Consider the following 56931-nt stretch of genomic DNA (forward strand, 5'->3'; position numbering starts at 1 on the left):
AGTTCCTGCGCGAGGTGCTGCCACCTCAGCACAATTGCCTGCACAAACTCTGGTCTGTCCTCAGCACCGCCGAGCGCGACCAGCTTGAGCACATCACTCGCAAGCTGCTCACCCGTCTTGACCAGATGGATGAAGACGGCGCCGTTCTTGAGGCGCTGCGCTAACGCGACGACACGCTCACCATTCCAGATTCATAAGAAAACCGACAGGCCAGCACGTCACACTGCTGGCCTTTCTGACAACAGGTCGGCTCAGCCGATGTGAAAATAAGAAGATCGTGGAGAACTACAATGAGCGCAAATGCGGAGAGCACTACCCCGCAGCAACCGGCCAACAAGAAAGGCAAACGTAAGAGCGCCCTTCTTCTGTTGACCTTGCTCTTTATCATTATTGCCGTGGCATATGGGATCTATTGGTTTTTAGTACTGCGTCATGCTGAAGAGACTGACGACGCGTACGTGGCAGGGAACCAGGTACAAATTATGGCGCAGGTGTCGGGCAGCGTGACGAAAGTCTGGGCTGACAATACCGACTTTGTGCAAAAAGGCGATGTGTTGGTGACCCTCGATCCAACCGACGCCCAGCAGGCGTTTGAAAAAGCACAGACCGCGCTGGCCTCCAGCGTCCGTCAGACCCGCCAGCTGATGATCAACAGCAAACAGCTGCAGGCCAACATCGACGTGCAGAAAACGGCACTGGCGCAGGCGCAGAGCGACCTGAACCGCCGCGTGCCGCTCGGCACGGCTAACCTGATTGGCCGTGAAGAGCTGCAGCACGCCCGCGATGCCGTGGCCAGCGCTCAGGCACAGCTGGATGTGGCCATTCAACAGTACAACGCCAACCAGGCGATGGTGCTGGGCACCAGCCTGGAAAACCAGCCCGCCGTTCAGCAGGCGGCGACCGAAGTGCGTAACGCGTGGCTTGCCCTGCAGCGTACTAAAATCGTCAGCCCGATGACCGGCTATGTCTCCCGTCGTTCCGTCCAGCCAGGGGCCCAGATTAGCCCAACCACGCCGCTGATGGCGGTCGTGCCGGCAGACAATCTGTGGGTAGATGCCAACTTTAAAGAGACGCAGCTTGCCCATATGCGTATCGGCCAGACCGCGACGGTTGTCAGCGACATCTACGGCGATGACGTGAAGTACACCGGGAAAGTGGTGGGTCTGGATATGGGGACCGGCAGCGCCTTCTCCCTGCTGCCTGCGCAGAACGCCACCGGTAACTGGATCAAAGTCGTACAGCGTCTGCCCGTGCGTATCGAACTGGATGCCAAACAGCTGGCGGATCACCCGCTGCGTATCGGCCTCTCTACGCTGGTGACGGTCGACACCGCCAACCGCGACGGTCAGATCCTGGCAAGCCAGGTTCGCAGCAGCCCGGCTTATGAAAGTAACGCCCGTGAAATTAGCCTCGATCCGGTCAACAAGCTGATCGATGACATCGTGAAGGCAAACGCCGGTTAATCCGAAGGTGAGCGTTATGCAACAGCAAAAGCCGCAAAAACCGCTGGAAGGGGCGCAGCTGGTCATCATGACCATTGCGCTCTCTCTTGCGACATTCATGCAGGTGCTGGACTCCACCATCGCGAACGTGGCGATCCCGACCATCGCCGGTAACCTTGGCTCGTCGCTGAGCCAGGGGACCTGGGTCATTACCTCGTTTGGGGTGGCAAACGCCATCTCCATTCCGATTACCGGCTGGCTGGCAAAGCGCGTCGGTGAAGTGAAGCTGTTCCTCTGGTCGACGGTATTGTTCGTTCTTGCCTCCTGGGCGTGCGGCATGTCCAGCAGCCTGACGATGCTGATATTCTTCCGCGTTATTCAGGGGATTGTCGCCGGGCCGTTGATTCCGCTGTCGCAGAGTTTACTGCTGAACAACTACCCGCCCGCCAAACGCTCAATTGCGCTGGCGCTGTGGTCAATGACCGTGATTGTCGCCCCGATTTGCGGGCCTATCTTAGGCGGCTATATCAGCGACAACTATCACTGGGGCTGGATCTTCTTCATCAACGTACCGATTGGCGCCATCGTGGTAATGCTGACGCTCCAGACGCTGCGCGGCAGAGAAACCCGGACGGAACAGCGGCGTATCGACGCCATTGGTCTGGCATTGCTGGTGATCGGCATCGGTAGCCTGCAGGTCATGCTCGACCAGGGCAAAGAGCTGGACTGGTTCAACTCCCGGGAGATCATCATCCTGACGATTGTCGCGGTGGTGTCGCTGAGCTTCCTGATTGTCTGGGAGCTGACGGACGATAACCCGATAGTCGACCTGTCGCTGTTTAAGTCGCGAAACTTCACCATAGGCTGTCTGTGTATCAGCCTCGCCTACATGCTCTACTTCGGCGCGATTGTACTGCTGCCGCAGCTGTTGCAGGAGGTATACGGCTACACCGCAACCTGGGCAGGTTTAGCCTCGGCACCGGTTGGATTGATTCCGGTTCTGCTGTCGCCGATTATTGGCCGCTTCGCCCACAAGCTCGACATGCGCAGGCTGGTGACGTTCAGCTTTATCATGTACGCCGTGTGCTTCTACTGGCGCGCGTATACGTTCGAACCGGGAATGGACTTTGGCGCGTCCGCGTGGCCGCAGTTTATTCAGGGCTTTGCCGTGGCGTGTTTCTTTATGCCACTGACCACCATCACGCTTTCCGGTTTACCGCCTGAGCGCATGGCGGCGGCATCGAGCCTGTCGAACTTTACGCGAACGCTGGCGGGCTCGATTGGTACCTCGATCACCACCACCCTGTGGACTAACCGTGAATCGATGCACCATGCGCAGCTGACCGAAGCGGTGAACCCGTTCAACCCGAACTCCCGCGAAATGTACAACCAGCTTCAGGGAATGGGGATGACGGAGCAGCAGGCGTCAGGGTGGATTGCCCAGCAGATCACCAACCAGGGGCTGATTATCTCGGCCAACGAGATTTTCTGGATATCGGCAGGGATCTTTATCGTCCTGCTGGGGCTGGTGTGGTTTGCTAAACCACCGTTTGGCGCCGGTAGCGGCGGCGGTGGCGCGCACTAGTTCTGTGCACGAGTTGCCGGGTGGCGGCTACGCCTTACCCGGCCTACGCTTACCGGGCCACCATTCGTAGGCCCGGTAAGCGCAGCGCCACCGGGCAACAATCGCCACCGTGTCCAGAACGCGACAGCCATTGTCAGTTCCGATAAAGCAGCGCGCCTGAAATCGATTCACGATAGTGAAAAGACAACAGGAGCGCATCATGCTGAACACACCCGCCGACAAGTACCAACCCTATCCGACCCTTTCCCTGCCCGACCGCCGCTGGCCGGAGCAACGCATCACCCGCGCGCCGCGCTGGCTCTCAACCGACCTGCGCGACGGCAACCAGGCCCTTGCCGAGCCGATGGACAGCACGCGCAAGCTGCAGTTCTGGGACCTGCTGCTGGGCTGCGGATTCAAAGAGATCGAGGTCGCTTTTCCTTCCGCCTCGCAGACGGATTTCAACTTTGTTCGTCAGCTGATTGAAGAAAACCGCATCCCGGATGACGTGACGATTCAGGTGCTCACTCAGGCACGGGAAGATCTCATCCATCGCACTTTTGAATCCCTGCGCGGCGCGAAGCAGGCCACCGTCCATCTGTACAACGCCACCGCCCCGCTGTTCCGCCGCCTGGTGTTCGGCATGGAGAAAGCGCAAGTCGTCGAGCTGGCGACGCGCGCCACGCGGCTTATTCGTCAGCTGTGTGAAGAGAACCCGGACACCCGCTGGCAGTATGAATACTCCCCGGAAACCTTCTGCTTTACCGAACCAGAGTTTGCGCTGGAGATTTGTGAAGCCGTCGCGGAGATCTGGCAGCCGTGCGACGAACGGCCAATGGTGATCAACTTACCCGCCACCGTCGAAGTGAGCACGCCGAACGTCTATGCCGACCAGATCGAGTATTTCTGTCGCCACTTTAGCCGCCGCCGCGATGTCTGCATCAGCGTGCATCCGCATAACGACCGCGGTACCGGCGTCGCCTGCGCGGAGCTGGCCGTAATGGCGGGGGCTGACCGCGTGGAGGGCTGTCTGTTTGGTAACGGGGAACGTACGGGCAACGTCTGCCTGGTGACGCTGGCAATGAACCTCTACAGCCAGGGGGTGAGCCCGAATCTGGACTTTAGCGATATGAACCGGGTGGTGGAAGTGGTGGAAACCTGCAATCAGTTGCCGGTGCATCCGCGCCATCCGTGGGCAGGACGGCTGGCCTATACCGCCTTCTCCGGCTCACACCAGGACGCGATCAAAAAAGGCTTTGATGCCCGCAGGCCAGGCGATCGCTGGGAGATGCCCTACCTGCCCGTCGATCCGCAGGATATTGGCTGCACCTACGAAGCGGTGATCCGCGTGAACAGCCAGTCAGGAAAAAGCGGCAGCGCGTGGCTGATCGAACAGAACCATGGTCTGAAGTTGCCCCGCGCCCTGCAGCAGGATTTCAGCCAGCACGTGCAGCAGGAAACCGATCGCCATGGAAAAGAGATGACGCAGAATGCGCTGTGGCAGCTGTTCCGCACCCGCTACGGCCTGGTGGCCACGCCGCACTATGCGCTGCAATCCTACCGCAGCGACAGCCAGCAGGACGGCCAGCTGCGTTTGACGGCCAGCGTCGTCACGCAGGGGGGAACGCGCCAGCTGGAAGGCCAGGGTAACGGTCTGCTCTCCGCCGCCGCTCAGGGCCTGAGCCGCTGGGTCAACGCCCCGTTCGTGATTAAGGATTATCACGAGCATACGTTAGGCGAGCGCAGCGACAGCCGCTCGGTGGCCTACATCCGCTGCCTGTTCCAGGACGGCAGCAGTCGCTGGGGCGTGGGCATTGATAGCGACGTGGCGCGCGCCTCGCTTCAGGCGCTGTTTAACGCCGTCAGTCGTTCTTAAAGTAATCGCTGGGGGAGACGCCCATCACGCGGCGGAACATCGCCGTAAAGGCGCTGTGGCTGCCGTAGCCCAGATCCAGCGCCACGCGCAATACCGGCTGGCCCTGCGCCAGCCGCACTAAGGCTTCCAGAAGGCGCGCCCTTCTCAGCCACTCTCCATAGCTTAATCCCGTCTGCTGCTGAAAATGGCGGTTCAGGGTGCGCTCGCTCATGTTCATCACGCTCGCAGCCTGCGCGCTGCTCCAGCTTTCACCCGGGCTTTGCCGGATTTGCAGGCACAGGCGACGTAACGCCTCACTTTCCGGCTCCGGCAGGTGAAACGGCAGCACCGGCATAGTGCGGATTTCATCGAGAATGAGCTCATAGACGCGCTCATCCCGGCTTCCGGGTGAGTACGACTCAGGTAAAGCAAGGGAGACGAGGATCAGCTCGCGCAGCAGCGGCGCGATCTGCACGATCTGGCAGGTGGCCGGGAGATCGGCCCGCGCCAGCGGATCGATAAATAGCGTTCGCGCCGCCACGTTGCCGGTAATGCGCAGGGAATGCTGCGTGCCCGCAGGCAGCCAGACGCCGCGACCGGGAGGCACAACCCAACAGCCCGATGCGGTATCCACCCGTACCACGCCGCTCAGGGTGTGCAGCAGCTGTGCGCAGTCGTGCTCATGCCACGGCTCGCTGTCACCATGAGCGTAATCATGGGCGAACGGAACGAGGGGACGGTGGGTAAAGGAGAAGGTTGCGGTTGTGGTCATGGAATTAAACCACCCTCACCCTACCCTCTCCCTGAGGGAGAGGGAAAAGGTGCACTAGATGTGCAGTTCCTGCAGTTTTTCTTTCGGCAGGGCCAGCTCTTCGTTGCTGTTCACGCGAACATCACGCTCGATGATGTGGCGCGCGATCTCCTGCGCTTCTTCCAGAGAGTGCATCTGGTAGGTACCGCACTGGTAAACGTTCAGCTCAGGGATCTGGTTCTGCTCTTTCACCTTCAGCACGTCCTGCATCGCCGCTTTCCAGGCATCCGCGACGCGCTTCTCATCAGGCACGCCAATCAGGCTCATGTAGAAACCGGTACGGCAGCCCATCGGAGAGATATCGATGATCTCAACGCCGTTGCCGTTCAGGTGGTCACGCATGAAGCCGGCGAACAGATGTTCCAGCGTATGAATGCCTTTCTCCGGCATCACTTCTTTGTTTGGCACGCAGAAACGCAGATCGAAGACGGTGATCGTGTCGCCGTGCGGGGTGTGCATGGTCTTCGCCACGCGGACTGCAGGTGCTTCCATACGGGTATGGTCGACAGTAAAGCTATCTAATAACGGCATACGTCACCTCCGATAGTGATTTTTTTTAAAATAAACTGAACTCTTCTACAGAATGCGCGTCTGAGTATATGAAAGACGCGCATTTGTTATCATCATCCCTGAATTCAGAGATGTATATTTTGGCCACAGCGATGTGGCCTTTTTCTTTTCTGCTTAAGCCTGCTTCGCCAGAAACGCCTCAAACGACTCGGTATCCGCCGCTTCAACCTCTTTCTGACGCACAACGGACGCATCGCGTTCCGCGACAAAATCTGCTTCGCTCAGGATTTCTAACGGCTCCTGGATCAGCATCTCACGGTACTCCGCCGAGAGTGAACGCCCCGTACCACCAATGCCCTGATCAATCATAGAACGCAGAATGCGTGCTGAGAACGTCAGTTCCGGGTTATCAAAGCATTCCATCAGCTGGTCGCAAATCTGTTGATACGCATCCCCGCCGTCGATGCTGTCCATCGTCCGGGCAACACGCTTCAGGTCACGGAACAGATCTTTGCCGACTTTCGTCAGCGGGAACTGTGCCGTTTCGCAGCCGATACCCAGCGTCAGACCCGGCTTACGCCCTTCCAGAATCACGCGGTTCCAGTTTGTACGGGTACAGAGCAGTTCGTCTGAACTCATTTCCGGCGCATCCGCCAGCACGCACCAGACCATAAACAGATCCAGGAAGCGAATCTGCTGTTCATCAACGCCAATCGGTGAGAACGGGTTGATATCCAGCGAGCGCACTTCAATGTATTCAATCCCGCCGCGCTGCAGCGCATCCGACGGGGTTTCACCGCTGCGCGTTACGCGCTTAGGACGAATAGGCGCATACAGCTCGTTTTCAATCTGCAGCACATTGCTGTTGATTTGCAGGCGCTTGCCGTCTTTTTCGAGGCCGATTTTCTCGTACTCTTCCGACGGGGTTTTGATCGCCCGCTTCAATCCTGCCACATATTCATGCAATTCGTTAAACGTAATACCGAGATTGCTTTGCGATTTATTGGTATAACCGAGATCGCTCAGGCGCAGAGAGGTGGCGTACGGGAGATAGTACATTCCGCAGTCGGTCTTCTCGAACGGCAGCGTGGTCGGTTTCCCCTGCAGGAACGAAGAACAGATCGCCGGGGAGGCACCAAACAGATACGGGATCACCCAGCCGAAACGGTAGTAGTTGCGGATCAGGCGGAAGTAGCCTTCAGAGATCGCGTCTTTATCCGTTTCACCACATTTCGCCTGCCAGAAAGCCATCGGCAACGAGAAGTTGTAGTGCACGCCAGAGATGGTCTGCATCAACGCGCCGTAGCGGTTTTTCAGCCCCTCACGGTAGAGCGTTTTCAGCCGGCCGATATTTGACGTGCCGTACTGCGCCAGCTCAATCTCCTGCCCCTGCTCGATATAGCACGGCATGCTGAGGGGCCACATACGTTCGTCACCCATGTTGCGCGCGGTGTATCGATGGATATCGCGCATGATCGTCAGCATATGATCAATATCACCCTCTACTGGGGTGATGAACTCCAGCAGCGCTTCAGCGAAATCGGTTGTGATCCATTTATGTGTCAGCGCCGAGCCTAACGCCTTCGGGTGACCCGTCGTCGCTAAACTGCCGTCCGCGTTAACGCGCAGCGTTTCACGCTCAAGACCACGCTGAATACCCTTCAATACCTGAGGGTGGTTTTCCAGCCAGGCCAGCGCCTGAGATACGTCCGGGATCAAATTGACCTCCCGCCTGTCAAAGTAATGTTACTCAGCATAATTGTAATGGTTGACGATTGAAGGTCGCGTATTCATTCCACCAATTAGTGCCACCACGTCATACCCTGTAGTGTTGCCCACGCCACGAGAACATAGCGCAACGCCTTGCCAAGGCACAAAAAAAAGAGCACCGGTCCCCAGGAGATGCGCATCCATCCCGCCAGCAGACACAGTAAATCGCCTATTACAGGCATCCAGCTTAATAACAGCGTGGCAGCGCCATAGCGTTTTAGCCAGCCGACTGCCTTTTCCTGCCAGCGCGATTTTTCGCGCAGCGGAAAGAAACGCCCAAGAATAACGTTAGTCAGCCCTCCAAGGCTATTACCCATTGTTGCTATTAATACAAGCAGCCAGGGCTGACTCACGCCGGACAACAGCATCGCCACCAGCACCACTTCCGAATTGCCCGGTAACAGCGTGGCGCTTAAAAAACTGCTGGCGAATAATGAGGCGAGTGACAGTGCGTCACTCACAGTAAGCGCACATCCACCGCATCCATTCCGGCATCACGCGCGGCCTGGATACCAAAATCGGCATCTTCAAACACAACACATTTTGCCGCAGGGACGCCCATTAATTCTGCGCAGAGCAGGAAGGTGTCCGGTGCGGGCTTGTGATGTTTAACATGATCGGCGGCGACCACGGCAGAAAAATAGTGGCGCAGGCCAAGATGGTTGAGTAATGCCTCTGCAATCGCGCTTTCGCTGCCCGTTCCTACCGACATCGGGCGACGCCCGTGCCACTCTTTTACCACATCAATCAGCGGCAAAGGACGTACGGTATCTAAGAGCATGGCTTTTACCGCATCGGTTTTTTCGCGTGCGAGCAGGTGCGGGTCGAGATCGGCCTGATTCAGTTCAATCACGGCCTGTGCAATACGCCAGGTTGGGGAGCCATTGAGGGCGATCATCGCCTGAAGGTCGAAACGCATACCGTAGCGGCCCAGGACGTCGGTCCAGGCTTGACGATGCGTGGGTTCGGTATCCAGAAGGGTACCATCCATATCGAAGATCAAACCGTCATACTGTGCGTACATCGTGCTCTCACTAACCGATTAACAAAGCATTACTTTATCGTAAATGGTGGTTTTTGTCGCTGACAGAGAGTGTGATTGCTGACGGAACGTCGAAGGAATAAACAAAGAAGGAGAAGATGGTGCATCCGGGAGGATTCGAACCTCCGACCGCTCGGTTCGTAGCCGAGTACTCTATCCAGCTGAGCTACGGATGCATCGGGAAATGCTTTTAGAAACAGTAAATGGTGCATCCGGGAGGATTACTCGGCTGCGCCTCGCCCTTCGGGCCGTTGCTAAAGCAACGTTATCCTCCCTGGTGCTTGCGATTAACCCGCAGACCTTGAAACAACAGCGTGGCTATTATCTCGGAGAATATGGTGCATCCGGGAGGATTCGAACCTCCGACCGCTCGGTTCGTAGCCGAGTACTCTATCCAGCTGAGCTACGGATGCATCAGGGTACTGCTTTCAGAAATAGTAAATGGTGCATCCGGGAGGATTACTCGGCTGCGCCTCGCCCTTCGGGCCGTTGCTAAAGCAACGTTATCCTCCCTGGTGCTTGCGATTAACCCGCAGACCTTGAAACAATAGCGTGGCTATTATCTCGGAGAATATGGTGCATCCGGGAGGATTCGAACCTCCGACCGCTCGGTTCGTAGCCGAGTACTCTATCCAGCTGAGCTACGGATGCATCGGGATTTACTACTGTACTGCTCGATATTCATATCACTTCTAAAGCAATATGAAGTAATAGATGGTGCATCCGGGAGGATTCGAACCTCCGACCGCTCGGTTCGTAGCCGAGTACTCTATCCAGCTGAGCTACGGATGCAAAATGGCGGTGAGGCGGGGATTCGAACCCCGGATGCAGCTTTTGACCGCATACTCCCTTAGCAGGGGAGCGCCTTCAGCCTCTCGGCCACCTCACCACACAACGCCTCTTTCGAGTGCTTCGAGTTACTCGTTAAGAGCTTCTCGTCGCTGCGTGGCGCATATATTACTTTCTGGGACTTATAAGTCAAACAATTTTCCAAAAGCTTTTATCGTTTGCACAAATCACACGCAATTCGCATGTAAAAGCCGCAAAGAGGGTGTTTTATAAGCGGATTTTGCAGGCATCTTCACAGAAAACCTATGCAGAAATGGCGGCGTAAGAGCGAGTTTAGGGTAACGGAGTGGTTAAAAAGAGAGCGTTTGAAATTAAACGGTAACGTTGAGCAGGAAAAATGACAGGAGGGTTGCGTCTCGCCCGACAGCGAGACGCGACAATATCAGTAACTGGACTGCTGGGATTTTTCAGCCTGGATACGCTGGTAGATCTCTTCACGGTGGACAGATACTTCTTTAGGAGCGTTAACACCAATACGTACCTGGTTACCCTTTACCCCTAAAACTGTCACGGTGACCTCATCCCCAATCATGAGGGTCTCACCAACTCGACGAGTCAGAATCAGCATTCTTTGCTCCTTGAAAGATTAAAAGAGTCGGGTCTCTTGTATCCCGGCATTATCCATCATATAACGCCAAAAAGTAAGCGATGACAAACACGTAAAGTGTAAGCAGTCACGGCATCACATTCTGTTAAACGTAAGTTTAGCCGATATACACAAACTCAACCTGACTTTATCGTTATCGATAGCACAGTGAACAAGACGCCATAACGTTACCGCTATGGCGTCTGCTTGTGCTTTGTAGTTATTACAGTTTCGCGCTTACCCAGCTTTCAACGCTGGCCAAAGCTTGCGGGAGCGCCGCCGCATCCGTACCACCGGCTTGCGCCATGTCCGGACGACCGCCACCCTTGCCACCCACCTGCTGAGCGACCATACCAATCAGTTCCCCTGCTTTTACGCGGTCGGTCACATCCTTAGAGACGCCCGCAATCAGAGAAACCTTACCTTCTGCCACTGTCGCCAGCACGATAACGGTAGAACCAAGCTGGTTCTTGAGATCGTCGACCATAGTACGCAGCATCTTAGGCTCAACGCCCGCCAGATCGCTGACCAGCAGTTTGACGCCCTTAATGTCTACAGCCTTGCTGGAGAGGTTTGCACTCTCCTGCGCAGCAGCCTGCTCTTTCAGCTGCTGCAGCTCTTTTTCCAGCTGACGCGTGCGATCCAGCGCAACGCGCACTTTCTCGCCCAGGTTCTGGCTATCGCCTTTCAGCAGCTGCGCGATGTCGTGCAGCTGATCGCTCTGCGCATGCAGGCTGGCAATCGCACCTTCACCGGTCACCGCTTCAATACGACGCACACCTGCCGCCGTACCCGACTCGGAAACAATGCGGAACAGGCCGATATCACCGGTGCGCGAGGCGTGCGTACCGCCGCACAGCTCGGTAGAGAAGTCGCCCATGCTCAGCACGCGAACGCGGTCGTCATATTTCTCGCCAAACAGCGCCATCGCACCTTTTTTCTTCGCGTCCTCGAGATCCATGACATGGGTCTCGATTGGCAGGTTGCGACGGATCTGCGCGTTCACCAGATCTTCCACCGCGCGGATTTCAGACGGTTTCATCGCTTCAAAATGCGAGAAGTCGAAACGCAGCACTTTGTCGTTAACCAGAGAACCTTTCTGTGCAACGTGAGTACCGAGTACGTCGCGCAGGGCAGCGTGCATCAGGTGGGTTGCTGAGTGGTTCAGACGAATGCGCGCGCGGCGAGCTTCATCCACGTTAGCCTGGACGCCCTCGCCCACTTTCAGAGAACCGGAAACCAGTTTGCCCTGGTGACCAATCGCCTGACCGTATTTCTGGGTGTCGCTGACGCTGAAGCTGAAACCATTGCCTTTCAGCTCGCCTTTATCGCCAACCTGACCGCCGGATTCCGCATAGAACGGAGTTTTGTCCAGAATGACCACCGCATCCTGACCCGCGCTGATGCTGTCTACGGCTTTACCGTCAACAAACAGGGCGGTCACTTTGCCGGTCAGTTCCAGCGCCTCATAACCTTTGAATTCTGACGCGCTATCAACGCGGATCATCGCGTTGTAGTCTGCACCGAAACCGCTGGACTCGCGCGCGCGACGACGCTGCTCTTCCATCGCGGCTTCGAAGCCCGCTTCGTCAACTTTGATGTTGCGCTCGCGGCAAACGTCCGCCGTCAGGTCAACCGGGAAGCCGTAGGTGTCGTACAGGCGGAAAGCGGTTTCGCCATCCAGCGTGTCGCCCTTAAGTTTCGCCAGCTCTTCGTCCAGCAGCGCCAGACCGCGCTCCAGTGTACGCGCAAACTGCTCTTCTTCGGTTTTCAGAACCTGCTCTACCTGCGCCTGCTGGCGTTTCAGCTCATCACCGGCAGCACCCATCACGCCAATCAGTGGCCCAACGAGTTTATAGAAGAAGGTGTCCTTCGCGCCCAGCATGTTGCCGTGACGGATGGCACGACGAATGATACGACGCAGCACGTAGCCACGGTTTTCATTCGACGGGATAACGCCGTCGGCAATCAGGAACGCGCAGGAACGAATGTGGTCTGCGATAACGCGCAGCGATTTGTTGTTCAGATCGGTCGCACCGGTCACTTCGGCAACGGCTTTGATCAGGGTGCTGAACAGGTCAATCTCATAGTTGGAGTTAACGTGCTGCAGTACCGCGGCAATACGCTCCAGACCCATACCGGTATCAACGGAAGGTTTCGGCAGCGGCTCCATCGTACCGTCGGCCTGACGGTTGAACTGCATGAAGACGATGTTCCAGATCTCAATGTAGCGATCGCCGTCTTCTTCCGGGCTGCCTGGAGGGCCGCCCCAGATGTGGTCGCCGTGATCGTAGAAGATCTCGGTGCACGGGCCGCAAGGACCGGTATCACCCATCTGCCAGAAGTTGTCAGACGCGTATGGCGCGCCTTTGTTATCACCGATGCGAATAATACGCTCGCGCGGGATCCCGACTTCTTTTTCCCAGATTTCGTAGGCTTCGTCATCGGTTTCATAGACGGTAACCCACAGACGCTCTTTCGGCAGGTTGAACCAGTTTTCACCGGTCAGCAGTTCCCACGCATATTGAATGGCATCGTGTTTGAAGTAGTCGCCGAAGCTGAAGTTACCCAGCATTTCGAAGAAGGTGTGGTGACGCGCGGTGTAACCGACGTTTTCCAGGTCGTTGTGTTTACCGCCCGCACGCACGCAACGCTGTGAGGTTGTGGCGCGGGAATAATTACGCTTGTCGAGACCAAGGAACACATCCTTGAACTGGTTCATCCCGGCGTTGGTAAACAGCAGAGTCGGATCGTTGTTCGGTACCAGGGAGCTGCTGGCAACAACCTGGTGTCCCTTACTATGGAAAAAATCGAGAAACGCCTGACGGATCTCAGCGGTGCTCTTGCTCATAATTATCCTGAAATCAAGCTAACGAAATGTCGTAGCCAGCCTGTATCGGTAAACCGTTGGACAGACCAGCTACTGGAAAAAGTGGGAATAAGATAAGTTTTCTTTAGTGGGAAGTAAAATCCCGCATGCGTTCAATCGGCAAAATTACGCCAGATATCCTGAATATCTTCCATCAGAAAGCCGCGGTAGAGCAAAAAGCGCTGGATTTTGACTTTTTCTGAAAATTCACGCGGCAGCGGTTCGCCGTACTTACGAATGGCCTGCTCTTTTGCCAGCTCGCACCAGTCAATGTCGCATTCGCGCATCGCTTTTTCGATGGACTCCCGGGCCACCCCTTTCTGGTTTAGCTCCTGCCGGATGCGCGCGGGCCCGTATCCCTTGCGGCCACGGCTGACGAGAAACCGCGAGGCAAAACGCTCGTCATCAAGATAGCGATGCTCATAGCACCATGCGATGACGCGGTCATAATCTTCCGCAGTGGCATCAATCTCTTCCGGGCCGTTTTTACTCATCACCGGTGCCGACAGTTTTCGCCGCAGCTCCTGTTCACTGTGGTCACGAACGGCCAGGATGCGCACCGCGCGATCCAGTAGGCGTGCATACGCGGGTCGACGTGTTGTCGGTTCACTCATAAAAAACCTGCTGATTCAGAAATGCAAAAAGGGCCGCATCAGCAGCCCTTCATTGTTAAACGAAAGAATTAAAAATCTTCGTTAGTTTCTTCAGCATCCGCGCTATCAACCGCGAAATCTGGCGTGGAGTCCTGGTTGTTCAGCAGAAGCTCACGCACTTTCTTCTCGATCTCTTTCGCCGCAGCCGGGTTCTCTTTCAGCCAGGAGATCGCGTTCGCTTTACCCTGACCAATCTTGTCACCGTTGTAGCTGTACCAGGCGCCCGCTTTTTCAATCAGCTTCTCTTTTACGCCCAGGTCAACCAGCTCACCGAAGAAGTTAATACCTTCGCCGTAGAGGATCTGGAACTCAGCCTGCTTGAACGGCGCAGCGATTTTGTTCTTCACAACCTTCACGCGGGTTTCGCTACCCACCACGTTCTCACCCTCTTTCACCGCGCCGATACGGCGGATATCCAGACGGACAGAGGCGTAGAATTTCAGTGCGTTACCCCCGGTAGTCGTTTCCGGGTTACCGAACATCACACCAATTTTCATACGGATCTGGTTGATGAAGATCAGCAGCGTGTTGGACTGCTTCAGGTTACCGGCCAGCTTACGCATCGCCTGGCTCATCATACGTGCCGCGAGGCCCATGTGAGAGTCGCCGATTTCACCTTCGATTTCGGCTTTTGGCGTCAGAGCGGCAACGGAGTCGACCACGATAACGTCAACGGCACCAGAACGCGCCAGCGCGTCACAAATTTCCAGCGCCTGCTCACCGGTGTCCGGCTGAGAACACAGCAGGTTGTCGATATCTACGCCCAGTTTGCGGGCATAAACAGGGTCCAGCGCGTGCTCGGCATCGATAAACGCACAGGTTTTACCTTCGCGCTGTGCCGCGGCAATCACCTGCAGCGTCAGGGTGGTTTTACCGGAGGACTCTGGCCCGTAGATTTCTACGATACGGCCCATAGGCAGACCGCCAGCGCCCAGCGCGATATCCAGAGAAAGCGAACCGGTGGAGATGGTTTCCACATCCATGGAACGGTCTTCACCCAGGCGCATGATGGAGCCTTTACCGAATTGCTTTTCGATCTGGCCCAGTGCTGCCGCCAACGCTTTCTGTTTGTTTTCGTCGATAGCCATTATTACTCCTGTCATGCCGGGAGAAGCGACTGTGCTTCACCGTGGATTTCTGTTCTGTTGGTGCAATTATACTGTATGGTCATACAGTATCAAGTGTTTTGTAGAAATTGTTGCCAGAGCGTTTTTAACGCATAAACGGTTGCCTGACGACGCACGCTTTCGCGATCGCCGCTGAAGCACTCCCGGCGGGTGATCCCTTCCCCTTTGGACGTGGCGAACCCGAACCAGACGGTGCCAACAGGCTTCACGTCGCTGCCGCCGTCCGGGCCCGCAATGCCGCTAATGGAAATCGCGTAATCGGCCCGCGCCGCTTTGAGCGCACCAATCGCCATCTCGATCACTACCGGTTCGCTGACCGCGCCATGCTGTTCCAGCGTGGATTCGCGCACGCCAATCATCTGTGCTTTAGCTTCGTTACTGTAGGTCACAAAACCGCGTTCAAACCAGGCGGAACTGCCGGCAATATCGGTAATCGCTTTCGCCACCCAGCCGCCGGTGCAGGACTCCGCAGTGGTGATTGTCGCGCCACGCTGCTTTAGCGCAAGGCCCACTATCTCGCTAAGCTGCATCAATTCATGGTCAGTCATTCTCGCTCCAGGCATCAGAAAAACGTGCTGCACAAGATAGCACTTTCTCGTCAGATGTGGGGATGCACTTCAGGTTTTACGAGGGGGCTTCAGAAAAAAGCCGGTACGGACGCACCGGCGGTGGAAAGGTTATTTCATGCTGTCAGCGAGAGTGTTCACATTGTGGCGAAACGCCTTAACGTAGGTGTCTGCCACCCCACCTTTTGCCGACAACGCTTCCGGATAAAGTTCGCCCCCAGGCTGCGCGCCCGTCGCCGACGCAATCTGTTTAACCAGACGCGGATCGAGCTGATTTTCCATAAACCAGGTTTTTACGCCGTCGGCTTTGATCTGATTGATAATCTCAGCCACCTGCGCCGCGCTGGCTTCGCTCTCAGACGACAGCCCCTGCGGCGCCATAAACGTCACGCCGTAGGCACGGCTGAAATAGCCGAACGCATCATGGCTGGTCAGGACCTTGCGCTTATCCTTCGGGATCGCGCTAAAACGCGTTTTGGCCCAGCTATCCAGCTGGTTAAGCTGCGTGATATAGGGTTTACCGGAGGCTTCCAGCGCGGCTTTGTCCTGCGGATCGGCTTTCACCAGCCCGTTCAGAATATTTTGCGCATACAGCGCCCCGTTCGCCGCGCTGTTCCACGCGTGCGGATCGGTGACGGTTTTGCCGTCCTCTTCCAGGGTGTGGGTTTTCACCCCGGCTGAAGCCACCACCAGCTGCCCCTTGAATCCGGAGGCTTTTACCAGACGGTCAAGCCAGCCTTCCAGCCCTAGTCCGTTCACCACCACCACATCGGCCTTGCTCAGCGCCGCGCTGTCTTTCGGCGATGGTTCGAAGGTATGCGGATCGCCGTCCGGCCCGACCAGCGTCGTCACCTTCACATGGTCACCGCCCACCTCCTGGGTGATGTCCCCCAGTATCGAAAAGCTGGTGACCACATTCAGCGTTTTCGCCATCACGCCGTGCGACATCATCCCCAGCGCAAGCGCCACTACTAATCCTGTACGTTTCATCGTTTCCCCTTGCGTTAAAAATACGCCCGCAGACTGCCAGCGAGCCTGCTTCGCGTACCCAATAAAATGGAAATAAAGAACAGCGCGCTGGCGGTGAGCACAATGGATGGCCCGGCCGGTAGACTCATCGCCCAGGAGAGGCTCAGCCCCAGCCATGCGCAGAAAATACCGCTGATACCCGCCATCAGAAGTAACGCCGGTAGCGTACTTACCCAGCAGCGAGCCGCCACGGCCGGCAGCATCATCAGCCCGACGGCCATCAGCGTGCCGAGCACCTGAAAACCGGCCACCAGGTTAAGCACCAGCAGCGCCAGAAAAAGTCCGTGCAGCAAACCAGGCAGCCAGCGGGCGTTCACCTGTAGCCAGGCGGTGTCAAACGCTTCGGTAACCAGTCCGCGATAGAACATCGCCAGTACGATAAGGGTGAACATGCACACGCCCGTGACAAACAGCGCGGCGTCGTTGTCCACGGCGAGGATGGAGCCAAACAGCAGATGCAGCAGATCGACATTCGACCCGCGAAGCGACACCAGCGTGACCCCCAGCGCCAGTGAGCCAAGATAAAACCCGGCAAAGCTGGCATCTTCTTTCAGCGGCGTGCGGCGACTGACCAGGCCGGCCAGCAGCGCCACGGTAATTCCCGCGATAAAACCGCCGATACTCATCGCTAGCAGCGACATGCCGCTGAGCAAATAGCCCACGGCAACACCCGGTAAAATGGCGTGAGAAAGGGCATCGCCCATCAGGCTCATCCTGCGCAGCTGAAGAAACACGCCGAGCGCGGTGGTACTGACGGAGAGCGCCAGGCAAACCACCAGCGCGCGACGCATAAAGCCGTACTCAATAAACGGCTGAAAAAAGAGATGCCAGATCATGCCACCCTCACCCGCTCGGTTTTCCACTGGGGAACGTCAGCATCCAGCCGCAACGTCTGCGGGAAATGGCGCGACACGCGCTCGCTGTCGTGCAGTACCGCGAGCAGCGTTTGTCCCTGCATATACATCTCCAGCATCACATCCATCAGCACGTTGCAGGTGGCCTCATCGACCCCGGTAAAGGGTTCATCCAGCATCACCAGCGGCGCCTGCTGCACCAGGACGCGGGCAAACAGCATGCGCTGGAACTGGCCGCCGGAGAGCTCATCGATGGTGGATAACGCCATGGATGCCAGCCCAACGCGCTCAAGCGCACTGGCAATGCGCAGCCGCGTTTCGCGACGAAACCCGGAGAAAAGCGAAATTCCCGGCCAGCAGCCCATGCTTACGACGTCCTGTACGGTCAGCGGAAACTGCGCCTCCAGCGCGTGACGCTGTGCCAGCCAGCCGATTACCGGACGCTTACCCTGCCAGAGGAAGCCACCGCTGACGGGCGGGATAAATCCCGCCAGCGTTTTCAGCAGCGTGGATTTCCCACAGCCGTTAGCGCCGATAATGGCGGTCATGCTTCCGCGCTCAATCGTGCCCGAGAGGGGCCGCGTAACGGGCTGGCGTTCATAACCCGCGACCAGTTCATTCATCACGATCATGGCAATGCCACCGCCCAGCGCACGGCCAGCCCGATAAAGACAACAAGCACCAGCGCCAGCAAAAGCCGAACCAGAGCAGACAGAGAAAAAAGGGACGTTGACATGTCGATACCGCATTAAATGTTATAACATAACAATAATGAAAGACGGTTAAGATGTAAATGGAGGGTTTAAAAGGGAGTGTGGCGAAATGTTTCTGCAAAACTTCCCTCTCCCGTGGGAGAGGGTCAGGGTGAGGGCATCAGGCCGCACCGTGCGCGCCGCCATGCCGGGTGGCGGCGTTGCCTTACCCGGCCTACCCGTCGGAGCAGCTTACTGACTAAACGGTGACGCCGCCGGCACGCGGGCCTGCGATACAGCCAGCCCCAGCTGCCACACCGCCATCGCATAGTGAGTGCTGTGGTTATAGCGGGTAATGGCGTAGAAGTTCGGCAGGCCGTACCAGTACTGATAGCCCGTTCCGACATCCAGACGCAGCAGGCTCGCCTGTTGCGCATTACCCAGCGGCTGCGTTGGCGTTAAGCCTGCCGCGGTCAGCTGCGAAATGCTGTAGTTGGTTTTGAAGCCATTTTCCAGCCCCGGCGCCTGACCGTTCGCCTGCACCGCCACCTGGCCGCCCGGCACCCAGCCGTGCGCTTTGAAGTAGTTCGCCACGCTGCCAATGGCATCCACCGGATCCCACAGGTTGATGTGACCATCTCCGTTAAAGTCGACGGCATACTGTTTATAGGACGACGGCATAAACTGGCCGTAGCCCATCGCGCCGGCAAACGACCCTTTCAGATCGAGCGGATCGTCCTGCTCGTTGCGCGCCATCAGCAGGAAGGTTTCCAGCTCGGAAGAGAAATACTCCGCGCGGCGCGGGTAGTTAAAGGAGAGCGTCGCCAGCGCATCCAGGATGCGGGTTTTACCCATCACGCGGCCCCAGCGGGTTTCCACGCCAATAATCCCGACAATAATTTCAGGCGGTACGCCGTACACCTGCCACGCGCGGTTGAGCGCATCTTCATACTGATTCCAGAACACCACGCCGTTTTGCACGTTGTCCGGGGTAATAAACTGTTTACGATAGCGCAGCCACGCTCCGTTTGGCCCGCTCGGCACCTGGGCCGTCGGCGCCTGCCTGTCCATCAGGCGCAGCACGTAGTCCAGACGCTTGGCCTGAGACAAAATTTCGTGCAGCTGCTGTCTGTCAAAGCCGTGTTTGCTCACCATTTTATCGATGAACTGCTCGGCCGCCGGGTTATTCGCGAAGTCGCCGCCCATCTGCATCATATTGTGCTGCGGCTCCAGCAGGAATCCTCCGGAAGGCGCGCCCGCCGTTTGCTGAACGGCTTCGGTCTTAGGTTTGCTACTACAGGCAGACAGCAGAATAAGCGCAGGCAACAGCGCTGCATAACGACGCTTGAACATGAGACATCCATTTAACGGGTTCGATAAGAACCCAGTATGGTAAAGCATCCGCAACACCTCAAGGAAGCGGTACGCACCTCCCCCACGCAAATCCGCGCTTTTTTACACCGGAAATCATTCACCACATCAATTAACTTTCAAAATAATCCATTTTTCTTTCATTGTGAGATCTAACTAACACTTTAAAACCTTTCAAAGTGATTATTATTAGCCGCAGATAGACAAAAACAAACGCCCCACAGGAGAGAAGAATGATAGAAACCATCACCCACGGCGCCGAGTGGTTCATCGGGCTGTTTCAGAAAGGCGGAGAAGTGTTCACCGGCATGGTGACCGGGATCCTGCCCCTGCTGATCAGCCTGCTGGTGATCATGAACGCGCTGATCAACTTTATCGGCCAGCAGCGTATTGAACGCTTCGCCCAGCGCTGTGCCGGGAATCCGCTGTCCCGCTACCTGATACTGCCCTTTATCGGCACCTTCGTGTTCTGCAACCCGATGACCTTAAGCCTCGGTCGCTTCATGCCGGAGAAGTACAAGCCGAGCTATTACGCCGCCGCCTCCTACAGCTGCCATTCGATGAACGGCCTGTTCCCGCACATTAACCCCGGCGAGCTGTTTGTTTACCTCGGGATCGCCAGCGGTCTCACCACGCTTGGCCTGCCGCTCGGCCCGCTGGCGGTGAGCTACCTGCTCGTCGGCCTGGTCACCAACTTCTTCCGCGGCTGGGTGACGGACCTCACCACCGCTATTTTCGAGAAAAAAATGGGCATCCAGCTTGAACAGAAAGTCCATCTTTCAGGAGCCACAGCATGAACCGGATCCGTATTGAGAAAGGCACGGGCGGCTGGGGCGGCCCGCTGGAGTTCGACGCCACCGAAGGCAAAAAGATTGTTTACATCACCGCGGGGACGCGCCCGGCGATCGTCGACAGGCTGCGCGAGCTAACCGGCTGGGAAGCAGTCGACGGCTTCAAGGAAGGGGAACCGCCGGAAGCGGAAATCGGCGTGGCGGTGATCGACTGCGGCGGCACGCTGCGCTGCGGCATCTACCCGAAGCGCCGCATTCCGACGGTGAACATTCACTCCACCGGAAAATCCGGCCCGCTGGCGCAGTACATTCTTGAAGACATTTATGTCTCAGGCGTGAAGGAGGACAACATCACGCTGGTGAATGGCAACCCCGCGCCGCAAAAAGCGGCCCCGCGCGAGTACGACACCAGCAAGAAAATCACCGAGCAGAGCGACGGCCTGCTGGCGAAGGTCGGGATGGGGATGGGGTCCGCCGTGGCAGTGCTGTTCCAGTCCGGGCGCGACACCATCGACACGGTGCTGAAGACCATTCTGCCGTTTATGGCGTTCGTCTCGGCGCTGATCGGCATCATCATGGCCTCCGGCCTGGGCGACTGGATTGCCCACGGCCTCGCCCCGCTCGCCAGCCACCCGCTCGGCCTGGTGACGCTGGCGTTGATCTGCTCCTTCCCGCTGCTGTCGCCGTTCCTCGGCCCAGGCGCGGTGATTGCCCAGGTCATCGGCGTGCTGATTGGCGTGCAGATTGGTCTGGGGAACATTCCTCCGCACCTCGCCCTGCCCGCCCTGTTTGCCATTAACGCTCAGGCAGCGTGCGATTTCATCCCCGTGGGGCTGTCGCTGGCGGAAGCGCGCCAGGACACCGTGCGCGTGGGCGTGCCGTCCGTGCTGGTCAGCCGCTTCCTGACGGGCGCGCCGACGGTGCTGATTGCCTGGTTTGTTTCCGGCTTTATTTATCAATAAGAGGTGCCTGCCATGACCGTGATTTACCAGACCACCATTACCCGCATCGGCCAGAGCGCCGCCGACGCGCTGAGCGACCAGATGCTGATCACTTTCCGGGAAGGGGCGCCTGCGGATATCGAAGAGTTTTGCTTTATCCACTGCCACGGCGAGCTTAACGGTGAGCTGAAGGCAGGAAGCCAGCTTGAACTGGGCGAGGCGCGCTATGCCGTGACCGCCGTCGGCGACGTGGCCGAACAAAACCTGCGCGAGCTGGGCCACATCACCCTGCGTTTCGACGGCCAGCCGCAGGCGGAGTATCCCGGCACGGTTCACGTTGATGGTCCGGTTCCGCAGGCTGTCACCCCAGGCTGCACGTTAAAATTTGTTGCGTAATTAAGGAGAAACACATGAGTCAGGTTGCCGTTGTCATTGGTGGGGGACAAACCTTAGGCGAGTTCCTCTGCCGTGGGCTTGCCGCAGAAGGTTACCGCGTGGCGGTAGTGGACATTCAGAGTGAAAAAGCCGCCCGCGTGGCGGACACCATTAACACCGAGTTTGGCGAAGGGATGGCGTATGGCTTTGGTGCCGACGCCACCAGCGAGCAAAGCGTGATGGCGCTGGCCCGCGGCGTGGACGAGATTTTTGGGCGTACCGATCTGCTGGTCTACAGCGCGGGGATTGCGAAAGCGGCCTTTATCAGCGATTTCGAACTGGGGGATTTTGACCGCTCGCTGCAGGTGAATCTGGTGGGCTATTTCCTCTGCGCCCGCGAGTTTTCTCGTCTGATGATCCGCGACGGCATTCAGGGGCGCATCATTCAGATCAACTCAAAATCAGGGAAAGTGGGCAGCAAGCATAACTCCGGCTACAGCGCGGCGAAGTTTGGCGGCGTGGGGCTGACGCAGTCTCTGGCGCTGGATCTGGCCGAATACGGCATTACCGTTCACTCGCTGATGCTGGGCAACCTGCTGAAATCGCCGATGTTCCAGTCCCTGCTGCCGCAGTACGCCACCAAGCTTGGCATCAAAGCGGAAGAGGTGGAGCAGTACTACATCGATAAAGTGCCGCTGAAGCGCGGGTGCGATTATCAGGACGTGCTGAATATGCTGCTGTTTTACGCCAGCCCGAAAGCCTCGTACTGCACCGGACAGTCGATTAACATCACCGGTGGGCAGGTCATGTTCTGATCGAGCGGCCTGATGCCCTCACCCTAACCCTCTCCCACAGGGAGAGGGAATACAATAAGGAGCCGATATGGTCACCGCACTCATCACCGTCGCCGCCCTCGCCTGGCTCTGCCAGATGGCGTTCGGCGGCTGGCAAATCCACCAGTTTAACCGCGCGTTTGATGCCCTGTGTCAGAAAGGTCGCGTCGGGGTCGGACGTTCCGGCGGACGCTTCAAACCGCGGGTCGTCGTGGCTATTGCGCTGGATGAAAACAATAACGTCTGCGATTCACTGCTCATGCGCGGCATGACCGTCTTTGCCCGTCCGGTGAAAATACAGGCAATTAACGGCATTTCGTTGCAGGAATTGCAGCCTGATGTGATCTTTCCCCATGATCCACTCTGTCAGAATGCACTATCATTAGCGCTTAATCTGAAACATGGATAATTTCGTTGTGAAAGCTATAGACTTGCGAAATTATCATTTCGCAACCTAAGGAACGAAGCGCCTATGAAACCTCGTCAGCGGCAGGCGGCCATTCTCGAACATCTGCAAAAGCAGGGAAAATGTTCGGTAGAGGATCTGGCCCACTACTTTGACACCACCGGCACGACGATACGCAAGGACCTGGTATTGCTCGAAAACTCTGGCGCCGTCATTCGAACCTACGGCGGCGTGGTGCTCAATAAGGATGAAGCGGACCCGCCTATCGATCACAAAACGCTGATCAACACCCACCAGAAGGCGCTGATTGCCGAAGCGGCGGTAAAATTTATCCACGATGGCGACTCCATTATCCTTGACGCCGGCAGCACCGTCCTGCAGATGATCCCGCTGCTCAGCCGCTTTAACAACATCACGGTGATGACCAACAGCCTGCACATCGTCAACGCCCTGTCAGAGTTCGACAGCGAGCAGACCATCCTGATGCCCGGCGGCACCTTCCGCAAAAAATCCGCCTCATTTCACGGCCAGCTGGCGGAGAACGCCTTCGACCACTTCAGCTTTGATAAACTGTTCATGGGCACCGACGGCATCGACCTGAACGCGGGGGTTACGACGTTCAACGAGGTGTTCAGCGTCAGTAAAGCCATGTGCAACGCCGCGCGGGAAGTAATTTTGATGGCAGACTCGTCGAAGTTTGGCCGCAAAAGCCCCAACATCGTCTGTAGCCTGGAAAGCGTTGATAAGCTGATTACCGACGCGGGTATCGACCCGGCGTTCAGGAAAGCGCTGGAAGAGAAAGGCATCGACGTGATTGTAACCGGAGAGAGAGATGAGTGATTTTCTGTTAGAAACGGGCCGCCAGACGCTGATGCTGGAACTGCAGGAAGCCAGCCGCCTGCCGGAACGTCTGGGCGAGGATTTTGTCCGTGCCGCCAACACTATTATCCACTGCGAAGGCAAAGTGATCGTGGCAGGCATCGGTAAATCCGGCCATATCGGCAAAAAGATTGCTGCGACGCTCGCCAGCACCGGCACCCCGGCGTTCTTCGTGCATCCTGCAGAGGCGCTGCACGGCGATCTGGGGATGATAGAAAGCCGCGACGTAATGCTGTTTATCTCCTACTCCGGTTCGGCGAAAGAGCTGGATCTCATTATTCCGCGCCTGCAGGAAAAATCGGTCGCCCTGCTGGCGATGACCGGGAAATCCCGCTCGCCCCTGGCGCTGGCCGCCAAAGCGACGCTGGATATTTCCGTTGAGCGTGAAGCCTGTCCGATGCACCTCGCCCCGACCTCCAGCACCGTGAATACCCTGATGATGGGCGACGCGCTGGCGATGGCGGTAATGCAGGCGCGCGGGTTTAACGAAGAAGATTTCGCCCGCTCGCATCCGGCGGGCGCGCTCGGGGCACGCCTGCTCAACAAGGTCCACCACCTGATGCGCACAGAAGATGCGATTCCACAGGTCAAACTCAATACCAGCGTCATGGACGCGATGCTGGAGCTCAGCCGCACCGGTCTGGGGCTGGTGGCGGTGTGCGACGACGACGGGTACGTCAAAGGCGTATTCACTGACGGCGACCTGCGCCGCTGGCTGGTGGGCGGTGGCAAGCTGGAAACCAAAGTGTCGGACGCCATGACCCAGGGCGGGCTGACGCTGAACGCCGAGAGCCGCGCCATTGAAGCCAAAGAGGTGCTGATGAAGCGCAAAATCACCGCCGCACCGGTGGTGGATGACGCCGGCAGGCTGTGCGGCGCCATCAACCTGCAGGATTTCTATCAGGCCGGGATTATCTAACCCTTCAGCCCGAGACGCTTCGCCAGCCGGTGCAGGTTGGCGACGTCCATCTCCAGCGCCCGGGCGCACGCCGCCCAGTTACGGTTATTCTGCTCCAGCGCGCGGGTAATCCTCTGACGCTGAAACGCCTCCGTGGCTTCACGCAGATTTTCATTCGCTATCTCTGGCGCCGCCTGCACGACAGCCGGTGCGGTTTCATCCTGCAGCGCAAAATGCCGCGCGTGGATCACCACTTCGTCACCCGAGCGCGTCGCCCGCGCCAGCACCACCGCACGGTGGATCGCATGCTCCAGCTCGCGCACGTTGCCCGGCCAGCCGTAGCTCAACAGATGCGCCCTCGCCCCCGGGCTCAGCACCACGCGGGAAAGCCCCATCCTGAGACGGCACTGCTCGCAGAAATAGCCCGCCAGCAGCACCACGTCGTCCCCGCGCTCGCGCAGCGGCGGCACGGTAAGTGGGAACACGCTCAGGCGGTGGAACAGGTCGGCGCGGAACTGCCCGGCCAGCACCGCTTCACGCAGGTCGCGGTTGGTCGCCGCCAGCACGCGAACATCCACTCTGTGACTGCGGTCATCCCCCACGCGCTGGATGTCGCCGTACTGCAGCACGCGCAGCAGCTTGGCCTGTAACGAAAGGGAAAGCTCACCAATCTCATCCAGAAACAGCGTGCCGTTATCGGCCATTTCAAACTTGCCGCTGCGGTTGCTGATGGCCCCGGTAAACGCTCCCTTAACGTGACCAAACAGCTCGCTTTCCGCCACGCTCTCCGGAAGCGCGGCGCAGTTGAGGTACACCAGCGGGTTAACCGCGCGCGGCGAGGCTTCGTGAATGGACTTCGCCACCAGCTCCTTACCGGTGCCGGTTTCGCCGAAGATCAGCACGTTCAAATCTGAGGCGGCAACAATCTCAATCTCTTTTTTGAGCTGCGCCATGCCCGGCGAGAGGCCAATCATCTCTGTGTGCGTTATCTGCTCAAACGCCGCCGGGCTGCCGGGAAGAATATTCTGGCTCTCCAGCTGTTCAATCAGCAGCGCGTTGTTAAGCGCCCCGGCGGCCAGCGCCGCAATCAGGCGCAGCTCTTCATCGCTAAAGGTGTCGAACTGGTCCGGCGACAGGCCGTCGAGGGTCAGTGCGCCAATCAGATTCTGCCCAGCAAACAGCGGCAGGCCGATACAGGCGTGTACCTTCAGGCTCTCCTGTCCTGGAATAAGCCCGTCATACGGGTCGGGCAAGTCGCTGTCCGCCGGGAAACGCACCACGTCACCCGCGCGGGCGATAGTTTCCAGACGCGGATGGCCTTCAAGGGTAAAGCGCCGTCCGAGCACATCCTTCGCCAGGCCGTCAATCGCCAGGGGAATAAACTGCCGTCCTTCGTAGCGCAGCAGCGCCGAGGCGTCGCACGCCAGCACGTGGCGCAGCGTTGAGATCAGCCGCTGAAAGCGGTCCTGATGGCCAATACCGGTTTGCAGCTCAATGGCGATCTTCGCCAGCACGTCTACGGAAAAGCTCATGTCTGCCTCGCTGTCATTTTGACAATGCATATTGTCATAGTGACACTGTGTTGAATAGTCATAATGACTACCCATTACGGATCATAAAAATATTAATTAAGTAAAATCAACAAATTAAAAGTTGGCACGCAACTTGATATAAGCAAACCATCTTATTTGAAAATGCTGTATCACGTAGAGGTTGCTATGTCTATTCTGGTTAAAAATAACATTCATTGGGTCGGTCAACGTGACTGGGAAGTGCGCGATTTCCACGGGACGGAATACAAAACGCTGCGCGGCAGCAGCTACAACAGCTATCTCATCCGCGAAGGAAAAAACGTGCTGATCGATACCGTCGATCACAAGTTCAGCCGCGAGTTCGTGCAGAACCTGCGCAGCGAAATCGATCTCGACGCCATCGATTACATCATCATCAACCACGCGGAAGAAGATCACGCCGGGGCGCTGACCGAGCTGATGTCTTACATCCCGAACACACCTGTCTACTGCACCACCAACGCCATCGACTCGATCAACGGCCACCACCACCATCCGGAGTGGAACTTCCACACCGTGAAAACCGGCGACGCGCTGGATATCGGTAATGGCAAGCAGCTGATCTTCGTGGAAACCCCGATGCTGCACTGGCCGGACAGCATGATGACCTACATGACCGGTGACGCGGTGCTGTTCAGCAACGACGCCTTCGGCCAGCACTACTGCGACGAACGTTTGTTTAATGACGAAGTGGATCAGACAGAGCTGTTCGAGCAGTGCCAGCGGTACTATGCCAACATCCTTACCCCGTTCAGCCGCCTGGTCACGCCAAAAATCACCGAAATCCTCGGCTTCAACCTGCCGGTGGAGATGATTGCCACCTCCCACGGCGTGGTGTGGCGTGAGAACCCGACCCAGATCGTCGAGCTGTACCTGAAATGGGCGGCGGACTATCAGGAAGACCGCATCACTATTTTCTACGACACCATGTCCAACAACACCCGCATGATGGCGGACGCCATTGCCCAGGGCATCAACGAAGTGGACCCGAACGTGGCGGTGAAAATCTTCAATGTGGCGCGCAGCGATAAGAATGAGGTGTTAACCAACGTGTTCCGCTCTAAGGGCGTGCTGGTGGGCACCTCCACCATGAACAACGTGATGATGCCGAAAATTGCCGGTCTGGTAGAAGAGATGACCGGCCTGCGCTTTCGCAACAAGCGCGCCAGCGCCTTTGGCTCCCACGGCTGGAGCGGCGGCGCGGTAGACCGTCTCTCCACCCGCTTACAGGATGCGGGCTTTGAGATGTCCATGAGCCTGAAGGCCAAGTGGCGCCCGGATATCGACGCCCTGGAGATCTGTCGCCAGCACGGTCGCGACATTGCCCATCAGTGGGCGCTCGCTCCGCTGCCGGAAGTGGCGGCAAAAGCACCCGAACAGCAGGAAGCCTGCGCCTGTGCCGCCGCGGCAGCCGCCGATCTCGGCCCGCGCATGCAGTGCAGCGTCTGCCAGTGGATTTACGATCCTGACCTGGGCGAACCGCTGCAGGATGTTGCCCCGGGCACGCCGTGGCGCGACGTGCCGGACAATTTCCTCTGCCCGGAATGTTCCCTCGGTAAGGACGTGTTTGACGAACTGGGTACGGAGGCAAAATGAGCAACGGTATCGTCATCATCGGCTCGGGCTTTGCCGCCCGTCAGCTGGTGAAAAACATCCGCAAGCAGGATGCCAGCGTGCCGCTGACGGTGATTGCCGCCGACAGCATGGACGAGTACAACAAACCTGATTTAAGCCACGTTATTAGCCAGAATCAGCGCGCCGAAGACCTCACCCGCCAGACGGCGGGGGAGTTCGCGGAACAGTTCAACCTGCGTCTGTTTCCGTACACCTGGGTCACCGATATCGACGCCGCCGCCCGCGTGGTGAAAGCAAAAGAGAAGACCTGGCAGTACGACAGGCTGGTGCTCGCCACGGGTGCCTCTGCTTTCGTGCCGCCGATTGAGGGCCGCGAGCTGATGCTCACCCTCAACAGCCAGCAGGCGTATCAGGCCAGCGAAACGGCGCTTCGCGACGCAAAGCGCGTGATGATTGTCGGCGGCGGACTGATAGGTACCGAACTGGCGATGGATTTCAGCCGGGCAGGCAAAGCCGTTACCCTGGTCGACCATGCGGCGAGCATTCTGTCGGCGCTGATGCCCGCAGAAGTAAGCAGTCGCTTACAGCATCGTCTGACTGACATGGGGGTGCATCTGCTGCTGAAATCGCAGCTGCAAAGCCTGCGCAAAACCGAAGGCGGTATTCGTGCCACGCTCGACCGCAGCCGCAGCGTTGAGGTGGATGTGGTTATCGCGGCGACGGGACTGCGCCCGGAAACTGCGCTGGCGCATCGTGCAGGCGCCGAAACAGGCCGTGGCGTGAAGGTAAATAGCTACCTTCAAACCACGCAGCCCGATATTTACGCGTTAGGCGACTGCGCTGAAATCAACGGTCAGGTGCTGCCTTTCCTGCAGCCGATACAGCTGAGCGCCATGTATCTGGCGAAAAACCTGCTCGGCGGCAGCGCACCGCTGAAACTCCCCGCCATGCTGGTGAAGGTTAAAACGCCAGAGTTACCGTTGCATCTTGCGGGGGAGACGCAGCGCATGGATCTGAGCTGGCAGATTGCCATTGAACCTCACGGAATGGTTGCACGCGGCTCTGACGCCGAAGGTCAGGTACGCGCCTTTGTGGTTAGCGAAGATCGGATGAAGGAGGCTTTCGCTCTGCTGAAATCGCTGCCCGCGTAACCCGTAATCTCTTGCCACGCTCACTTAACCATTGGATTATATTATCCGTAGCCCCGATGTCCCGGGGCTTTTTTTTGCGAATTCTATTCAGGACATAAATACAAATAAGATAAATCATCACCATTAATCCCTTAACCATTACATCCATCAATATTTAAATACGGAACACCTGATAAACACCAGCCTGTTTTATTCCCTGTTTTCGGCTTATCCTAAAAATAGACCCATTAGCCGGAGACATCCCATGACCACCTTTAGCAAAGAACTCAACTACCTTTCCGCCTATTTTAAACAGGCTAAAAAATCAGAACATATTTTGTTTCGCTGGCTCTACCTCAGCCCGGAGGCGCGCATAGAGCGCCTGCGAGAACTGATGATGCCGGTGAGTAAACGTGATAACTGAAGCACGACCAGGTTAAAACCGGAACAAATTAGTTACTTCATCATTGTTTATTCCGTGAACAATTCGCTGATAAAATATAATAAAAATTAATTTATTCCGCATCACATTTTTATTACAGGGACTTTCGCATTAAAATAAAAGGTGTTATTTTTCGTCGTGAATTAAGTCCTTTTTGGAATCCACTCTCATGAACGCATTTAGTTATCTGCAACGTCTGGGTAAAGCCCTGATGTTGCCAATCGCCACCCTGCCCGTTGCAGCGATATTATTACGCCTCGGGCAGCCTGATGTTTTTAATATTCCGTTTATAGCCAGCGCCGGTGGCGGTATCTTTGACAGTCTACCTTTGTTGTTTGCCTTAGGGATCGCCATTGGTCTGGCAAAAGACAACGCCGGTGCTGCAGCCCTCGCAGGGGCGGTGGGTTTCCTGGTGCTTACCAAAGCCACGGCCGTCATAAACTCATCCATTAACATGTCCTTCTTCGCCGGGATCATTGCCGGTGTCGTCGCGGGTCACTGCTATAACCGTTTCTCAAATACCAAACTTCCAGACTTTCTCGCCTTCTTTGCGGGCAAACGCCTGGTGCCGATCGTAACCGGGCTTATTTGCCTGTTCATCGCCTGGATTTGCGGGTATGTCTGGCCTTCCGTGCAGCACGGTATTGATACCTTCAGCCTGTTTGTCTCCCGCAGCGGCGAACCGGGGTGGTTTATTTATGGTGTCCTGAACCGCGCGCTAATCCCCTTCGGTTTGCATTACATTCTGCACTCCGTCTTCTGGTTTAGTCTCGGCGACTGCCTGAAAGTGGCTTACGATGCCGCCAGCGCGGTACACAATATCTGTCTGGCCCCTGACGTGGTAAAAGGGCTGGTGGTTGGCGGTGCTGTACCGGGTATTGACGGTTCCAGCATCACGCAGATTGCAACCGACCTGACCCGTGGCGACCTTAACCGCTTCTTCGCCGGTGACCCGCATGCAGGCGTTTACATGGCCTGGGCTTACCCGATCTTTATGGGAGGCCTGCCGGGTGCCGCGCTGGCGATGTATTTCGCCGCACCGAAAGCACGTCGCGCTACCGTAGGGGGGATGCTGCTTTCTGTGGCTCTGACCGCTTTCCTGACCGGCATTACCGAGCCCATCGAGTTCTCCTTCCTGTTCCTTGCCCCTGCTCTGTATGCGCTGCATGCGGTACTGGCGGGCGTGAGCATGGTGATCACCAACAGCCTCGGCGTACTGCACGGTTTTGGTTTCTCTGCCGGGCTTATCGACTTCGTTCTCAACTGGGGACTGGCTACTAAGCCGTGGATCCTGATCCCACTGATCGTGCTGTTCTTCGCGATCTACTTTGTCGTATTCACCTTCGCGATCCGCTTCTTTAAGCTGAAAACGCCGGGCCGCGAAGACGACGAGGCTGTAGCGGGTAATTCTGACGATCAAAGCGAAGCCATCACGCAATACATCGCGGCACTGGGTGGCAAAGACAACCTCAGGATTGTCGATGCCTGCATTACCCGCCTGCGCCTGACGCTCGTTGATAACAGCGTGCTGGATGAGCCCGTGCTGAAATCGCTGGGCGCGAAAGGTATTCTCAAAATGGGTACGCAGAATGCGCAGGTTATTCTGGGCCCGCAGGCAGAAAGCATTGCGCTAAAGATTCGGGCACAGCTTGAAATCTGACGCTGCATAATCCAGTTCCCTCTCCGCCCTGGAGGGGGAACAAAACCGGAACACTTTATCAATCCAGACCTTAATTATTCCGCAAAAAAACCTACACTCTCACCATCCACCTTTTATCCTGGGTACGTCGACATGCGCCAGCTTCAGAAAATCCGACAGTATCAACGGCTTTATCAACACTATGGCGCAGAGCCAAAACCGACGACTATTGCTGAAGTCGCCGAGGTGGCGCTGTGCAGTGAACGTCATGCACGTACCCTGTTGCGCCAGCTGGCGCAGAGCGGATGGTTAAGCTGGAATGCTCAGCCGGGACGGGGACATCGCGCCATCTTGCACTGCCTGACAACCACCAGCGAACTCAGCGCCCCTCTGATGCACGCCTGCCTGGAGAAGGGGGATTACCAGAGCGCGCTGCAGCTGGCTGATGGCGATCCAGCCAGCCTGCATCACATCATCACACCCTTTTTAGGCGGAAAGTGGCTTAAGCACCAGCCAACCCTGCGCATTCCCTGGTATCGTCCACTGACGTCGCTTCATCCGGCGCTTCAGCGTCGTCGCGCTGAGCAGCACATTATCTGCGCCGTACACGCGGGATTAACGCGCTATATGCCCGGTCAGCCGCATCCAGTACCTGATCTAGCCCATCACTGGGAATTCAACGAAGACAAACGCCGCTGGCGTTTTTACCTGCGCAGCGGTGCGCACTGGCACAATGGGCAAGCTATCAGCGATGAAGATATCCTCATTGCGCTGCAACAGGTATTGGCCGATCCGGCACGCAATGCAGGTCTGACTCACGTCTGCAAGGCGTTGCTTATTGCCCCCTGGTGTCTGGAGATACAGCTGACCATCCCCGATGCGATGCTGGCGCATCGTCTCGCGCACCACGTATGCCGCCTGCCACATCCACAGCAACCGGACATCGGTGCCGGGCCCTTTGCCATTGCGCACCACCATTCTCACTACCTGCGCCTGGAGCGCCAGCCCTGGTATTTTGCTGCCCATCCGCTACTGCATGCGATAGAGTTCTGGCGAACCCGTACGGAGGCGCAAAAACCGGCGTGGATCACCGTCGGGAAAGGACAAAATGCGCAGGCAGCGGTAACGTCCACCAGCGGCGGATTCGCCTGGCTAATGGTAAACGCCAGGTTACCCGAGCCGCTTGCGGCCTGGCTACGTCAGGAAATTCAGAGCATGACTCATCAACAGTTTCTCCATCGGGATGATTTAGAAACCCAAACGGAAATACTGCCAGGCCTGACACCACCGCAATACCCGCAGGCTTCGGAAGCGATGCTTCCCGCCACGCTTTCGCTGGTTTGCTACCACACACCTGAACTGTGCGAACTGGCCGATATTCTGCGCGCGCGCCTGAAAAAGCACAGCTGCAACGTGACGGTGAAATGGAAAGATCGCGAAGAGTGGCATGGTCATAACGCGCTGGATCAGGCCGATCTTTTGTTGGGTGACTATCTGGCGGGTGAACTGCCAGGCTTTGCCCTGGTGGAGTGGTTTTTTGATGAGCCTGCGTGGGCCACGGCCTTAGGCGAGGACACCTGGCAAGAAGAGAAGCAGAAACTGATGGGTTATTGTGAAAGTGAGGAGACCCTGAATAATCACCTGCCCTCCTTCTTTCATTCCTTGCTGGAAAGCGGCGCCTGTACGCCGCTTTTCCACTACCGCTACCGTCTTAACACCCTGGAAAACGTGCAGGACATTGTGCTGACCGCCAGCGGCTGGCTTGATTTTACCCGCGCCTGGCTACCCCCTGCTCAGGATCGCACCACCAGCGCGTCGTAGCCGCGCCAGCGGTAGTTGACCATGGAGATCAGCCAGCAGGCAACGAACAGCCCGACCACCACAAACCCGGCGTTGCCCAGGTTGTCGTTTACCGCGCCAATCAGATCCCAGACGCCGCCGCTGAGGGCAAATTTATCCATCAGCAGACCCAGCGCTTCCAGCCCGCCGATAAACAGCGCCACCACCACGGAGGTGCCGGTGATGGTCATGTTGTAATAGAGCTTGCGCTGCGGCTTGTTAAACGCCCAGCCGTAGGCACCGACCATCAGCAGGTTATCGAGGGTATCCACCAGCGCCATGCCGCTGGCGAAGAGCGCCGGGAAGATCATGATTGACCACACCGACATCCCGCTGGAGGCGCTGGCGGCAGAGATCCCCAGCACGCCAATCTCGGTGGCCGTGTCAAAGCCGAGGCCAAACAGGAAACCGACCAGGTACATCTGCCAGCTTTTATTCACCAGACGAAAGGTTTTGCCAAACAGCCAGTTCATGACGCCGCCCTGGGCAGGGAGCGTGATGTCGCCCTGCACAGGCCTGCCGTGTTTCAGCGCCTGAAAACTGCGCCAGACGCCGCGCAGGATCACCATATTCACCAGCGCCATCGCCAGCAGGAAGGTCGCGGAAACGGCGGTACCAATCAGGCTGCCAGTTTCGTGGAACCATTCCATGTTTTTCTGAAACGCCGTGGCGGTAGCGGCGATGGCAATGGAGGCCAGCACCACGATGGTGGAGTGCCCCAGCGAGAACCACGCCCCCACGCCGGACGGGCGCGAGCCCTGCTGCATCAGCTTACGCGTCACGGTATCAATGGCGGCAATATGGTCAGCGTCCACCGCGTGACGCAGCCCGTAGCACCACGCCAGCAGACTTGCCGCCATCAGCGCCGTGCTGCCGCTAAAGGTGTGCCATGCCCATCCCCAGGCCAGCAGGTTTGCCATTACCAGAGCCAGCAGCAGGAGCGCGGCGCGAGGTTCATTGCGTAACAGTCGTAACATTTTTAGTCCTTTGTAAACATGACCGGGCTGCGGCGACCACCGCCTGCCCGAAGGAGATCGCTCCGTCACCTGCGGGCAGGCGCGAAGGAAAAAGAAGCGTAAAGTCAGAAAGGTAATGACGCAGGCGCGCGCGCAGCAGACGGTTGTGCAACACACCGCCGCTGAGACAGATTGTCGACAGCGATAAGCGCCGGGCATGGAACGCAGCGAGCTCCGCCAGCCCTTTTGCCAGCGCGTCGTGAAACGCCCACGCGCGCTCGCAGGGCTCTGCCTGCCAGCTCAGCCACTGCTGCCAGAAAAGCGCGAAGTCTTCCACCGACAGCGTAACCGGGTGTTCGACGCCGTTGCACTGTGCCGCCAGCGCTTCCAGCCTGCAGGCCGCTTCACCTTCCCAGGATTGGGTTTCGATACCCAGCGCGCAGGCGGCGGCATCAAACAGGCGACCGCACGACGACGCCAGCGGCGCGTTGACGCCGCGCTGGATAGCCTTCGCCAGCAGCGGCCAGTTCTGACGCTGTACCGCGCGCGTTTCCGGATACTGCTGCCAGTCAGGGACAAACGCCAGGCACTGGGCGAGCAGGTTACGCCACGGCTGCCGCGCCGCCAGATCGCCCCCCGGCAGCGCAACGGCAGGCAGGCCACCTAAATGCGCGCACTCGAGATAGTTGACACGCAGGCACTCCCCGCCCCACAGCGCGCCGTTTTCACCCATGCCGATCCCATCCAGCGTCAGGGCGATAACATCTCCGCCCTCCCGCGGCCAGCCGTTTTCCGCCAGGCACGCCGCCGCGTGGGCGTGATGGTGCAGCACGGTTTCAACGGGCAGCCCCTGCGCCTGCGCCCACTGGCGCGCACGGTACCCCGGATGGGCGTCGCACACCACGCGCTCCGGCTCGAAGGCGTAGATGTCCTGCATCGTCGAGAGCGCGCCGCGCCACTGCGCTTCGACACCCTCGTCACCGAGATCGCCAAAATGCTGGCTCAGCACCGCCTGGTTGCCACGCACCAGGCAGAAGGTGTTTTTCATCTCCGCCCCGGTGCAGAACATGGCGGGAATATTCTCGAATCCCGCAGGCAACGTGATGGCATCGGGCACAAAACCGCGCGCCCGGCGCAGCATCGCGCCGTCCCGATCCACCACCGAATCGTCCATCCGCTGAAGAATATCGCGATTGTGTAGCAGGAAGCCGTCCACGATGCCGCTGAGCTCATCCAGCACCTGCCGGTTGGTGATGGCAGGCGGCCTGCCGCTAAGGTTGCCGGAGGTCATCACCAGCGGTCGCTGGCAGTCCATCATCAGCAAATGCTGCAGCGGGTTCGCAGGAAGCATGATGCCCACGGAATCCAGACCGGGCGCGATACCTTCCGGGAACGCGGGCAGCCAGGCTTTTGGCGTGAGCACAATGGGTGCGGCGGGTGAGCGTAGCAGCGTCTGAACCGTCTCCGGCAGGTCATCCGCATGCGGGATCATCACCGCCAGCGGCTTCGCGGGCCGCTGCTTGCGTGACCGAAGCGTCGCGACCGCCTGCGGGTTACGCGCGTCACAGACGAGGTGAAAGCCCCCCAGCCCTTTGACGGCGACAATACCGCCGCTTTTCAGCATCGCCACCGCTGCGCGCAGCGCAGCCTCGCGCTCAGCAGTCATGTCGCCCGCACGCCACATAAGCGCGGGCCCGCAGTCCGGGCAGGCGACCGGCTGGGCGTGAAAACGGCGGTCGGCAGGATTGCGGTACTCGGCTTCACACGGCCCACAGAGCGGGAACGGCGCCATTGCCGTGGCCGGACGGTCATAGGGCATGGCGCGGATAATGGTAAACCGCGGCCCGCAGTGGGTGCAGTTGATAAACGGATAGCGATAACGGCGTTCGAGTGGGTCGCACATCTCAGCCAGACACGCCGGACAGGTGGCGGCATCCGGCACAATCTGGGTGTCCATCGTCCCGGCCGCGCTGTGGCGGATGGTAAAGTCCTCCGGTACGTGCGCCCAGGTAAACGGCTGCGCTTCCACGCGGTCAATGCGTGCCAGCGGCGGGCAGTCCTGATGCAGCCTCGCGGTAAAGGCCCCCCCATTACCCACGAGGCGCACCAGCACGCCCTCTCCGTCATTGCAGACGTCACCGGTCAACTGAAGCGCCTGCGCCAGCTGCCAGACGAAGGGACGAAACCCGACGCCCTGCACCTTGCCGCGCACGCGCAGCTGAACGCCGTTGCTGCTCATACGGTTCAGAACAGCAGCGATGACGAGGTGTCGAACGCCGCGCGACGGCGCTTTTCGGCGCTCATCTGCTCAAGCTTGTCGCGATCAACGCAGACCAGCGCGTGCGTCGGGCAGGCTTCCATACAGGCCGGGCCGGCGTCGCGGTGGTAGCACAGGTCACATTTGTTGGCTTCGGCTTTGTCCGCGCGCACGCTCAGTCCCATACCGCTGTTGCGCACTACCGGACGGACCACCACCTCCATCGCGCCATACGGGCAGGCGACCACGCAGGTTTTGCAGCCAATGCAGCGCTCCTGCATCACGTGCACAAAGCCTTTCTCGCGTTTAATCGCCCCGTTCGGGCAGACGTTGGCGCACGGTGCGTCTTCGCACTGGCGACAGATGGCGGCGGTGGAAATATTCACGCCTTTGATGACGTGGATGCGCGGCAAAAACGTGTCAGGGGTAAGCGACGCGCAGTCCTGCTCCGCCTGATGGGAAACCACGCACGCCACTTCACAGGTACGGCAACCAATACACTTACTGGCATCGGCCATAATAAAACGGTTCATCTGCTTCTCCAGCATTACAGTTATGCCCGGAGATATTCATAAACCGTGCCAATAATTAAATCATTGATTTTATTTGGTTTTAAAAATAAAAGCGGTGCTGTCATCGTCACTTATGACGATGACAGCTGTCGACATCAGCGGTGCGGGCCGTCAATAACCGAGTCGCGCAGGACAAGCTCGCCGGAGAAAATTTGCTGATATTTAAACTCGCCGCCGTCGAGCATGAAGATCAGGCGGCTGATGGTCTCTTTGATCATCTCCGTTACCGGGATACGTACGCTGGAAAGCGACGGCACAATGTAAGGCGCGATGGCCACGTCGTCAAAACCGATCACCGACACCGCGTCCGGTGCGGCTACGCCGCTGTCGTGCAGCTGCTTCATGGCGCCAATTGCCATGTCGTCATTACTCGCCACCAGCGCCGTAAAGCGTTCACCGCGAGCAAGCAGTTCGGACACCGCCGCCGCGCCGCTGGCGGGGTTCCACTTCCCCTGCGCAATCAGCCCCTCGCGCAGCGGAATACCGTGCTGCGCCAGCGCGTCCTTATAGCCGGAGAGACGCTCAACCCCGGTGGGAGAATCCAGCGAGCCGGTGATAAAGGCGATCTCCCGATGCCCTTTCGCAATCAGCTGTGACACCGCGTCCTGGCTGGAGGCTTTATGATCGGACCACACGCTGTGGCTGCTGTTTTTCCGCAGGCGGCGGTTGAGTACCATAATGGGCTGCTCGCACTTCTCGACGATCTCATCCATCTCTTCCACGCTCAGAAAACGCGGATAGATGATCACCGCGTCGCAGCGCATATCGAGCAAATACTGGATCGCCTCGCGCTCTTCATCCGCGCTGTGCTTGCCGTCCGCGAGGATCAGCTGCCGCCCTTTCTCTTCCGTCATGCGCGCGGCGTGAAACAGCAGCTCGCTAAAGTAGACGCCGTGATAAAGGGTGTTCGTCACCACCAGGCCCAGCGTCTGGGTACGTTTGGTCGCCAGGTTGCGCGCCAGCAAATTTGGGCGATAGCCGCTCTCTTCAATGGCCTGAAACACCCGATCTTTGGTCTCCTGGCTGACATAGCCATTGCCCGACAGCACCCGGGACACCGTGGCTTTCGAAACGCCTGCCCGCTTCGCCACTTCAAGCATCGTGGTCATGTTGTTATTCCGTCTGCATCTGATGGAGCGCAGTGTACTGCACTGCAGAAAAATTGTCGCAGCGGTGAAATCACGCTTTTGGCTCCTGCTGGTGATCGGTGTCACGAAATAAAAAAATGGTCAAAAAGCGATCTTGTTTCATCAAAAGAAACTCATGATGATTATGTGGAACCGGTTTCCTACATTTCTCAAAACGATAACAGGATCACATCCGATGGCCAAAAATTACGCTGCGCTGGCGAACGACGTTGTCAGCGCGCTGGGTGGCAAAGAGAACATCGTCGCCGTCACCCACTGCATGACGCGACTTCGTTTCGTTCTGAAAGACGAAAGCCTTACCGATACCGCGCGCCTGAAAAGCATCAGCGGCGTGCTCGGCGTGGTGCGCACCGACAACCAGTGCCAGGTCATCATCGGCAACACCGTTTCGCAGGCGTACCGCGAAGTGGTGAGCCTGCTGCCAACCAGCCTGCAGCCTGCCGTACCGGAAGGCCCGCAAAAGCTGACGCTGCGTCGCATTGGCGCCGGGATCCTCGACGCGCTGATCGGCACCATGTCCCCGCTGATCCCGGCGATCATCGGCGGCTCAATGGTCAAGCTGCTGGCGATGATCCTTGAGATGACCGGCGTGCTGCCAAAAGGCGCGCCGACGCTCACTATTCTGACCGTCATCGGCGACGGCGCGTTCTTCTTCCTGCCGCTGATGGTGGCGGCCTCGGCGGCGGTGAAGTTCAAAACCAACATGTCGCTGGCCATCGCCATTGCGGGCGTGCTGGTGCACCCGAGCTTTATCGAGCTGATGGCGAAAGCCGCGCAGGGCGAACACGTTGAGTTCGCCTTTATCCCGGTGACGGCGGTGAAATACACCTACACCGTCATCCCGGCGCTGGTGATGACCTGGTGCCTGTCATACATCGAGCGCTGGGTGGATCGCATCACCCCGGCGGTAACCAAAAACTTCCTCAAGCCGATGCTGATCGTTCTGATTGCCGCCCCGCTCGCCATCGTGCTGATTGGGCCGCTGGGCATCTGGATCGGTAGCGCCATCTCCGCGCTGGTTTACACCATTCACGGCTATCTGGGCTGGCTCTCCGTGGCCATCATGGGCGCGCTGTGGCCGCTGCTGGTCATGACCGGGATGCACCGCGTGTTTACGCCAACCATCATTCAGACCATTGCCGAAACGGGCAAAGAAGGGATGGTCATGCCGTCGGAAATCGGCGCCAACCTGTCGCTCGGCGGTTCGTCGCTGGCGGTGGCGTGGAAAACCAAAAACCCGGAGTTGCGCCAGACGGCACTGGCGGCGGCGGCCTCCGCTATTATGGCGGGGATCTCTGAACCGGCCCTGTACGGCGTCGCAATACGTCTGAAACGCCCGCTGATTGCAAGCCTGATCAGCGGCTTTATCTGCGGCGCGGTTGCCGGTATCGCGGGTCTTGCCAGCCACTCGATGGCGGCACCGGGGCTGTTTACCAGCGTACAGTTCTTCGACCCGGCGAACCCGATGACCATCGTCTGGGTGTTTGGCGTAATGGGCCTGGCAGTGGTGCTGTCGTTTGTTCTGACCCTGATACTGGGCTTTGAGGATATTCCGGTCGAAGACGACGCCGAAAAAGCGCGCGCCCTGCAGACCGCACCGGTACAGAACAACGCAGCAAAAGCATAAATTGAAAGCGAGGTAAGAATGTCTGTTTTTCCACAAGGATTTTTATGGGGCGGCGCGCTTGCCGCCAACCAGAGTGAAGGCGCTTACCGTGAGGGCGGCAAAGGGCTGACGACGGTCGATATGATCCCCCACGGCGCGAACCGCCTGGCGGTGAAGCTCGGTAAGGAAAAGCGTTTTTCGCTGCGTGACGACGAATTCTACCCGAGCCACGAGGCGATTGATTTTTACCATCGCTATAAAGAGGACATCGCCCTGATGGCGGAGATGGGCTTTACGGTGTTCCGCACCTCGATCGCCTGGAGCCGCCTCTATCCGAACGGCGACGAACCGCTGCCGAACAAAGAGGGTATTGCCTTCTACCGCGCGGTATTCGAAGAGTGCAAAAAGTACAACATCGAGCCGCTGGTAACGCTCTGCCACTTCGACGTGCCGATGCACCTGGTGACGGAGTACGGCTCGTGGCGCAACCGTAAGATGGTCGATTTCTTTGCCCGCTATGCCCGCACCTGCTTTGAGGAATTTAACGGGCTGGTGAAATACTGGCTGACCTTCAACGAAATCAACATCATGCTGCACAGCCCGTTCTCCGGCGCGGGGCTGGTGTTTGAGGAAGGCGAAAATGAAGACCAGGTGAAATACCAGGCCGCGCACCACGAGCTGGTGGCGAGCGCGCTGGCGACTAAAATTGCTCACGAGGTGAACCCGGAAAACCAGGTCGGCTGCATGCTGGCGGGTGGTAACTTCTACCCTTACTCCTGCAAGCCGGAAGACGTGTGGATGGCGCTGGAGAAAGACCGCGAGAACCTGTTCTTTATCGACGTGCAGGCGCGGGGCAGCTATCCGGCCTACTCCGCCCGGGTGTTCCGCGAGAAAGGCGTGGTGATTGTGAAAGACCCGGGTGATGATCTACTTCTGAAAAACACCGTCGACTTTGTCTCGTTCAGCTATTACGCCTCGCGCTGCGCCTCGGCGGATATGAACGCGAACAATACCAATGCGGCGAACATCGTCAAATCCCTGCGCAACCCGCATATTCAGGTGAGCGAATGGGGCTGGGGCATCGACCCGCTCGGCCTGCGCATCACCATGAACATGATGTACGACCGCTACCAGAAGCCGCTGTTCCTGGTGGAAAACGGCCTGGGAGCGAAAGATGTCGTTGATGAAAACGGCGAGATTAACGACGACTACCGCATCAGCTATCTGCGCGAGCATATCCGCGCGATGGGCGACGCGATTGAGGACGGCGTGCCGCTGATGGGCTACACCACCTGGGGCTGTATTGACCTTGTCTCTGCCTCAACCGGGGAGATGAGCAAGCGCTACGGGTTTGTCTACGTCGACCGCGACGACGCCGGGAACGGCACGCTGGAGCGCAAACGCAAGAAATCGTTCTGGTGGTATAAGAAGGTGATTGCGAGTAACGGGGCGGATCTCGAATAGCCTGTTGTCCTCACCCCAGCCCTCTCCCACAGGGAGAGGGAGATGGGTTTGGTAGGCCGGGTAAGGCGAAGCCGCCACCCGGCACTGCTCAGAGCCGGGAGAAATCCCCGTCCCCAACCCATTCCGCAAGCCGTGAATACACCACGTCCACCGCCTCCTTCACCGGCGGCGTCATCGGGTAATAAAACCCGACAATGTCCGGCTGAATACCCAAAAAGAGCACCTCGCCCACGTCGTCTTTAATCTGATCGACCAGGTAGTTCAGCGGCATATTGTGGGTAGTCATCATAAACATCTCGGCGATGTCGTCCGGGTCAATCAGGCGGATCTCGCCGGGGTTGAGTCCCATATCGGTGGCATCGACGATTAACAGCCTGTCCGGGCGCAGTTCGCGAATGGCGACCACGTCGTTTTCCGGCGCGCTGCCGCCATCAATCACCACCCAACTGCCCTGCGGGTTCGCGGCGCACATCTCCGCCAGCAGCGGACCCGCGCCGTCGTCCCCCATCATGCTGTTGCCGACACACAGTAAAACGTCAGTCACGTAATCTCCTCACCATCAGGTAGATGGCGCTCTCCTGATGAATATCGTGCAGCATGCCGAGCAGCGTTTTGCTCCACGCCTGCTGCTCGGGGGTTTGCCCGCCGAGCGCCGCGTCAAAGGCGTTGGCGAGCATCGCAATGTGGTTGGCATCGATCACGATCTCGCCGTACTTCGGCACGCCTTCCATCTTGCGACGCGCCGTACTGCCCTCCTCCAGCGTGGCGATCCACGCCAGATACTCGGACCACGGACAGCTCAGCGCCGCCTCCAGGCAGTCGATCACCCCGAGGTGATGCCCAATCGCCAGGCTGTAATAGACCACCTGCTGCGCCGCATCCGGCGTGGCATCGTTCTCATCAATAAACTTACGGCTCAGCTGGCTGAACACCACCGTTTCACTCATCGGATACGCGCCTCATCGACGATACTGTTCAGGTTCGCCACAATCTCATTGAGGCGCGGATCGTTTTCCGCCTCCAGCCAGCGTGCGACCTGATGCTCGCCCTGGCTCAGCAGGCGCAGATAGTCGTCGGCAATCTGACGGCCGTAGCGATAGCCCGCCAGCCTGCGCGCCGCGCGATCGATCTTCACCCGCAGCGGCTGCACCATATCCGGGTGCAGAATAGCCGCTGGCTGGTTGTCCAACTCGCCCGGCTCGCGCGCGTGGATTTTCTGCTCCAGCAGGCCAAGCGCCATGGCAAAGCCGTACAGCGTTGCGGCAGGCGTCGGCGGGCAGCCCGGAATGTAGACGTCCACCGGCACGATTTTGTCGGTGCCGCCCCAGACGCAGTAGAGGTCATGGAAGATGCCGCCGCTGTTGCCGCAGGCGCCGTACGAGATGCAGATTTTCGGGTCAGGGGCGGACTGCCAGGCGCGCAGCGCGGGCGAGCGCATGGCGCGGGTGACGGCCCCGGTAAACAGCAGGATGTCCGCGTGGCGCGGGGACGGCACCACTTTGATGCCGAAGCGCTCGGCGTCAAACAGCGGCGACAGGGTGGCGAAGATCTCAATCTCGCAGCCGTTGCAGCCGCCGCAGTCCACGCGGTAGACGTAGGCCGAGCGTTTGATTTTTTTCAGCAGCGACGCCTTCATGCTGGCGATGGATTCGTCCACCGTCATCGGCACCGGAATGCCGTTGTCGTCGCGCGGGCCCAGTAGGTTTTCCATCAGCTGGCCTCTCTCATATGGCGGGTAATATCAATGCGGTCGGACGGCAGCAGGCACTTCTGACGCTTGCACGCCGGGCAGGTTTCAAAGCTTTCACGGTGATGCTCCGCGCGGGCGTCGCCGTTGCGCTGCAGCAGCGCGATGGCGTAGTCGATCTCTTTCTGCACGGCGAACGGGCGTTTGCAGACGCGGCAGTTGCACAGGTCAAAGCGCGACTGCTGCAGGAAGTCTTCTTTCTTCCATACCGCCAGCTCGTACTCCTGCGACAGACGAATGGCGACCGTCGGGCACACCTCCTCGCAGCGGCCGCAGAAGATGCAGCGCCCGAGGTTGAACTGCCAGGCCAGCTCGCCGGTTTTGAGATCCGTTTCCACCGTTAAGGCGTTCGACGGACAGGCATTGACGCAGGCCGCGCAGCCGATGCACTGCTGCGGATTGTGCTCCGGCTTGCCGCGAAAGTTTTTATCCACCGGCATCGGCTCCAGCGGATAGCTGCTGGTCTGCGTGCCCGTTTTGATCACTTTTTTGATAAAGGTAAACATGGCGAGTCCTTATTTCAGCGGCGAGTTTTTACGCTCGATGCTGTAGCGCTCAAGCTCTTTGTACGGCACCACCTGGCTTTTCTTCTTGCGCACATCGACTACGGTCATGCGGTCGGTGCAGGAGTAGCACGGGTCGAGGCTGCCGATGATCAGCGGCGCGTCAGAGACGGTGTTACCGCGCAGCATGTAGCGCAGGGTTGGCCAGTTGGCGTAGGTGGCCGCGCGGCAACGCCAGCGGTAGAGCTTCTGGTTGTCGCCGGTCATGCTCCAGTGGATATCGTCCCCGCGCGGCGCTTCGGCAAAGCCAAGGGCAAAGCGGTTCGGGATGTAGGTGAAGCCCTCCACCATCAGCGGGCCGCCCGGCAGGTTGTCCAGACCAAAGTCGATCATGTTCAGGGCGGTGAACACCTCGTTGATGCGCACCTTGAGCCGCGAGATGACGTCGCAGCCCTGCTCGCTGTGCACGGTCATCGGCAGCAGGCCGTAGCCGACGAACGGGTGATCGGCGCGGGTATCGCGGGCGTGGCCGCTGGCGCGCACCATCGGGCCGACGTTGCTGAAGTCGCGGGCAATTTCCGGGTCAAGGCGGCCAATGCCGACGGTGCGCTGCTCAATGTTTGGCGTGCTGAGCAGCATGTCCACCAGCTCCTGCACGTCGCGGCGCATCTGCTGCGCCAGCTGGCGGGTCTGGATCATGTCGTCCTTCAGCAGGTCGCGGCGGATCCCGCCGATCAGGTTCAGGCCGTAGGTTTTACGCGCCCCGGTGAGGATCTCCGCCATCTTCATCGACGCTTCGCGCACGCGGAAGAACTGCATAAACCCGGAATCAAAGCCGACAAAGTGGCAGGCCAGGCCGAGGTTCAGCAGGTGCGAGTGCAGGCGCTCCACCTCCAGCAGAATGGCGCGGATCATCTGCGCGCGCTCCGGCACCACGATCCCCATGCCGTTCTCCACCGAGGTGGTGTAGGCGGTGCTGTGGGCAAAGCCGCAAATGCCGCACACGCGGTCAGAGAGGAACGTCACTTCGTTGTAGCCCATGCGGGTTTCCGCCAGCTTTTCCATGCCGCGGTGGACGTAGAACAGGCGGTAGTCGGCGTCGATAATGTTTTCACCGTCGACGAACAGGCGGAAGTGGCCCGGCTCGTCAGAGGTGACGTGCAGCGGGCCGATCGGCACCACGTTATTCTTCTTGCTGCCCAGCTCGTTGATGAATTCGTAGGTTTCGCTGTCGGTAGTCGGCGCCGGGCGCTGGCGGTAGTCCATGCTGTCTTTGCGCAGCGGATAGAGCTCGTCCGGCCAGTCGTCCGGTAGCACCAGGCGGCGCTCGTCCGGCAGGCCGACCGGCACCAGGCCGTACATGTCGCGCACTTCGCGCTCGCCCCAGACGGCGGCAGGCACGCGCGGCGTGACGGACGGATATTCCGGCTTATTCGGGTCGACTTCGACGCGCACGGTGAGCCAGCATTTTTCGCCCTGCTCCATCGACATCACGTAGTACACCGCATAGCTGCCGCACAGCTGGCGCTCGTCGTTGCCGAACAGTACCGACAGCCAGCCGCCCTGCCGGTAGTAGAGAAACTCCACCACTTCCGGCAGATAATTCACCTTTACGGTGACGGTTACCTGGTCTTTGGTTTGCCAGGACTCCTCCAGCACCACGCCGGGGAAAGCCTGATGCAATGCGGCGAGATACTGCTGACCTTTCTTTTCTTCAGACATAAATACTCTCTTTAATCACGCCACCAGCAAGGAGACGAACGCTAAAAATGCAAAACCAAAACCGGCCCAGGTGATGCGTGACGTTTCGACAAAACGCAGGCGCGCCATGCTGTTTTCAAACAGGGCAATCACCAGCACGCCGACCAGCAGCTTGAGGACGGCAACCACGACGGCCAGCAGCAGACCGCCCGCGGAGAAGTGCGTCATCTGCCCCCACGGGAAGAAGACGCCGACAAACATCTGCAGCACCACCAGCTGCTTGAGGCTGATGCCCCACTTCAGCACCGCGAAGCCGTAGCCGCTGTACTCGGTAAGCGGCCCTTCCTGCAGCTCCTGCTCGGCTTCCGCCAGGTCGAACGGCAGTTTGCCCATCTCAATGAAGGTGGCGAACGCGCAGGCGCACAGCGCCAGCACCAGCGGGATTGAGCGCGCCACCGGCCAGTGGTAAACGGTGTGGGTGATAAAGCTGATGTGGGTGGAACCCGCCACCTGCGCGGCGACCCACAGCCCCAGCAGCAGGATCGGCTCAACCAGCACGCCGAGCATCGCCTCGCGGCTGGCACCGATGCCGGTAAACGGGCTCCCGGTGTCGAGGCCCGCAATCGCAAAGAAGAAACGGGCGATGGCAAAGAGGTAGATAAGCGTAATCAGATCCCCGAGCGCCGGCAGCGGCGATCCTACCGTCACCACCGGCAGCGCGGTGGCGATGGTCAGCATGACGCCCACCATCACGAAGGGCGTCAGGCGGAAGACCCAGCCTGCGGCATCCGGCGCCACGCTCTGACGAGAAAGCAGTTTGAAGAGATCGCGGTACTCCTGAAGCACCCCAGGCCCGCGACGGTTGTGCATCCGGGCGCGCGCCACGCGCGTGATGCCCGACAGCAGCGGCGCGGCGGCGAACAGCACCAGCGCCTGAAGAATTGCCAGTAACAAACTCATGTCAGGCTCCTCGTGAAATCACAATGACCACCAGCACCGCCAGCTCGATGGCCGCCAGACGGCGGAACAGCGCGGGCGCGGCGGCGCTCTGCCAGCCGGGTACCCAGGCCACCGGATTCAACCAGTGGCGCAGCTTCAGCACGGCGGCGAAGTTCTCCTTCACCGGCATGGCGAAACCGTGGGCTGTGATAACCATCGACTGTTCATGTTCGTAGCCGCAGGCCCACGCCGCACCGCGCGCGCGGGAGGTGAGCCTGTCGCGTTTGAAGAACAGCATCAGGACGAGCGGCAGCAGCGGTGCGCCAATCAGCAGCAGCGCGATCATAGGCTGAGAGACGGTGGTATTCGCCACGGTCAGCGGCAGCGGAATGGCGTTGCCCAGCAGCGGCAACAGCCACGGCGCGGCGACGCCGCCCGCGATGCAGCACAGCGCCAGCGCGACCACGCTCACGCCCATCAACAACGGTGCGCAGCAGGCGTTTTCAGCTTCGCGGGTGCGCGGCGCGCCGAGGAAGGTCACGCCGTAGACTTTCGCCATGCACATCACCGCCAGCGCCCCGGTAATTGCCAGCCCGACCGCCAGCAGCGGGCCGAGCAAACGCGCGATAAAGAGATCGCTCTGACCGAGCGCGAAGAAGGACTGATAGATCACCCACTCCCCGGCAAAGCCGTTCAGCGGCGGCAGCGCGGCCATCGCCATCAGCCCGACCAGCATCGCCAGTGAAATTACCGGCATCTTTTTGCCAATCCCGCCCAGCTTTTCGATATCCCGATGGCCGGTGCGGAACCAGACGCTGCCCGCCCCGAGGAACAGGGTGCTTTTAAACAGGCTATGGTTAACAAGGTGATAAAGACCGCCGATAAAACCGGCCGCGATTAGCGCCGGATGATTGAGCGCCAGCCCGGTTACGCCCGCGCCAATACCGAGCAGGATGATGCCGATATTTTCAAGCGTGTGGTACGCCAGAAGACGCTGGATATTGTGCTCCATCAGCGCGTACAGGCCGCCGACGAACGCGGTAATCATTCCGGCGATCAGCAGCACAACGCCCCACCACAGCGGCGGTTGTCCGCCGGTCAGCGTAATCGCCAAAATTCCGAACAGACCCACTTTCATCACCACCACCGAAAACAGCGCGGCGGCGGGCGCGGAGGCATTCGCATGCGCCTGCGGCACCCAGCCGTGCAGCGGGATGATGCCAGCGAGCAGGCCAAAGCCGATAACGCCCAGCAGCCAGACGTCATTCCCCAGCGGATGCCCGTTGAGCGCAGAGAAATCCAGCGTGCCAAAGCGTTGCCACACCAGCCAGCAGGCCAGCGCCAGCAGCAGCGTCCCAAGGCGTCCCAGCGCAAACCACAGCTTGCCGGAGGCGCTGCAGCCCGTCAGGAACACGCCGCACAGCGCCATGATTTCCGCCATCACCACCAGCGCGCCGAGGTTGCTGGCGATAACGGTACAGACCGCCGTCGCCATCAGCAGATTGACCAGCAGGCCGTTGGCTTTAGCGTGCGGGTGGCGGTGCCAGTCGATATTGAACAGGCTGATAAACAGCCCGCACAGACCAAACGTCACCAGCCAGATGGCGTTCAGGGGCGTGATCTCAACGGTGTGCCGAATCAGCGGCATCACGGTTTCTGCGGACTGGCCGCCGAGCAGGACAACGCCGCCTGCCGCCAGCGTCATCAGGCTAGCTACCGCCCCGCCAATCCCGGCGATCGCGCCGCTCAGGGTTTTATGGAATGAGAAGATCAGCGCCAGAACAGCGGCGGCAGTAAAACAGGCTACCGCGCTGGTAATCATCATTGCCGCGTTCATTTCGCCCCCTCGTTAAGCGCCTGTAGCAGAGAAAGGTCGCCAAAATCACTGTTGATGGTCAGCTCGCGTTTACGCTTGCTGGTACGGGCGATGTCGCGAATGTTAACCAGAATCAATGCCTTAGTCGGGCAGGTGCGCACGCAGGCCGGACCCTGCTCATCGAAGCTGCACAGGTCGCACTTCACCGCCACGGCGCGGATGCCGGGCACCCAGTCCAGCAGCGTGCTTACGCGTGCCGGAGCCGGTGGCGCAGGCGGGGCTTTTGGCGAGTTAGCGTTCGCCGGAATGTGCAGCGGACGGCTGCCGGAAAATTCAATCGCGCCAAACGGGCAGGCGATGCCGCACAGCTTGCAGCTTACGCACAGGCTTTCGTTCAGCTGGACAGCGCCATCAACACGGGTGATGGCATTCACTGGGCAGACACCCGCGCAGGGAGCATCTTCACAGTGATGGCAGAGCTGCGGGGCAGACTCTTTTTCATTACGCATGACGTGCAGGCGCGGCATGGACTGCAGCCCATGCAGGCGATGCGTTTCCGAACACGCCGCCTCACAGGTTCGACAGCCAATACAGACCGTCGAGTCGGCAATTACAAAACGGTTCACCGGGTCATCCTCTGGTGATAGTCATTTTTGACGAAAAACTGTCTTGTCGACACTTCTCGACACGCAAGGGTCAGGCCACGTTAGCTGAGGTATTTCCGTCCATCAGCTGCTTCAGGTTGACCGGGAGATCGCGTTCAACGGCGGCGTACAGGCCGTTATAGACCGGCGCGATTTTTTCCAGATAGTGCTCCAGCACCTGCTGGCGATCGCGGTTGCTGACGTGGCCGTCCACCATGCCGTCGGCCATCAGCTGCGCCTTCGCAATACACTGTTTTTCGCCGTCTTTTGTCTCGAGGTGGTACTCAATGGTGTGGCTGTTGAAGTTATCCGCCAGGGTCACGTTAATGGTGAAATGGCCGAACAGGACAAAGCTCATATCCCCCTGTGCCGCGCAGCTCATCGCGTGGTGAAGACGCGCTTTCGAGAGGGTAATGCCCTGAACCAGCGAGTTGCAGTAAAGGTGCCACTGGTCCTGCAGCTGCTGATGACGCTGCGCGATGTAATCCGCTTTTTCGCTGATTTCCCAAATAGTCATAGAAGGTATCCGTTTAATGGAGATAGCGGCTGTTAAGCAGATTCCATGCCAGTTTTTATCTTTATGATTTTTAATGTGTTTAATTGCAAAACCGCTGTCAACGCCGCGGTGTCGACGTGTCATTTCGACAGCGTTGACATCGTCACGCCTTAACAAAAATCAAGCTGGCATCGTTATTGCATTCAATGGCGCAATTCACTGAGGAGGCGTCATGCACGAAATCACCCTCTGCCAGCGGGCTCTGGAACTTATCGAGCAGCAGGCAGTGCAAAACCACGCGAAACGCGTTACCGGCGTCTGGCTGAAGGTCGGGGCGTTTTCCTGCGTCGAGACCAGCGCCCTGAATTTCTGTTTTGAACTGGTGTGCCGCGGCACGCTGGCGGAAGGCTGCGAACTGCATATTGAAGAGCAGCAGGCGGAGTGCTGGTGCGAACAGTGCCAGCAGTACGTCACCCTGCTGTCATCGAAGGTTCAGCGCTGTCCGCAGTGTCAGAGCACTGGTCTTCGCATCGTGGCGGATGACGGCATGCAGATCCAACGCCTCGAAATCGAGAAGGAGTAAAGTATGTGTAGCACCTGCGGTTGCGCCGAAGGCAACCTGTATATAGAAGGGGATGAACATCGCCCCCATTCCGCGTTTCGCTCCGCGCCCTTTTCTCCTGCCCCACGCCCTTCTGCGGCACTGACCGGTATCACCTTCGCCCCGCAACGCTCCGAGGCGGGCGATCTGCATTACGGCCATGGGGAAGCGGGCACCCACGCGCCGGGTATCAGCCAGCGCCAGATGCTGGAAGTGGAAATCAACGTGCTGGACAAAAATAACCAGATCGCCGCCCGCAACCGCGCCCGCTTTGCCACCCGCAAACAGCTGGTGCTGAACCTGGTCTCCAGCCCCGGCTCCGGCAAAACCACGCTGTTAACGGAAACGCTCAAACGCCTGAACGGGCGCGTCTCCTGCGCGGTGATTGAAGGCGACCAGCAAACCGTTAACGACGCGGCGCGTATTCGCGCAACCGGCACCCCGGCGATTCAGGTTAATACCGGCAAAGGCTGCCACCTGGATGCGCAGATGATTGCCGACGCCGCCCCGCGTCTGCCGCTGGCGGATGACGGCATTCTGTTTATTGAAAACGTCGGCAACCTGGTCTGCCCGGCGAGCTTCGACCTGGGCGAACGGCACAAGGTGGCGGTGCTTTCGGTGACCGAAGGCGAAGACAAACCGCTGAAGTACCCGCATATGTTTGCCGCTGCGTCCGTCATGCTGCTGAACAAAGTCGACCTGCTGCCGTACCTGAATTTCGACGTGGATAGGTGCCTGGCGTATGCCCATGAAGTGAATCCGGAGATTGAGATCCTGCTGGTCTCCGCCACGCGCGGTGACGGCATGGACAGTTGGCTACAGTGGCTGGAGAACGAGCGATGTGCATAGGCGTACCTGGGCAAATTTACGCCATCGACGGTAATCAGGCCAAAGTCGAGGTCTGCGGCATCCTGCGCGACGTGGACCTGACGCTGGTGGGCAACACAGATGAAACGGGCGCATCGCGTCTCGGCCAGTGGGTGCTGGTGCACGTGGGGTTTGCCATGAGCGTGATTAACGAAGCGGAAGCCCGCGACACGCTGGATGCGTTGCAGAACATGTTTGACGTGGAGCCGGACGTGGGCGCGCTGCTGTACGGCGAGGAGCGGTAATCATGCGTTACGTTGATGAATACCGCGCGCCGGAGCAGGTGCTGCAGCTTATCGGCTACCTGAAAACGCGCGCAGCGCTGCTGGACTACACGACAGAAAGACCGCTGCGGATCATGGAGGTGTGCGGCGGGCACACGCACGCCATCTTCAAATTTGGCCTCGACCAGCTGCTGCCGGAGAACATCGAGTTTATCCACGGCCCCGGCTGCCCGGTCTGCGTGCTGCCGATGGGGCGCATCGACAGCTGTATTGAAATTGCCAGCCAGCCCGACGTCATTTTCTGCACCTTTGGCGACGCGATGCGCGTGCCGGGGAAAAACGGCTCGCTGCTGCAGGCAAAAGCGCGCGGTGCGGACGTGCGGATCGTCTATTCGCCGATGGATGCCCTGACGCTGGCAGAGAATAATCCCGCGCGCAAGGTGGTGTTTTTCGGCCTGGGGTTTGAAACCACCATGCCCGCCACCGCCATCACGCTGCAGCAGGCGAAAGCGCGCGGCGTCGATAACTTTTTCTTCTTCTGCCAGCACATTACGCTTATCCCCACCCTGCGCAGCCTGCTGGAAGAGCCGGGAAACGGCATTGACGCCTTTCTGGCACCGGGGCATGTCAGCATGGTGATTGGCACAGACGCCTACGGTTTTATCGCTGAACAGTACAATCGTCCGTTAGTGGTCGCTGGTTTCGAACCACTTGATCTACTGCAAGGTGTCACCATGCTGGTTGAGCAGAAAATAGCGGCCCTGAGTGCAGTGGAAAACCAGTACCGGCGCGTGGTGCCGGATGCGGGAAATGAACGGGCACAGCAGGCGATAGCCGACGTGTTTAGCGTTGAGGGCGACAGCGAATGGCGTGGTCTGGGGCTGATTGCCGAATCCGGCGTGCGCCTGACGTCAGCCTATCGCACATTCGACGCCGAAGCGCATTTCCGCCCGCAGCCGCAGCAGGTTTGCGACGATCCACGGGCCCGCTGCGGCGAGGTGCTCACCGGCAAATGCAAACCGCATCAGTGCCCGTTATTTGGCAATACCTGCAACCCGCAAACGGCGTTTGGCGCGCTGATGGTCTCCTCCGAAGGGGCGTGTGCCGCGTGGTATCAGTATCGCAACCAGGAGAGTGAAGCATGAATACGGTTGAAATGGCGCACGGTAGCGGCGGACAGGCGATGCAGCAGCTCATTAACCGGCTGTTTATGGCGGCCTTTAACAACCCCTGGCTCGCCGAACAGGAAGACCAGGCGCGCATTGACCTCGCCACCCTCACCGCCCAGGGCGACAGGCTGGCCTTCTCCACCGACAGCTACGTCATTGACCCGCTGTTCTTCCCGGGTGGCGATATCGGCAAGCTCGCCGTCTGCGGCACGGCCAACGACGTGGCCGTCAGCGGCGCCGTTCCGCGCTACCTCTCCTGCGGGTTTATCCTCGAGGAGGGCCTGCCGATGGAGACGCTCACAACAGTGGTCAACAGCATGGCGCAGACCGCGCGCGAGGCGGGGATAGCTATCGTAACCGGCGATACCAAAGTGGTGCAGCGCGGTGCGGCCGACAAGCTGTTTATCAACACCGCCGGCGTGGGGGCGATCCCCGCCGATATTCACTGGGGCGCGCAGCAGCTTAGCGTGGGCGACGTGCTGATCGTGACCGGAACGCTGGGCTGTCACGGGGCGACCATCCTGAATCTGCGCGAAGGCCTGGGGCTGGACGGGGAACTGCGCAGCGACTGCGCGGTGCTCACCCCGCTGATTCAGACGCTGCGTGCCGTACCCGGCGTCAAAGCCCTGCGGGACGCCACGCGAGGCGGCGTGAATGCCGTGGTCCACGAATTTGCAGCAAGCTGCGGGTATGGGATTGAACTCACCGAGCGCAGCCTGCCCGTTAAGCCCGCCGTTCGCGGGCTTTGCGAACTGCTGGGGCTGGACCCGCTTAACTTCGCAAACGAAGGCAAATTGGTGATTGGCGTTGAACGTGCGGCAGCGGAAGCCGTTCTTGAACAGCTGCGGGCTCATCCGTCAGGAAAAGAGGCGGCAATGATTGGTGAAGTGGTTGAGCGCAAAGGGGTGCGCCTGACCGGGCTTTATGGCGTGAAGCGCACGCTGGATCTGCCGCACGCGGAACCTTTACCCCGTATTTGCTAGAACCGCGCCAAAAGCGGTCAGCATGGATTTTTTTGCTCGTTTCTACTGGAAAGCACTATGCCGTATACACCGATGAGCGATCTTGGACAGCAGGGCCTGTTTGACATCACGCGCACACTTTTACAGCAGCCCGATCTCGGCGCGCTGAGCGATGCCCTGACCCGGCTGGTCAGGCAGTCGGCGCTGGCCGACAGCGCCGCGATTGTACTGTGGCATAGCGGAACGCACCGTGCGAGCTACTACTCAACGCGTGACAATGGCAAAACGTTCGAATATGAAGACGAAACGTATCTCGCTCATGGCCCGGTGCGCCGCATTCTCTCCCGGCCTGAAGTGCTGCACTGCAATTTTGAGGAGTTCCGCCAGGCGTGGCCGCGGCTGGCACAGAGCAACCTTTATCAACCTTTCGGGCATTACTGCATGTTGCCGCTGGCGGCAGAGGGTCAGATTTTTGGCGGCTGCGAGTTTATCCGCACCACCGACCAGCCCTGGAGCGAGGCGGAATACGAACGCCTGCACACCTTTACCCAGATTGTGGCCGTCGTCGCTGAGCAGATCCAAAGCCGCGTGACCAATAATGTGGATTACGACCTGCTGAGCCGCGAACGCGACAACTTCCGCATTCTGGTCGCCATCACCAACGCCGTGCTGTCACGGCTCGACATGGATGAACTGGTGAGCGAAGTCTCGAAAGAGATCCACCACTATTTCAAAATCGACGCCATCAGCATTGCGCTTCGCGGCCATCGCAAGGGCAAGCTGAACATCTACTCCACGCATTATCTTGATGAAGCCAACCCGGCACACGAGCAGAGCGAAGTGGATGAAGCGGGGACCCTTTCTGAACGGGTCTTCAAAAGCAAAGAGATCCTCCTGCTCAACCTGAACGAGCAGGATCCTGTCGCGCCGTACGAGCGAATGCTGTTTAACACCTGGGGCAACAAAATTCAGACCCTGTGCCTGCTGCCGCTGATGTCCGGCAACACCATGCTGGGCGTGCTTAAGCTGGCGCAGTGTGAGGAGGGCGTGTTCACCACCGCCAACCTGAAGCTGCTGCGTCAGATCGCCGAACGTATTTCCATCGCCCTGGATAACGCCCTCGCCTACCAGGAAATTCATCGTCTGAAAGAGCGTCTGGTGGATGAGAACCTGGCCCTGACCGAACAGCTCAACAACGTGGACAGCGAGTTTGGTGAAATCATCGGGCGCAGCGACGCCATGTACAGCGTGCTCAAGCAGGTCGAGATGGTGGCGCAAAGCGACAGCACGGTGCTGATCCTGGGCGAAACCGGTACGGGTAAAGAGCTGATTGCCCGCGCCATCCACAACCTGAGCAACCGCAACAGCCGACGGATGGTGAAGATGAACTGCGCCGCGATGCCCGCAGGACTGCTGGAAAGCGATCTGTTCGGCCACGAGCGCGGTGCATTCACCGGGGCAAGCAGCCAGCGGCTGGGCCGTTTTGAGCTGGCGGACAAAAGCTCGCTGTTCCTCGACGAAGTGGGCGATATGCCGCTGGAGCTACAGCCGAAACTGCTGCGCGTGTTGCAGGAGCAGGAGTTTGAGCGCCTGGGAAGCAACAAGCTTATCCAGACCGACGTGCGGCTGATTGCCGCCACCAACCGCGATCTGAAAAAAATGGTCGCAGACCGCGAGTTTCGCAGCGACCTTTACTATCGCCTGAACGTGTTCCCGATCTTCCTGCCGCCGCTGCGCGAGCGCCCGGAAGATATCCCCCTGCTGGTCAAAGCGTTTACCGCCAAGATCGCGCGCAGGATGGGGCGAAATATCGACAGCATTCCTGCCGAGACGTTGCGTACCCTTTCATCGATGGAGTGGCCCGGCAACGTGCGCGAGCTGGAAAACGTCATCGAACGTGCGGTGCTGCTGACGCGGGGGAATGTGCTGCAGCTCTCCCTGCCTGAAGTGACGCTGCCTGACGTGACCCTGCCCGCCGCCGAGACAGCGAAAGAGGGAGAAGATGAATATCAGCTCATTATGCGCGTGCTGAAAGAGACCAACGGCGTGGTCGCCGGGCCAAAAGGTGCCGCCCAGCGCCTGGGGTTAAAACGCACCACCCTGCTGTCGCGCATGAAGCGACTCGGGATTGAGAAAGAGAGCCTGGCTTAAGCCCCTACTCTGGCGGTGTTTTCTGGCACCGCCTTTCGTTACCCCGCGTAATAGTCCCTCATTGACACAAAATCGTTTCCTCTGTATAAAATTCCGCCTTAATAATGAGTTTCATTTGCATCAATAATAATATTAATCAAGGGTAGCGTTTCATGAAGAAGGTCATCTGCGCGTTAGGCCTGGCGGTTGCGTCGGTCAGTTCTGCTCTGGCAACCACATATCCTCTGACCATTGAAAACTGTGGCTATAAAGAAACATTCACCAAAGCGCCGGAACGCGTCGTGGCCCTGGGCCAGAATACCGTCGAAATTTTGCTCCTGCTGGGGCTGGAAGATAAGGTGAAGGCCAGCGCCTTCTGGCCGACCAAAGTGCTGCCGCAGCTGGCGGAACAGAATGCAAAAATCAAAACCCTGACGGTCGAAATCCCTACCCTTGAATCCGTGCTTGCGCAAAATCCCGACTTTGTCCCCGCCCAGACGCCGCTGTTGCTGGGGCCGGAAAGCAAGGTCGCAAAACGCGAAGACCTGATGACCCTGGGCATGAACAGCTACGTGTCACCGGGCATGTGCGCGACTAAAAAAGCCACCGGCGATATGTACGGCAGCCGCCAGAAACTGTGGGATATGACGTATCTCTATCAGGAGATTGAGGATTTCGCCAAAATCTTTAACGTTGAAGATCGCGGTCAGGCCGTGATTGCCGATTTCAAAAAGCGCGAGGCCGACCTGCGTAAGGAATTCGGCAAGAACAAAAAAGACCTGTCGTTTGTCTTCTGGTTCTCCAGCTCCTCCCCCTCTGCGGACGCCTACGTCGGCGGTAAAAACAGCCCTTCCGGGTTTATCGCGAGCCTGATGGGCGGGCATAACGCCATCACCTCCGAGACCGAATGGCCGACCGTGGGTTGGGAGAGCATTATTGCCGCCAATCCGGATGTGATTGTGGTCTCCAGCCTGGATCGCAACCGCTGGGCGCTGGATAACGCACAAGAGAAAATCAAATTCCTGAAGAGCGATCCGGCGGTCAGCCAGCTGGACGCCGTGAAAAAAGGCCACATCGTGGTGATGGACGGCCAGGCGATGAACCCGACGATCCGCACGATTTATGGGGCTGAGCAGGTCGGCGAACAGCTCAGAAAACTGGGGCTGAACTGATGACATCCGCCGTTCTTCAGGCCCGGCAGAGCCTGGTTCTGACGACCTCGGCTTTGCTCGCCCTGGTACTGCTATTTCTGGTGATCGCCCTGAGCGTCAGCGTCGGCGAGCTGTCCATCCCGCTGGATAACGTGTTTTACGCCATCAGCAATAAAATGGGGCTTACCGAGGTTCCGCTCACTCGCATCTATGAGAGCGTCATCTGGGACTTTCGCCTGAGCCGCGCGCTGGTGGCGGCCTGCTGCGGCGCGGGGCTGGCCATCTGCGGTGCCGTATTGCAGAGCCTGCTGAAGAACGCGCTGGCGGAACCCTACGTGCTCGGCGTGTCCGCGGGCGCGTCGACCGGGGCGGTTTCTGTCGTCGTATTAGGGATCGGCACCGGTGCGGTGTCTCTCTCCGCCGGTGCCTTTGCCGGGGCGTTCGCCGCGTTTGCGTTTGTCGCGTTTCTGACGAACGGCGCGCGCGGCGGGAATGAACGGACCATTCTGGCAGGGGTCGCCGCCTCGCAGCTTTTCAACGCCATTACCGCCTACACCATCAGCACCTCCGCCAGCGCCCAGCAGGCGCGCGACGTGATGTTCTGGCTGCTGGGCAGCTTCAGCGGCGTACGCTGGCCTGAATTCCAGCTGGCGCTGGTCGTGGTACTGATTGGATTAGCCGTTTGCCTCTACTATTCCCGGGCGCTGGATGCCTTCACGTTCGGTGATGACGCCGCCGCCTCTTTAGGTATTGCCGTCCCGTGGGTGCGCCTGACGCTCTTTACCACTACCGCGCTGATTACCGCGACCATCGTCAGCATGGCGGGGTCAATCGGCTTTGTCGGGCTGGTGGTGCCGCACGTGATACGCTTCCTGTTCGGGCCGCTGCACCGCACGCTGCTGATTGCCAGCGCGCTGGCAGGGGCGATCCTGATGGTGCTGGCAGACATTGCCTCGCGCATGCTGATTGCACCGCAAAGCCTGCCCGTCGGGGTGGTCACCGCGCTGGTGGGCGTCCCCTTCTTTGCCGTGATTATCTACCGTTCAAGGAATAAGTGATGAGCATCTGC

Annotated in this window: 55 protein-coding genes and 5 tRNA genes (2 of these 60 running past the window's edge); 27 read left to right on the forward strand and 33 right to left on the reverse strand. The window is 58.7% G+C overall.

The window, feature by feature from the left end; genetic code table 11:
- The 4 genes from mprA to leuA all read left to right on the forward strand — a co-directional run.
- A protein-coding gene (gene mprA / locus ACMGG5_RS00920) for a transcriptional repressor MprA (RefSeq protein ID WP_023333174.1) crosses the window boundary here: on the forward strand, positions 1-164 show its 3' portion. 367 nt of this gene lie to the left of the window's left edge; 164 of the gene's 531 nt are visible here — the last part of the coding sequence; its start codon lies beyond the left edge, outside the window; the stop codon is at positions 162-164.
- A 126-nt stretch (positions 165-290) separates the two neighbouring features.
- The gene (gene emrA, locus ACMGG5_RS00925) at positions 291-1463 is read left to right on the forward strand and encodes a multidrug efflux MFS transporter periplasmic adaptor subunit EmrA (protein WP_045909303.1); all 1173 of its coding nucleotides are present in this window, start codon (positions 291-293) and stop codon (positions 1461-1463) included.
- A 16-nt stretch (positions 1464-1479) separates the two neighbouring features.
- Positions 1480-3027 (forward strand): multidrug efflux MFS transporter permease subunit EmrB, encoded by a 1548-nt coding sequence (gene emrB / locus ACMGG5_RS00930; RefSeq protein WP_024907690.1) that lies wholly within the window; start codon positions 1480-1482, stop codon positions 3025-3027.
- Between the two features lie 199 nt (positions 3028-3226).
- Positions 3227-4882 carry a 2-isopropylmalate synthase gene (gene leuA / locus ACMGG5_RS00935; RefSeq protein WP_420277352.1) on the forward strand — a complete coding sequence of 552 codons (1656 nt, stop codon included), beginning with the start codon at positions 3227-3229 and terminating at the stop codon, positions 4880-4882.
- Here the strand turns inward: leuA and ACMGG5_RS00940 are convergent.
- From ACMGG5_RS00940 to mltB, 19 genes are all read right to left on the reverse strand, one after another.
- Positions 4869-5633 carry an AraC family transcriptional regulator gene (locus ACMGG5_RS00940; protein ID WP_061714572.1) on the reverse strand — a complete coding sequence of 255 codons (765 nt, stop codon included), beginning with the start codon at positions 5631-5633 and terminating at the stop codon, positions 4869-4871. The genes leuA and ACMGG5_RS00940 overlap by 14 nt on opposite strands.
- A gap of 54 nt (positions 5634-5687) precedes the next feature.
- Complete coding sequence (luxS, locus tag ACMGG5_RS00945) at positions 5688-6203, reverse strand: S-ribosylhomocysteine lyase (RefSeq protein WP_024907693.1); 516 nt, start codon at positions 6201-6203, stop codon at positions 5688-5690.
- Between the two features lie 153 nt (positions 6204-6356).
- Positions 6357-7901, reverse strand: a complete 1545-nt coding sequence (gene gshA, locus ACMGG5_RS00950) for a glutamate--cysteine ligase (RefSeq protein ID WP_420277354.1) — start codon at positions 7899-7901, stop codon at positions 6357-6359.
- 83 nt (positions 7902-7984) lie between these two features.
- Positions 7985-8413 (reverse strand): YqaA family protein, encoded by a 429-nt coding sequence (locus ACMGG5_RS00955; RefSeq protein WP_008499541.1) that lies wholly within the window; start codon positions 8411-8413, stop codon positions 7985-7987.
- Positions 8410-8976: a fructose-1-phosphate/6-phosphogluconate phosphatase gene (yqaB, locus tag ACMGG5_RS00960; protein WP_032648006.1), complete on the reverse strand. Its 567-nt coding sequence runs from the start codon at positions 8974-8976 to the stop codon at positions 8410-8412. Before yqaB ends, ACMGG5_RS00955 begins: the two co-directional genes overlap by 4 nt.
- Before the next feature lie 117 nt (positions 8977-9093).
- Positions 9094-9170 (reverse strand) — tRNA-Arg (locus ACMGG5_RS00965).
- A gap of 160 nt (positions 9171-9330) precedes the next feature.
- A tRNA-Arg gene (locus tag ACMGG5_RS00970) sits at positions 9331-9407 on the reverse strand.
- A 161-nt stretch (positions 9408-9568) separates the two neighbouring features.
- Positions 9569-9645 (reverse strand) — tRNA-Arg (locus ACMGG5_RS00975).
- A 64-nt stretch (positions 9646-9709) separates the two neighbouring features.
- Positions 9710-9786 (reverse strand) — tRNA-Arg (locus tag ACMGG5_RS00980).
- A 4-nt stretch (positions 9787-9790) separates the two neighbouring features.
- A tRNA-Ser gene (locus ACMGG5_RS00985) sits at positions 9791-9883 on the reverse strand.
- Between the two features lie 342 nt (positions 9884-10225).
- On the reverse strand, positions 10226-10411 hold the full coding sequence (csrA, locus tag ACMGG5_RS00990; protein WP_000906486.1) for a carbon storage regulator CsrA: 186 nt from the start codon (positions 10409-10411) through the stop codon (positions 10226-10228).
- 241 nt (positions 10412-10652) lie between these two features.
- Complete coding sequence (gene alaS / locus ACMGG5_RS00995) at positions 10653-13280, reverse strand: alanine--tRNA ligase (protein ID WP_420277355.1); 2628 nt, start codon at positions 13278-13280, stop codon at positions 10653-10655.
- A gap of 131 nt (positions 13281-13411) precedes the next feature.
- The gene (gene recX, locus ACMGG5_RS01000) at positions 13412-13912 is read right to left on the reverse strand and encodes a recombination regulator RecX (RefSeq protein WP_248165750.1); all 501 of its coding nucleotides are present in this window, start codon (positions 13910-13912) and stop codon (positions 13412-13414) included.
- A 68-nt stretch (positions 13913-13980) separates the two neighbouring features.
- Complete coding sequence (recA, locus tag ACMGG5_RS01005; protein ID WP_024907698.1) at positions 13981-15039, reverse strand: recombinase RecA; 1059 nt, start codon at positions 15037-15039, stop codon at positions 13981-13983.
- Positions 15040-15128: 89 nt separating this feature from the next.
- Entirely contained in the window at positions 15129-15626 is a 498-nt protein-coding gene (gene pncC / locus ACMGG5_RS01010; protein WP_024907699.1) for a nicotinamide-nucleotide amidase, read from the reverse strand.
- 129 nt (positions 15627-15755) lie between these two features.
- A complete protein-coding gene (locus tag ACMGG5_RS01015; protein ID WP_420277356.1) occupies positions 15756-16634 on the reverse strand; it encodes a metal ABC transporter substrate-binding protein in 879 nt (292 codons plus the stop codon).
- Positions 16635-16648: 14 nt separating this feature from the next.
- Positions 16649-17509, reverse strand: a complete 861-nt coding sequence (locus tag ACMGG5_RS01020) for a metal ABC transporter permease (protein ID WP_248165746.1) — start codon at positions 17507-17509, stop codon at positions 16649-16651.
- Entirely contained in the window at positions 17506-18159 is a 654-nt protein-coding gene (locus ACMGG5_RS01025; protein WP_061714569.1) for a metal ABC transporter ATP-binding protein, read from the reverse strand. Before ACMGG5_RS01025 ends, ACMGG5_RS01020 begins: the two co-directional genes overlap by 4 nt.
- Positions 18160-18471: 312 nt before the next feature.
- A complete protein-coding gene (gene mltB / locus ACMGG5_RS01030; RefSeq protein ID WP_193745671.1) occupies positions 18472-19572 on the reverse strand; it encodes a lytic murein transglycosylase B in 1101 nt (366 codons plus the stop codon).
- Between the two features lie 251 nt (positions 19573-19823).
- Between mltB and srlA the strand changes: the two genes are divergently transcribed.
- From srlA to gutQ, 7 genes are all read left to right on the forward strand, one after another.
- Positions 19824-20387, forward strand: coding sequence for a PTS glucitol/sorbitol transporter subunit IIC (gene srlA, locus ACMGG5_RS01035; protein ID WP_003862164.1), 564 nt, complete (start codon positions 19824-19826; stop codon positions 20385-20387).
- The gene (gene srlE / locus ACMGG5_RS01040; protein WP_024907704.1) at positions 20384-21343 is read left to right on the forward strand and encodes a PTS glucitol/sorbitol transporter subunit IIB; all 960 of its coding nucleotides are present in this window, start codon (positions 20384-20386) and stop codon (positions 21341-21343) included. Before srlA ends, srlE begins: the two co-directional genes overlap by 4 nt.
- Positions 21344-21355: 12 nt before the next feature.
- A complete protein-coding gene (gene srlB, locus ACMGG5_RS01045) occupies positions 21356-21718 on the forward strand; it encodes a PTS glucitol/sorbitol transporter subunit IIA (protein ID WP_148421336.1) in 363 nt (120 codons plus the stop codon).
- Between the two features lie 14 nt (positions 21719-21732).
- Positions 21733-22512: a sorbitol-6-phosphate dehydrogenase gene (gene srlD / locus ACMGG5_RS01050; RefSeq protein ID WP_290093813.1), complete on the forward strand. Its 780-nt coding sequence runs from the start codon at positions 21733-21735 to the stop codon at positions 22510-22512.
- A gap of 67 nt (positions 22513-22579) precedes the next feature.
- A complete protein-coding gene (gutM, locus tag ACMGG5_RS01055) occupies positions 22580-22939 on the forward strand; it encodes a transcriptional regulator GutM (RefSeq protein ID WP_032648019.1) in 360 nt (119 codons plus the stop codon).
- Between the two features lie 63 nt (positions 22940-23002).
- Positions 23003-23776 carry a glucitol operon DNA-binding transcriptional repressor SrlR gene (gene srlR, locus ACMGG5_RS01060; protein WP_021241949.1) on the forward strand — a complete coding sequence of 258 codons (774 nt, stop codon included), beginning with the start codon at positions 23003-23005 and terminating at the stop codon, positions 23774-23776.
- Complete coding sequence (gene gutQ / locus ACMGG5_RS01065) at positions 23769-24734, forward strand: arabinose-5-phosphate isomerase GutQ (RefSeq protein ID WP_420277357.1); 966 nt, start codon at positions 23769-23771, stop codon at positions 24732-24734. Before srlR ends, gutQ begins: the two co-directional genes overlap by 8 nt.
- Here gutQ and norR read toward each other — a convergent pair.
- Positions 24731-26245, reverse strand: coding sequence for a nitric oxide reductase transcriptional regulator NorR (norR, locus tag ACMGG5_RS01070; protein WP_420277358.1), 1515 nt, complete (start codon positions 26243-26245; stop codon positions 24731-24733). The two genes, gutQ and norR, sit on opposite strands and share 4 nt — an antisense overlap.
- A 186-nt stretch (positions 26246-26431) precedes the next feature.
- Between norR and norV the strand changes: the two genes are divergently transcribed.
- From norV to ACMGG5_RS01095, 5 genes are all read left to right on the forward strand, one after another.
- Entirely contained in the window at positions 26432-27880 is a 1449-nt protein-coding gene (gene norV, locus ACMGG5_RS01075; RefSeq protein WP_420277359.1) for an anaerobic nitric oxide reductase flavorubredoxin, read from the forward strand.
- Positions 27877-29010, forward strand: coding sequence for an NADH:flavorubredoxin reductase NorW (gene norW, locus ACMGG5_RS01080; protein WP_420277360.1), 1134 nt, complete (start codon positions 27877-27879; stop codon positions 29008-29010). The genes norV and norW overlap by 4 nt, the downstream gene beginning before the upstream one ends.
- 244 nt (positions 29011-29254) lie before the next feature.
- A complete protein-coding gene (locus tag ACMGG5_RS01085) occupies positions 29255-29413 on the forward strand; it encodes a hypothetical protein (protein ID WP_162837374.1) in 159 nt (52 codons plus the stop codon).
- Between the two features lie 187 nt (positions 29414-29600).
- Positions 29601-31091: an N-acetylglucosamine-specific PTS transporter subunit IIBC gene (gene nagE, locus ACMGG5_RS01090; RefSeq protein WP_420277361.1), complete on the forward strand. Its 1491-nt coding sequence runs from the start codon at positions 29601-29603 to the stop codon at positions 31089-31091.
- Positions 31092-31223: 132 nt separating this feature from the next.
- Positions 31224-32891, forward strand: a complete 1668-nt coding sequence (locus ACMGG5_RS01095; RefSeq protein ID WP_420277362.1) for an SgrR family transcriptional regulator — start codon at positions 31224-31226, stop codon at positions 32889-32891.
- Here the strand turns inward: ACMGG5_RS01095 and ACMGG5_RS01100 are convergent.
- The 4 genes from ACMGG5_RS01100 to ACMGG5_RS01115 form a co-directional block, all read right to left on the reverse strand.
- A complete protein-coding gene (locus ACMGG5_RS01100; protein ID WP_032648029.1) occupies positions 32864-33886 on the reverse strand; it encodes a HoxN/HupN/NixA family nickel/cobalt transporter in 1023 nt (340 codons plus the stop codon). The two genes, ACMGG5_RS01095 and ACMGG5_RS01100, sit on opposite strands and share 28 nt — an antisense overlap.
- Entirely contained in the window at positions 33864-36104 is a 2241-nt protein-coding gene (hypF, locus tag ACMGG5_RS01105) for a carbamoyltransferase HypF (protein WP_420277364.1), read from the reverse strand. Before hypF ends, ACMGG5_RS01100 begins: the two co-directional genes overlap by 23 nt.
- 5 nt (positions 36105-36109) lie before the next feature.
- Complete coding sequence (hydN, locus tag ACMGG5_RS01110) at positions 36110-36655, reverse strand: electron transport protein HydN (protein ID WP_029739520.1); 546 nt, start codon at positions 36653-36655, stop codon at positions 36110-36112.
- 134 nt (positions 36656-36789) lie between these two features.
- Positions 36790-37803 (reverse strand): LacI family DNA-binding transcriptional regulator, encoded by a 1014-nt coding sequence (locus ACMGG5_RS01115; protein WP_032648032.1) that lies wholly within the window; start codon positions 37801-37803, stop codon positions 36790-36792.
- 214 nt (positions 37804-38017) lie between these two features.
- Here ACMGG5_RS01115 and ascF point away from each other — a divergent pair, with 214 nt between their 5' ends.
- Positions 38018-39469: a PTS cellobiose/arbutin/salicin transporter subunit IIBC gene (gene ascF / locus ACMGG5_RS01120; protein WP_290093824.1), complete on the forward strand. Its 1452-nt coding sequence runs from the start codon at positions 38018-38020 to the stop codon at positions 39467-39469.
- A gap of 18 nt (positions 39470-39487) precedes the next feature.
- On the forward strand, positions 39488-40912 hold the full coding sequence (locus ACMGG5_RS01125; protein WP_032648036.1) for a 6-phospho-beta-glucosidase: 1425 nt from the start codon (positions 39488-39490) through the stop codon (positions 40910-40912).
- Between the two features lie 88 nt (positions 40913-41000).
- Here the strand turns inward: ACMGG5_RS01125 and hycI are convergent, their stop codons facing one another.
- The 9 genes from hycI to hycA all read right to left on the reverse strand — a co-directional run bounded on the left by hycI (position 41001) and on the right by hycA (position 48779).
- A complete protein-coding gene (hycI, locus tag ACMGG5_RS01130) occupies positions 41001-41456 on the reverse strand; it encodes a hydrogenase maturation peptidase HycI (RefSeq protein WP_061714557.1) in 456 nt (151 codons plus the stop codon).
- Positions 41449-41859 carry a formate hydrogenlyase maturation HycH family protein gene (locus ACMGG5_RS01135; protein ID WP_024909227.1) on the reverse strand — a complete coding sequence of 137 codons (411 nt, stop codon included), beginning with the start codon at positions 41857-41859 and terminating at the stop codon, positions 41449-41451. The genes hycI and ACMGG5_RS01135 overlap by 8 nt, the downstream gene beginning before the upstream one ends.
- On the reverse strand, positions 41856-42623 hold the full coding sequence (locus tag ACMGG5_RS01140) for an NADH-quinone oxidoreductase subunit B family protein (protein WP_420277366.1): 768 nt from the start codon (positions 42621-42623) through the stop codon (positions 41856-41858). The genes ACMGG5_RS01135 and ACMGG5_RS01140 overlap by 4 nt, the downstream gene beginning before the upstream one ends.
- The gene (locus ACMGG5_RS01145; protein WP_420277368.1) at positions 42623-43165 is read right to left on the reverse strand and encodes a formate hydrogenlyase complex iron-sulfur subunit; all 543 of its coding nucleotides are present in this window, start codon (positions 43163-43165) and stop codon (positions 42623-42625) included. The genes ACMGG5_RS01140 and ACMGG5_RS01145 overlap by 1 nt, the downstream gene beginning before the upstream one ends.
- A 9-nt stretch (positions 43166-43174) precedes the next feature.
- Positions 43175-44884 (reverse strand): formate hydrogenlyase subunit HycE, encoded by a 1710-nt coding sequence (hycE, locus tag ACMGG5_RS01150; protein ID WP_048993005.1) that lies wholly within the window; start codon positions 44882-44884, stop codon positions 43175-43177.
- Positions 44885-44899: 15 nt separating this feature from the next.
- Positions 44900-45823 (reverse strand): respiratory chain complex I subunit 1 family protein, encoded by a 924-nt coding sequence (locus ACMGG5_RS01155; RefSeq protein WP_032648046.1) that lies wholly within the window; start codon positions 45821-45823, stop codon positions 44900-44902.
- Position 45824: 1 nt separating this feature from the next.
- Positions 45825-47639: a formate hydrogenlyase subunit 3 gene (gene hycC, locus ACMGG5_RS01160; RefSeq protein WP_048993007.1), complete on the reverse strand. Its 1815-nt coding sequence runs from the start codon at positions 47637-47639 to the stop codon at positions 45825-45827.
- On the reverse strand, positions 47636-48244 hold the full coding sequence (locus tag ACMGG5_RS01165; protein ID WP_023308971.1) for a 4Fe-4S dicluster domain-containing protein: 609 nt from the start codon (positions 48242-48244) through the stop codon (positions 47636-47638). The genes hycC and ACMGG5_RS01165 overlap by 4 nt, the downstream gene beginning before the upstream one ends.
- Before the next feature lie 70 nt (positions 48245-48314).
- Complete coding sequence (gene hycA / locus ACMGG5_RS01170; RefSeq protein WP_024909233.1) at positions 48315-48779, reverse strand: formate hydrogenlyase regulator HycA; 465 nt, start codon at positions 48777-48779, stop codon at positions 48315-48317.
- Positions 48780-48990: 211 nt separating this feature from the next.
- Between hycA and hypA the strand changes: the two genes are divergently transcribed.
- The 9 genes from hypA to ACMGG5_RS01215 form a co-directional block, all read left to right on the forward strand.
- Complete coding sequence (gene hypA, locus ACMGG5_RS01175) at positions 48991-49341, forward strand: hydrogenase maturation nickel metallochaperone HypA (RefSeq protein WP_029739533.1); 351 nt, start codon at positions 48991-48993, stop codon at positions 49339-49341.
- A gap of 3 nt (positions 49342-49344) precedes the next feature.
- Positions 49345-50208: a hydrogenase nickel incorporation protein HypB gene (hypB, locus tag ACMGG5_RS01180; RefSeq protein ID WP_420277369.1), complete on the forward strand. Its 864-nt coding sequence runs from the start codon at positions 49345-49347 to the stop codon at positions 50206-50208.
- A complete protein-coding gene (locus ACMGG5_RS01185) occupies positions 50199-50471 on the forward strand; it encodes a HypC/HybG/HupF family hydrogenase formation chaperone (protein WP_024909236.1) in 273 nt (90 codons plus the stop codon). The genes hypB and ACMGG5_RS01185 overlap by 10 nt, the downstream gene beginning before the upstream one ends.
- A 2-nt stretch (positions 50472-50473) precedes the next feature.
- Entirely contained in the window at positions 50474-51595 is a 1122-nt protein-coding gene (gene hypD, locus ACMGG5_RS01190) for a hydrogenase formation protein HypD (protein ID WP_248165722.1), read from the forward strand.
- Positions 51592-52602: a hydrogenase expression/formation protein HypE gene (gene hypE, locus ACMGG5_RS01195; RefSeq protein ID WP_208763229.1), complete on the forward strand. Its 1011-nt coding sequence runs from the start codon at positions 51592-51594 to the stop codon at positions 52600-52602. The genes hypD and hypE overlap by 4 nt, the downstream gene beginning before the upstream one ends.
- 57 nt (positions 52603-52659) lie before the next feature.
- Complete coding sequence (gene flhA / locus ACMGG5_RS01200) at positions 52660-54732, forward strand: formate hydrogenlyase transcriptional activator FlhA (protein WP_420277370.1); 2073 nt, start codon at positions 52660-52662, stop codon at positions 54730-54732.
- Positions 54733-54884: 152 nt separating this feature from the next.
- Positions 54885-55883, forward strand: a complete 999-nt coding sequence (locus ACMGG5_RS01205) for an ABC transporter substrate-binding protein (protein WP_420277371.1) — start codon at positions 54885-54887, stop codon at positions 55881-55883.
- A complete protein-coding gene (locus tag ACMGG5_RS01210; RefSeq protein WP_420277372.1) occupies positions 55883-56920 on the forward strand; it encodes a FecCD family ABC transporter permease in 1038 nt (345 codons plus the stop codon). Before ACMGG5_RS01205 ends, ACMGG5_RS01210 begins: the two co-directional genes overlap by 1 nt.
- Positions 56920-56931, forward strand: the start of a protein-coding gene (locus tag ACMGG5_RS01215) for an ABC transporter ATP-binding protein (protein ID WP_420277373.1). Its footprint extends 750 nt past the window's final position; the window shows 12 of its 762 coding nt (coding positions 1-12); its start codon is at positions 56920-56922; the stop codon falls past the right edge of the window. Before ACMGG5_RS01210 ends, ACMGG5_RS01215 begins: the two co-directional genes overlap by 1 nt.

It is taken from the genome of Enterobacter sp. BNK-34 (assembly GCF_048684445.1).
GTDB classification, from domain to species: domain Bacteria; phylum Pseudomonadota; class Gammaproteobacteria; order Enterobacterales; family Enterobacteriaceae; genus Enterobacter; species Enterobacter pseudoroggenkampii.

Excerpts from the sequence above, each read along its gene's own strand:
- emrA (WP_045909303.1), top strand. The coding sequence starts at position 291 with ATGAGCGCAAATGCGGAGAGCACTACCCCGCAGCAACCGGCCAACAAG.
- emrB (WP_024907690.1), top strand. The coding sequence starts at position 1,480 with ATGCAACAGCAAAAGCCGCAAAAACCGCTGGAAGGGGCGCAGCTGGTC.
- leuA (WP_420277352.1), top strand. The coding sequence starts at position 3,227 with ATGCTGAACACACCCGCCGACAAGTACCAACCCTATCCGACCCTTTCC.
- ACMGG5_RS00940 (WP_061714572.1), bottom strand. The coding sequence starts at position 5,633 with ATGACCACAACCGCAACCTTCTCCTTTACCCACCGTCCCCTCGTTCCG.
- luxS (WP_024907693.1), bottom strand. The coding sequence starts at position 6,203 with ATGCCGTTATTAGATAGCTTTACTGTCGACCATACCCGTATGGAAGCA.
- yqaB (WP_032648006.1), bottom strand. The coding sequence starts at position 8,976 with ATGTACGCACAGTATGACGGTTTGATCTTCGATATGGATGGTACCCTT.
- csrA (WP_000906486.1), bottom strand. The coding sequence starts at position 10,411 with ATGCTGATTCTGACTCGTCGAGTTGGTGAGACCCTCATGATTGGGGAT.
- alaS (WP_420277355.1), bottom strand. The coding sequence starts at position 13,280 with ATGAGCAAGAGCACCGCTGAGATCCGTCAGGCGTTTCTCGATTTTTTC.
- recX (WP_248165750.1), bottom strand. The coding sequence starts at position 13,912 with ATGAGTGAACCGACAACACGTCGACCCGCGTATGCACGCCTACTGGAT.
- recA (WP_024907698.1), bottom strand. The coding sequence starts at position 15,039 with ATGGCTATCGACGAAAACAAACAGAAAGCGTTGGCGGCAGCACTGGGC.
- pncC (WP_024907699.1), bottom strand. The coding sequence starts at position 15,626 with ATGACTGACCATGAATTGATGCAGCTTAGCGAGATAGTGGGCCTTGCG.
- ACMGG5_RS01015 (WP_420277356.1), bottom strand. The coding sequence starts at position 16,634 with ATGAAACGTACAGGATTAGTAGTGGCGCTTGCGCTGGGGATGATGTCG.
- ACMGG5_RS01020 (WP_248165746.1), bottom strand. The coding sequence starts at position 17,509 with ATGATCTGGCATCTCTTTTTTCAGCCGTTTATTGAGTACGGCTTTATG.
- ACMGG5_RS01025 (WP_061714569.1), bottom strand. The coding sequence starts at position 18,159 with ATGATCGTGATGAATGAACTGGTCGCGGGTTATGAACGCCAGCCCGTT.
- mltB (WP_193745671.1), bottom strand. The coding sequence starts at position 19,572 with ATGTTCAAGCGTCGTTATGCAGCGCTGTTGCCTGCGCTTATTCTGCTG.
- srlA (WP_003862164.1), top strand. The coding sequence starts at position 19,824 with ATGATAGAAACCATCACCCACGGCGCCGAGTGGTTCATCGGGCTGTTT.
- srlE (WP_024907704.1), top strand. The coding sequence starts at position 20,384 with ATGAACCGGATCCGTATTGAGAAAGGCACGGGCGGCTGGGGCGGCCCG.
- srlB (WP_148421336.1), top strand. The coding sequence starts at position 21,356 with ATGACCGTGATTTACCAGACCACCATTACCCGCATCGGCCAGAGCGCC.
- srlD (WP_290093813.1), top strand. The coding sequence starts at position 21,733 with ATGAGTCAGGTTGCCGTTGTCATTGGTGGGGGACAAACCTTAGGCGAG.
- gutM (WP_032648019.1), top strand. The coding sequence starts at position 22,580 with ATGGTCACCGCACTCATCACCGTCGCCGCCCTCGCCTGGCTCTGCCAG.
- srlR (WP_021241949.1), top strand. The coding sequence starts at position 23,003 with ATGAAACCTCGTCAGCGGCAGGCGGCCATTCTCGAACATCTGCAAAAG.
- gutQ (WP_420277357.1), top strand. The coding sequence starts at position 23,769 with ATGAGTGATTTTCTGTTAGAAACGGGCCGCCAGACGCTGATGCTGGAA.
- norR (WP_420277358.1), bottom strand. The coding sequence starts at position 26,245 with ATGAGCTTTTCCGTAGACGTGCTGGCGAAGATCGCCATTGAGCTGCAA.
- norV (WP_420277359.1), top strand. The coding sequence starts at position 26,432 with ATGTCTATTCTGGTTAAAAATAACATTCATTGGGTCGGTCAACGTGAC.
- norW (WP_420277360.1), top strand. The coding sequence starts at position 27,877 with ATGAGCAACGGTATCGTCATCATCGGCTCGGGCTTTGCCGCCCGTCAG.
- ACMGG5_RS01085 (WP_162837374.1), top strand. The coding sequence starts at position 29,255 with ATGACCACCTTTAGCAAAGAACTCAACTACCTTTCCGCCTATTTTAAA.
- nagE (WP_420277361.1), top strand. The coding sequence starts at position 29,601 with ATGAACGCATTTAGTTATCTGCAACGTCTGGGTAAAGCCCTGATGTTG.
- ACMGG5_RS01095 (WP_420277362.1), top strand. The coding sequence starts at position 31,224 with ATGCGCCAGCTTCAGAAAATCCGACAGTATCAACGGCTTTATCAACAC.
- ACMGG5_RS01100 (WP_032648029.1), bottom strand. The coding sequence starts at position 33,886 with ATGTTACGACTGTTACGCAATGAACCTCGCGCCGCGCTCCTGCTGCTG.
- hypF (WP_420277364.1), bottom strand. The coding sequence starts at position 36,104 with ATGAGCAGCAACGGCGTTCAGCTGCGCGTGCGCGGCAAGGTGCAGGGC.
- hydN (WP_029739520.1), bottom strand. The coding sequence starts at position 36,655 with ATGAACCGTTTTATTATGGCCGATGCCAGTAAGTGTATTGGTTGCCGT.
- ACMGG5_RS01115 (WP_032648032.1), bottom strand. The coding sequence starts at position 37,803 with ATGACCACGATGCTTGAAGTGGCGAAGCGGGCAGGCGTTTCGAAAGCC.
- ascF (WP_290093824.1), top strand. The coding sequence starts at position 38,018 with ATGGCCAAAAATTACGCTGCGCTGGCGAACGACGTTGTCAGCGCGCTG.
- ACMGG5_RS01125 (WP_032648036.1), top strand. The coding sequence starts at position 39,488 with ATGTCTGTTTTTCCACAAGGATTTTTATGGGGCGGCGCGCTTGCCGCC.
- ACMGG5_RS01135 (WP_024909227.1), bottom strand. The coding sequence starts at position 41,859 with ATGAGTGAAACGGTGGTGTTCAGCCAGCTGAGCCGTAAGTTTATTGAT.
- ACMGG5_RS01140 (WP_420277366.1), bottom strand. The coding sequence starts at position 42,623 with ATGGAAAACCTACTGGGCCCGCGCGACGACAACGGCATTCCGGTGCCG.
- ACMGG5_RS01145 (WP_420277368.1), bottom strand. The coding sequence starts at position 43,165 with ATGTTTACCTTTATCAAAAAAGTGATCAAAACGGGCACGCAGACCAGC.
- hycE (WP_048993005.1), bottom strand. The coding sequence starts at position 44,884 with ATGTCTGAAGAAAAGAAAGGTCAGCAGTATCTCGCCGCATTGCATCAG.
- ACMGG5_RS01155 (WP_032648046.1), bottom strand. The coding sequence starts at position 45,823 with ATGAGTTTGTTACTGGCAATTCTTCAGGCGCTGGTGCTGTTCGCCGCC.
- hycC (WP_048993007.1), bottom strand. The coding sequence starts at position 47,639 with ATGAACGCGGCAATGATGATTACCAGCGCGGTAGCCTGTTTTACTGCC.
- hycA (WP_024909233.1), bottom strand. The coding sequence starts at position 48,779 with ATGACTATTTGGGAAATCAGCGAAAAAGCGGATTACATCGCGCAGCGT.
- hypA (WP_029739533.1), top strand. The coding sequence starts at position 48,991 with ATGCACGAAATCACCCTCTGCCAGCGGGCTCTGGAACTTATCGAGCAG.
- hypB (WP_420277369.1), top strand. The coding sequence starts at position 49,345 with ATGTGTAGCACCTGCGGTTGCGCCGAAGGCAACCTGTATATAGAAGGG.
- ACMGG5_RS01185 (WP_024909236.1), top strand. The coding sequence starts at position 50,199 with ATGTGCATAGGCGTACCTGGGCAAATTTACGCCATCGACGGTAATCAG.
- hypD (WP_248165722.1), top strand. The coding sequence starts at position 50,474 with ATGCGTTACGTTGATGAATACCGCGCGCCGGAGCAGGTGCTGCAGCTT.
- hypE (WP_208763229.1), top strand. The coding sequence starts at position 51,592 with ATGAATACGGTTGAAATGGCGCACGGTAGCGGCGGACAGGCGATGCAG.
- flhA (WP_420277370.1), top strand. The coding sequence starts at position 52,660 with ATGCCGTATACACCGATGAGCGATCTTGGACAGCAGGGCCTGTTTGAC.
- ACMGG5_RS01205 (WP_420277371.1), top strand. The coding sequence starts at position 54,885 with ATGAAGAAGGTCATCTGCGCGTTAGGCCTGGCGGTTGCGTCGGTCAGT.
- ACMGG5_RS01210 (WP_420277372.1), top strand. The coding sequence starts at position 55,883 with ATGACATCCGCCGTTCTTCAGGCCCGGCAGAGCCTGGTTCTGACGACC.